This is a genomic window from Streptomyces sp. NPDC088817 (assembly GCF_044750345.1).
GTDB lineage: Bacteria > Actinomycetota > Actinomycetes > Streptomycetales > Streptomycetaceae > Streptomyces.
Genome location: NZ_JBIVJN010000012.1, coordinates 226724 through 268649, shown reverse-complemented (window position 1 = coordinate 268649; position 41926 = coordinate 226724). Strand labels below are relative to the sequence as shown.

Sequence of the window (41926 nt, the reverse complement as noted above, 5' to 3'; positions counted from 1 at the left end):
GGATGGTCGTCTTCAGACGCCGCCACCGATGACGCCTCGCGCCCCATGTGGCCGACACGCCTGCCCTCACGCACCGTCCCGCCCCCTGTCTCCGCTGCCACGCGCCCGCGCCCTGACGAGTGCGCCGGCGAGCACCGTCACGGCGGCCACCCCGTACGCGGAGGCCTGAACAGCCTGCTGCTGCAGTCCGCCCGCGACATACAGCACGGTGCCCGCGGCAGCGACGGCGAGCCACTCCCATCGGCCACCCATCGCCACGAGGGCCACGACGAGCAGCGCGTACCAGTAGTACACAGGCGAGGTGAGCAGCAGCGCGGTGCCCGTGACCAGCAGCGATCCATGCCACGGTCGCTCCGGATCGCCGCGCCGCAGGACGTACCAGGCGCTGAGCGCCACGAGTGCGACGACGGCCGGACCGGCCCACGCGTCCGGCAGCACCAGCCGCAGCAGCGCGAACCGGCTGACGTTGCCCGGCTCGTACCCCAGCCGATGTTCGCGCCGACGTCGACGAAGATAACCCCGCGCGCGAGCCGGGCGGTCAGGAGCGCGGTCAGGTTCGGCTCCCAGAAACCGAACAGATACAAGCACCGCTGGATGACGTAGGTGCTACGTCAGCCACATCGAGTCCGGCCGGCACGAGCCGACCGCGGAGCGCCGCCAGATCGCCTTCCCGGCGAGTAACTGGCGCTCCTCGGCACTTGCCGCGGGGAGGGGATGTGCTGGAAGTCCGAGCACGACAGGGGCGCCTTCAAGGGGGTCTGGCCGCTGTTCGACAGGGTCGGGCCCTTCCGATGCCTGCGGCCCAGCCGGGGCCGGGGACCGAGGGGCAGGAAGCCGTGAGCCGGTTCGGGCTGTCGGCGTCCGCCTGGCATACGTTTCCACCATGAAGCGTCGATTCCTTGTCTCAGGCGCCTTTGCTGCAGCCGCACTGCTGACGACCGTCGCGTGCTCGTCATCCTCCCGGCACACCCGGGCGACGTCGGCCCCGTCCACTGCGGTCTCCCGGGCGACGGCGGTGCCCACAGGTCCATTCGCCCTCGGCCGAGGCCAGGGTTTCGACGCGTCGGGCGCGTTCCTGCCCCTGATGACCTGTGACAGCCCCCACGACTACTCCCCCGGGCTCAGGTTCAAGGACGTCCCCGCCGGGACCGCCGAACTCGCCCTGTCCATGGTCGACCTGGAGAACCAGAAGATCCACTGGCTCCAGGTCGGCCTTCCCGCAACGGCGGCGGGAACGCAGGCGCACGCCCTGACGCACGGTGCCCGGGAACTCCTGAACGACTTCGGCGAGGCGACGTACGACGGCCCCTGCCCGCCCGCCGGTCACACACACGAGTACCAGCTGACGCTGTACGCGCTCCGCAACCCTCTGCCGGCGTCCTTCGGCCAGAACACCTCGCCGAGTCAGACCCTCAAAGAACTACGGAGTCAGGCTGGCGCCACCGCGGTTCTGGTCGCCCCCTACACGCGCCACTGACGCAGCGGAGCCGTCGGGCCGGGAGCGGCCTGGGCGCGCTCGATCATCGCCGCCGCCACGGCGCTGCACGCCCGCCATAGCGGGTTGTTCGTTGCGGGTTCCGGTCTCCCACGCTGGGTCTCACATGAGGCAATGTACGGAAACGGCTCGCCGCAGTTGGGGCAGGAGCGGGGCCAGATTCTTGTCGACCGCTGCCGGATCGGTACGGTTGAGTTCCTGCATGCCCCTGTGGCTGGCCGGCGCCGTGTCAATCTCGATCAGATCCTTGTATCGGCTCCCACAGCATGCGGGCCCGCCGACCCGGCGGCCTGCCCGCTCGGCAGCCTGGCAGGCGATCACCGCCGGACGGGGCGGCGGCGCGTACCAGGCGAGATCCGGACGCGCCATCCCATTGCTCTCCGTACACTGAAAGACGTGACCGAGAGGCAGCGGCTCCTTGTGGACGTCGCACTCCCGTGCCTTGACGAAGCAGCCGCTCTTCCCTGGGTGCTGGAGCGGATCCCGCCCGGCTGGCGCGCCGTGGTCGTCGACAACGGCTCCACTGACAGCTCCGCCGAGCTCGCCGCGTCGCTGGGCGCGTACGTCGTGGGCGAACCGGTGCGTGGCTTCGGCGCCGCCTGCGCGGCCGGGCTACGCGCCGTCACCGCGCCCGTGGTTTGTTTCTGCGACTGTGATGCCTCCCTCGACCCGGGACTGCTGCCATCCCTGGCCCAGTCCGTCCTGGACGGTGAGGCGGACTTGGTACTCGGGCGGCCGCCGGCCAACGACAGGCGGTGCCTGGCCGGTACACGCCCGGCTCGCCAACCGGGAGCTGGCCCGGCTGATCCGCCGCCGCACCGGCCTGCGTCTGCACGACCTCGGTCCGATGCGGGTGGCCCGGGGAGGCCCTGCTCGATCTGGGCCTGACCGACCGCAGGTCGGGCTACCCGTTGCAGATGGTCGTCCGCGCTGCCGACGCCGGATGGCGGGTGCGCGAGGTCGACGTGCCGTACTACCCGCGCGCCGGCCGTTCCAAGGTCACCGGCACCTGGCGTGGCACCTGGCACGCGGTGCGCGACATGCGCGCGGTCCTCAGCGAGCCGCCCCGGCGTCTGGCGGGAGCCCCCCGATGAGCGGCCCGGTCGGGCTGGCGCCCGAGAGCGCGGTCGGGCTGACCGCGCTGCTGGTGATGGCCAAGGAACCGCGGCCTGGGCACGTCAAGACCCGGCTCACCCCGCCGTACACCCCTGCTCAGGCGGCGGCGCTGGCGGAGGCGGCGCTCGCCGACACCCTGGAGACCGTGCTGCGCTGCCCGGCCCGCCGCCGCGTGCTCTTCCTGGACGGCGCGCCCGGACGCTGGCTGCCGCCCGGCATCGAGGTGATCCCGCAGGTGTCCGGCGGCCTGGACGAGCGGCTGGCCGCGGCCTTCGCCACCGTCGCGGACGGGCCCGCCCTACTGATCGGCATGGACACCCCGCAACTCACCCTGGAGCTCCTCGCCCCCGTTCCGGATCCCGGCGCGTGGCGGGAGTGCGACGCGTGGTTCGGCCCGGCGGAGGACGGCGGGTTCTGGGCGCTGGGCCTGGCCGCGCCCGACCCGGCGCTGCTGCGAGGCATCCCGATGTCCACCGCGTACACCGGCGCCGCCCAACGCGACCGCCTCACCGGGGCGGGCCTTCGGGTGCGCGACCTGCCGCTCCTCCGCGACGTGGACACAGCGCCCGACGAGGCCGAGGTCGCGGCCGCGGCACCGGGTGCGAGGTTCGCCACCCTCTTGGGGCGTTACCCCCGCCACATGGTCTCCTGAGCCGGAGATTCGTCGTTGGCCTCGCTGCCGCGCAGTCCCGGTGAGCAGGTCGCTGCTGCCGCCTACGGGGTCACGACCAGGATCGGACCGGCGACTGAGGTGTCCGAAAGGACCTGGCCGACGCCTTGCGTCGACGGCCGTGCGGCGCTTGCCAGGCGCGGTCAACCTGCCGCTCGGCCGCTACACGGCGCCTCTCCCTGGCTGGCCCGAGGCGCGGAACCTGTCGCCCGCCGCCGCAGCCCTGGCCGATTGCCCCGGGCCGCCAGGCGAGTGAGGTCTGAAATCATCGAGCGAATGGGCTGACCGCCGCGTGCCCCTGACCTGCCTTGGGGTTCACGAGCTCGGGAACAGGGGCCCGCCCGCCATGAGCCCACCGTCGACCAGGAGGACGTGCCCGGTGACGTAGCTCGCCTTGTCCGAACCCAGAAACTGTACGACCTCGGCGATCTCCTCCGGAGTGCCCGCCCGGTGCATGGGCAGCACCGAATCCACCGCGTCACGCGCCGCGTCGTCACCGGTGAATCGCTCGTACATCGCCGTCCGGGTGTAGCCGGGCGCGACTGCGTTGACCCGGATACCGTGAGCGGCGCCTTCGAGTGCCGCCGCCTTGGTGATGCCGGCGACGGCGTGCTTGCTGCCGACGTACAAGGTCGCCCCGGGGTAACCCATCAGGCCATAGTTGGAGCTGACGTTAACGATGCTGCCGCCGTCTTGTTCCCTCATGACCCGGAACTCGTGCTTCAGGCACAGCAGTGTTCCCTTGACGTTGGTATCGAAGGTGGCCTGGTAACGTTCGTCGGTCACCTCGGTGACAGGGCTGGGCATTCCCTCGGTGCCGGCGTTGTTGAAGGCGACGTCGATCCGCCCGAACCGCACGACCGCGCGGTCGACGAGGTCCTTCACCTCGTCCTCGAAGCGGACGTCGGCTCGCACGAACTCGGCCGGGCCGCCAAGGTCGGAGAGCTCCCTGACAAACTGCTCACCCACGTCCTGGTGGCGGCCGGAGACCACAAGGTTCGCGCCTTGACGGGCATAAGCGAAGGCGGTGGCTCGGCCGATACCGGTGAGCGCGCCCGTGATGAGGACGACGGGACCAGACAATCAAGAGTCCTTCCGGCAACCATCCAGGTGAATGATGGGCAAGTGGTTCGGAACCCGCAGGAAACCCGTTCCACTCTGGGTAGGGGCGTATCCCCCGGCACCACGCAGGGACGGTGTCATAGCCGGACGGCAGCCGCATCGGACCTGACTGCACCGTCCATCGAACGGCAGCACTTGACGGCCCGTATGGACTACGGGCGGCCACGAGGACAGACAATTCGAAGGCACTCGTGCGGGCGGAGGCGGACCGTGACGGGCTCGGATTGTGCTGGCGTGTGCCGGACCTGATGTCCCGCCCATCGTCGAGGTGGCCCGCAACCTGCGGATTTCGGCCGACACGGTCCGCAAGTGGCGACGGCGGTTCCTCCTCGAGCCGCACCTGACGGACACCTTCAAGCTGTCCATGGACCCATTGTTCGTGGAGAAGGTCTACGACGTCGTCGGGCTGTACTTCAACCCGTCCGAGGGCGCGGTGGTCCTCTCGGTGGACGAGAAGTTCTAGATCCAGGCCCTGGACCGCTCCTAGCCGGTGCTGCCGATGATGCCGGGCGTGCCCGAGCGGCGCACGCACGACTACGTCCGCAACGGGCTGACCACGCTGTTCGCCGCGTTCGACGTCGCCACCGGCGAGGTCATCAGCTCCCTGCACCCCCGGCACCGAGCGGCGGAGTTCAAGAAGTTCCTGATCCGGATCGACAAGGAGGTGCCGGCGCATCTGCAGATCCACCTGATCTGCGACAACTACGGCACCCACAAGACGCCCGCGATCAGGACGTGGCTGGCCAAACACCCCCGCTTTCACATGCACTTCACCCCGACCGATTCCTCGTGGATCAACCAGGTGGAGCGGTGGTTCGGGTTCCTGGCCGACCAGATGATCCGCCACGGCGCACACAAGAATGTCCAGAGCCTCGAAGCCGACATCCGCGCCTGGGTCAAGGACTGGAACGCAGACCCCAAGCCGTTCGTCTGGACCAAGACCGCCGAGGAGATCCTCGAATCCCGCGCCCGATTCTGCCGACGGATCTCCGGCGCAGGACACTGGAACCGGCTGCCGCGGCAGTCTCCTACCAGGGGGAACTTCAGGAGTAGTTCGCCTGACAGGGCGTCAGGAAAGTCGGCAATGGGTCAGCATGAATCCTGCTGGAGGCTCAAGGATTTGGCAAAACGTATAGGTGGTTGAATCGTTCAACGATCGACGCCTGGCCCGGAAAGGCAAACGTCGCTTGTGTAAAGCCATTCAGGTTTTCCTTGCGCTGCCCAGCTCCTGGCGTATGGCCCTACCAGGCCCGTCGCGTCTGCCGCCCGAAGAGGATGCCGCGCGGTTCGGGCGGTGGGGGAGTGCCCGGCTTGAGGGGCCAGGCGAGCAGCATGCCCACGATGAAGCCGACCACGTGGGCCAGGTAGGCCACGGTGCCCGCCTCGGCGACGGCCTGGCCGGAGGAGTAGAACGCCTGGAGCACGAACCAGGAGCCCAGGACCACCCAGGCCGGCAGTCGCAGCGGCAGGAAGATCAGGAAAGGGACCAGCACCCAGACCCGTGCCCTCGGGTAGAGCAGCAGGTAGGCGCCGAGGACGCCGGCGATGGCTCCCGAGGCGCCGATCAGGGGAGTCGCGGACCGGGAGTTCATGAGAGCGAATCCGTATGCGGCCGCGTACCCGCAGACCACATAGAACAGCAGGAACCGCACATGGCCCATGCGGTCCTCGATGTTGTTGCCGAAGATGAGCAGGAACAGCATGTTGCCCAGCAGGTGCAGCCAGCTGCCGTGCAGGAACATCGCCGTGAGGACCGACAGCACGGGCGACTTGTCGTAGGCGGGCGGACCCAGCACGCAGCCCGGGCCGTGCACGCCCACCCCGACGCCGCCCGTCGGGACCAGCGACGGCAGCTGACCGTGGATCAGCTCCCTCGGCACCAGTGCCCACTGCTGCGTGAAGGACTCCAGATGGCACAGCTGCGCCAGCGAGCTGCTGCCCGCGACGGATCCGGCGATGCCTGGCGTGAGCAGGAACACGACGACGTTCGCGGCGATCAGGGCGTACGTCACCCACGGGGTGTGCCGCGTCGGGTTCAGATCATGGACCGGAATGACCACAGGAGAGTACTGCCCGCGATGCGCTCGCCGAACCGGTGAACACGGCCGTCCGCGTGTACGTACCTTTCCTCAACCGCCCGCGGCCCGGGGAAGGCGGGCTGCGGCGGACCACTCGTCCGGTCCGCTCGCTGCCGCGACCGGCCGGCCGGAACGGCGCAGGGATCACGGCGTGCTGTCGCGGACCTTCACCGCGGCCTTGCGGGCGGCCACGAGCACCGGGTCCCACACCGGGGAGAACGGCGGCGCGTAGCCCAGGTCCAGGGCCGTCATCTGCTCCACCGTCAGACCGGCCGTGAGAGCGACCGCGGCGATGTCCACCCGCTTCCCCGCGCCTTCACGGCCGACGATCTGCACACCCAGCAGGCGGCCGGTACGGCGTTCGGCGATCATCTTGACGGTCATCGGGGAGGCGCCGGGGTAGTAGCCCGCGCGGCTGGTCGACTCGACGGTGGCCGTCACGAACCGCAGGCCCACCCGGTGGGCGTCCTTCTCGCGCAGCCCCGTGCGCGCGATCTCCAGGTCGCACACCTTGCTCACCGCGGTGCCGACCACGCCAGGGAAGGTGGCGTAGCCGCCGCCCACGTTGGTGCCGATGACCTGCCCGTGCTTGTTGGCGTGGGTGCCCAGCGGGACGTGGCGCAACTGTCCGGAGACCAGGTCCAGGACCTCGACGCAGTCGCCGCCGGCCCAGATGTTCTCGTATCCGCGCACCCGCATCGCGCGGTCGGTGAGCAGGCCGCCGTGCGCGCCGAGCGGGAGCCCGGCCGCCCGCGCGAGCGCCGTCTCCGGGCGCACCCCGATGCCCAGCACGACCACGTCCGCCGGGTACTCGGCGTCCGCGGTCGCCACCGCCCGCACCGCTCCGTCGTCGCCGGTGAGCACCTTGGTCACCTCGGCGTCGTCGACCATGGTGATGCCCAGGCCCGACATGGCCCCGTGCACCAGTCGGCCCATGTCGGGGTCGAGCGTCGACATCGGTTCGCGGCCGCGGTTGACGACCGTCACCTCGTAGCCGCGCTTGATGAGCGACTCGGCCATCTCGACTCCGATGTAGCCCGCCCCGATCACCACCGCCCGGCGGCCACGCGCGCGTGCGAGGGTGTCCAGCAGGGCCTGGCCGTCGTCGAGGGTCTGCACCCCGTGCACGCCGGGCGCGTCGGCGCCGGGCATGTCGGGCCGGACGGGGCGGGCCCCGGTCGCGATCACCAGCTTGTCGTACGGCGTCCAGGACTCCGCGCCGGATTCGAGGTCCCGCGCGCGCACGCGTCCGGCGGCCACGTCGATCTCCGTCACCTCGGTGCGCATGCGCAGGTCGATGCCCCGCGCGCGGTGCTCCTCGGGCGTGCGGGCGATCAGCAGGTCCCGCTCGTCGACGTCGCCGCCCACCCAGTACGGGATGCCGCAGGCCGAGAACGAGGCGAAGTGGCCGCGTTCGAACGCCACGATCTCCAACTCGTCCGGCCCGCGCAGCCGGCGTGCCTGCGACGCCGCGGACATCCCCGCGGCGTCGCCGCCGATCACGACAAGGCGTTCCTTCGTACCCCGGTCATCCCGCGCAGCCTTCATCTCCATGCGCCCACGCTACGGGGGTCGGGCCGCCTCGGTCCTGAGGCGGCCTCGCTCCCGATGTCGGCTCAGTCCTCGGCGTCCGATTCGGCGTCCGCCTCCCCGGCCGGGGGCGCGGGCTTCCGCCGGGAGGCCGGCAGCGTGCCCCGCGCGGTCACGGGGGCGTCGGTGGCGGGACGGTGCGGCAGACGGGGCCGTATCACCCGCAGCCACAGCGCCGCGACGACGGCCGCCGCCGCGGCGAACGGGAGCAGCGCCCCGACGGCCAGGGCGATCCAGCGGAGCACGGTGACGAACACGTGCCAGCCGCCCGCCAGCGCGTCCACGAAACCGGGCTCGTCGTCCCCGGCGACCACCGGCTTGGGCGCCGGGGTCCGGGACAGCGACAGGGTGATGGTGGCCAGACTCGTGCGGTCCTTCAGCGACGCCTGCTGGGCCAGCAGCGCCTCCAGGTCCGACTCGCGGCGGCTCAACTCGCCCTCCAGGCTGACCACGTCACTGAGCCGGGTGGCCTGGTCCATCAGCTCCCGCACCCGCGCCACGCTCGCGCGCTGCGACTTGACGCGGCTGTCCACGTCGACGACCTGGTCGGTGACGTCCTGCGCCTTCGCCGTGCGCTCGATCAGCTTGCCGGTGCCCTCCAGATCGCCGAGCACCTCGTCGTACCGTTCGACCGGCACGCGCAGCACCACGCGCGTGCGTTCGTGCCCGTGCTCGTCGCGGCTGGTGCTCTCGTCGCCGACGTACCCTCCGGCGTTCTCGGTGGCGGTGCGGGCCGTGTCGAGGGCCTTCGGCACGTCCTTGACCTGCACGGTGAGCGAGGCGGTGCGGATGATGTGGTTCGCGGCGATCCTGGGCGGCGCGGTGGCCTTCGCACCGGAAGCCGGGCCGCCGCTGTCGCTGCTGTCGCCGGCGCTGTCCGCCGCGCCCCGCTGTTCCGCGGCACGGGCGTCCGCCGCGGTGGCGCCGGCGGAGTCGTCGCCCGCGCTGCACCCGGTGAGCGACAGGGCGGCGGCGAGCAGGAGCCCGGCCACCGCGGAAGCGGGCCGGACGGAACGTCGTGTACGCATGTGAGGTACCCCCGAGGGTCGTTGACCACTGATGCTTCTTCGACTCCCGACCCCCGAGAGACGTTGGCCGGAAACGGTTCCGATGCGGTCACGTTCGTGACTCGGGCACGACTCGGGCCCGGACACCGGGGCGCGGCAGGCGTGCCGGGGCGGTCTGAGAGAGTGGGTTCATGAGCGCAACGCGTACGGGCACGGACCATGTCGTCGTCATCGGGGCCGGGATCGCGGGGCTGGCCGCCGCGCACCGGCTGCTGCGGCAGGGGGCGCGGGTGACCGTGCTCGAGGCGGCCGAGCGCGTCGGTGGCAAGCTGCTGCCGGGCGAGATCGCGGGCGTCCGGGTCGACCTGGGCGCCGAGTCGATGCTCGCCCGCAGGCCCGAGGCCGTGACCCTCGCACGCGAGACGGGACTGGCGGACCACCTCCAGCCGCCCGCCACGGCGAGCGCCTCCATCTGGACCCGCGGTGCTCTGCGCCCCATGCCGAAGGGGCACGTCATGGGCGTCCCCGGCGCCGCCTCAGCGTTGTCCGGCGTGCTGTCCGAGGAGGGCCTGGCCCGTATCGAGCGCGACGCCGCGCTGCCCCGCACGGAGGTCGGCGACGACGTGGCCGTCGGCGAGTACGTGGCCGCCCGCCTGGGCCGCGAGGTCGTCGACCGCCTGGTGGAGCCCCTGCTCGGAGGGGTCTACGCCGGTGACGCCTACCGCATCTCGATGCGCTCGGCCGTCCCCCAGCTCTTCCGGGCCGCGCAGACCCACGACTCGCTGCTGGAAGGGGTCCGCGAGATCCAGGCCGCGGCGGCCGCCGCGCAGCAGACCGGGCCGGTGTTCATGGGTATCGAGGGCGGCGTGGGCCGGCTGCCGCTCGCGGTCGCGGAGTCGGTGCGTGCCCGCGGCGGCGAGATCCTGACCGGGACCCCGGTGACGGAGCTGCGCAGGCAGGACCGTACGTCCTGGCAGGTGACCGCCGGGGATCGCGTGCTGCACGCCGACGCGGTGATCGTCGCCGTGCCCGCGCCCGTGGCCGCCGGGCTGCTGCGCGCCGAGTCCCCGGAGGCCGCCGCCGAACTGCGGGCCGTCGAGTACGCCTCCATGGCCCTGATCACCCTCGCCTACCGCCGCGCCGACGCCGCACTGCCCGAGGGCAGCGGCTTCCTGGTGCCCCCCGTCGACGGCCGCACCATCAAGGCGTCCACCTTCGCCTCCCAGAAGTGGGGCTGGATCGCCGACGAGGACCCGGACGTGCTGGTGGTGCGCACCTCGGTGGGCCGGTACGGCGAGACGGAGATCCTGCAGCGCGAGGACGCCGACCTCGTCGACGTCTCCCGGCACGACCTGCGCGAGGCGACCGGCCTGGACGCCACGCCCCTGGAGACCCGTGTCACCCGCTGGACCGACGGGCTGCCCCAGTACCCGGTCGGCCACCACGCGCGCGTGGCGCGCATCCGTGAGCACGTCGGCAAGCTGCCCGGTCTGGCGGTGTGCGGCGCGGTGTACGACGGGGTGGGCATCCCCGCGTGCGTCGCGAGCGCGTACGCGGCCGTCGACGGGCTGAGGGGCGACCTGCGGGCCACGCGGGAACTCACCGCGGACCCGGTGCAGAGTCCGCACGGCGGAGCGGGAGAATAGCATCATGAGTGACGACGCCCCCACCACCGAGTCCGGCAGGATCCCGAACAAGGGCAAGCTGGCCAAGGACCTCAACGAGGTCATCCGCTACACGCTGTGGTCCGTCTTCAAGCTGAAGGACGTGCTCCCCGAGGACCGCGCGGGCTACGCGGACGAGGTCCAGGAGCTGTTCGACCAGCTCGCCGCCAAGGACGTGACCATCCGCGGCACGTACGACCTCTCGGGCCTGCGTGCCGACGCCGACCTCATGATCTGGTGGCACGCCGAGAACAGCGACCAGCTCCAGGAGGCGTACAACCTCTTCCGCCGTACCAGGCTGGGCCGTGCCATGGAGCCGGTGTGGTCGAACATGGCGCTGCACCGCCCCGCCGAGTTCAACCGCTCGCACATCCCGGCGTTCCTCGCCGACGAGACGCCGCGCGACTACGTCAGCGTCTACCCGTTCGTGCGCTCCTACGACTGGTACCTGCTGCCCGACGAGGACCGCCGCCGCATGCTCGCCGACCACGGCAAGATGGCCCGTGGCTACCCGGACGTGCGCGCCAACACGGTCGCGTCCTTCTCCCTCGGCGACTACGAGTGGGTCCTCGCCTTCGAGGCCGACGAGCTGCACCGCATCGTCGACCTCATGCGCCACCTGCGGGCCTCCGAGGCCCGTCGGCACGTCCGCGAGGAGATCCCGTTCTTCACCGGGCGCCGCAAGGACATCGCCGAGCTGGTGGCCGGTCTGGCCTGACGCGTGCCGGTGCCCCGGGGCCGACGGGCCCCGGGACCTGGCCCCGTCGGTCAGTGGGGGACGCCGGTCGGGCCGGTCGCCCGCTTCAAGGCCTCACGCAACTGGCGTACGCGGGTCTCCTGGAAGGTCGGGCCGTGCGGCCGCGGCTCCGCGCGCGGGGCGCACACCGCCTGCCGCCCCGGCAGGCGGCCCTGGAGCAGGTAGGCGTCCAGATGCGCGTTGACGCAGGCGTTCGGCCCGCCCGCGATGCCGTGGGTGCCCGCGCCCCGCTCGGTCACCAGCGCCGAACCGGCCAGCCGCCCGCGCAGCTCCAGGGCGCCCGCGTACGGCGCGGCCGCGTCCCGTTCGGCGGCCAGGATCAGCGTCGGCGGCAGCTCGCCGGGGCCGGTCCTCACGTCCAGGGGCCGCTGCCGGGGCGCCGGCCAGTAGGCGCACGGCAGGTTCGCCCACACATTGCTCCAGGTCTCGAACGGCGCCACCCGCGCGAGCCGCGTGTTGTCCCGGTCCCAGACCGCGAAGTCGGTCGGCCAGGGAGCGTCGTTGCACTCCACGGCCGTGTAGACCGCGCTGCCGTTCTCCCCTGCGGCGGCCCCCTCCCGGTGCGGGGCCGCCAGCGCGACCAGCGGCTTCGGGTCGCCCTTCAGATACGCCGACAGGGCTTTGGCGCTGCCCGGCCAGTAGTCGTCGTAGTACCCGGCCGTCAGGAACAGGCCCTGCAACTGGCCCGGTCCCACCGAGCCGCCCGCCGGTTCGGCGGCGAGTCGCTCCCGCGCCCTCTCGTAGCTCCTCTGCACCTGCCCGGCCGTACGGCCCAGCGCGTACACGTCGTCGTGCCGCGCCGTCCATGTGCGGAAGTCCGCCCAGCGGGCCTCGAACGCGGCCGACTGGTCCAGGTTGGCGCGGTACCAGATCCGGTCGGGCGCCGGGTTCACCGCCGCGTCGAAGACCATCCGGCGGACGTGCGCGGGGAACAGCGCGGCGTACAGCGCACCGAGGTAGGTGCCGTACGAGGCGCCCATGAACGTCAGCCGGTCCTCGCCCAGCGCCGCCCGCAGCACGTCCAGGTCGCGGGCGTTGTTGAGGGAGTTGTAGTGACGCAGGGACTCGCCCGCACGCCGGGCGCAGCCGCCCGCGTACGCCTTGGCCTCGGCGACGCGCCGCTCCTTGTACGCCCGTGAGGGGTGCGTCGGGGCGGGTCCTGGCGTCTTGAGCTCGAAGAAGTCCTTCGGGTCCTGGCAGGACAGCGGGGCCGACCGGCCCACCCCGCGCGGGGCGTAGCCGACGAGGTCGTACGCGGAGGCGACGCGCTTCCACTCCGGCAGCAGGCCCATCAGCGGGAAGGAGGTGCCGTCGCCGCCCGGACCGCCCGGGTTGAACACGAGGGCGCCCTGACGGGGCACCCTGCGCTTACTGTTGTGCGGATCCTCGTGTGTGGCCCGCACCCGGCTGACGGCGAGCCGGATCCGCTTGCCGTCGGGGTGCGCGTAGTCGAGGGGCACCTCGACCGTGCCGCACTCCATGGCCCGGGGCAGCTCCCGCGCCTTCGGACACGCGCCGAAGTCGATCCCGGCCGCCCGCGCCCACGCCGCGGCCACGACGACGCCACGCAGTTCCGCAGTGCCACCCGGGATGCGCGCGGCGGAGGAGGCCGGTGCGTCGGGGAGGTGTGCGGTGGACGTGGCCGGGGTCCCGGCGAGGGCGGTGAGGAACAGGGACCCGGCGGCCGTCCAGACGGCGGCAGCGGACATCGCGTATCCCTTCGGTGCACGGCAGCGACAGAAGGGATGTTTCGTTCAGCCCGGCGGCCAGGGCAAGCACCGCCCGCCGGTGTCGCCGCCGATGCCCCCGGCGCGCCCCGAGCGGGCGCCGGTACCGGGCGCGCGCTCCGGCACGCACGGCCGCCGCACGCCTGGTGGTACTGCCGGGGCGGTCGCGGGGCTAGCGGTCCCGGGAAGCCCGGCCGTGCGGGGGGCGGTTGCGTGCGGGGTGGTCCTGCGCGGGCCGGTCGTGGTGGGCGAAGGCCGCGCGCAGGTTCGGTTCGCCGATGGCGTTGACGCCGCGTACGGCCACGGAGGCCAGGTACGTGCGCTCGTCGCCGGCGCCGCTCATCCGGCGGGTCAGGCCGCCGAGCAGGCGCTGGCCGGCCGGGGAGGCCCAACGCGAGTACGGGTGGACCTCGAAGCGGGCGATGGCCAGGCAGCTCAGGGTCAGCGCGAGCGGCAGCGCGAACCAGAGGGCGATCAGCTCGCGAGGCATCCCGGTCGGGCCGGGCAGCAGCAGCGCGGTCAGGCTCAGGGCGAGGACGGCCAGCGCGGCCATCCGCACCCGGCGGACCCCGGCCGCGATCGTGGACCCGTCCCCGTCCGGCACGGCGAGCCCGGCCCTGACGAGCCGGTCGGCGAGGCCGCGCACCGCGTCCGCGGTGGCCGCCGCCGCGCGTACCGGCGCGATCCGGGACTGCCCCTCCGGGCCGATCGCCCCTATGACGGAACGCTCCATCTCGTCCCGCCCGCGCGGATCGACGACCGTCGCCCAGCCGGTGTGCGCGAGCAGCAGCCGGCGCTGGCGTGCCATGGAGACCAGGGTCAGCTCGGCGACCCGCGCCGGTCCGCCCGAGAGGAACGCCGCCTCGTAGAGCGTCAGATCGCGGTCCCGGCCCGCGTCCACGTCGACGGCCGCGGCGCGCACCGCGGCCAGGCACAGCCGCAGGCACGCCGTGCCCGCGAAGGCCCAGGCCAGAAGCAGGAGAAGGACCCAGAACATGACGCGTTTCTATGCCAGAGGCCTGGGAAACGCCATGCCTTGTCCGCCATCCGGACAGAGTGTTGCCGGTATGTGACGTTCCGTTTGTTTCCCGAGGTCAGGGGCATCGGGGCGGCGGGGCCGGGCTCAGCGGCGCAGCAGCACCCGCTGGGCCGCGCGGGCCATCCGTGCCGCCGGGCGGTGCGACCGGGGCGCCGGGCCCGAGCGGTCCAGCCACCACTCCCGCAACTCCCGCCGGACGACCGCGTCATGAGGCCGGCCGGCGAGCAGCAGGGACTCCGCGAACTCCAGGGCGTCCTGCCGGTAGCCCCCGGTCATCGGGTGCGTCTGCGCGTAGGCGAGGAACGCGGTCCGGTAGCCCTCGCCGAGCAGCAGCGGGAGTTCGGGCGCCACCTTGGCCACGACGTCCGCCCGCTTCGCGGCCAGCGAGCGCGCCTGCACGCCGATGCGCACCCGGTCGAACCCCTCCGGCGCGGGCGTCCCGGCGACGAGCGCCGAGAGCAACGAGGTCTGCGCGAGCGCGAGCCGCTGCCGCGCGCATTCCGACCCGGCCGCCCGCCGTTCCGGCCCGCGCGCATCATCGGGTGCGGCGTCGGGGACAGGCGCGGGCGCCGGGTCGGAGTCGGTCGCGGCGTGCACGGGCGCTGTGCGGCCCGACCTCACCGCCGTTCCGATGGCTGCCAACTCCCGCTCCAGTTCGGCCGGTTCCGGGAAGTTCTCGTCGCGTTCCAGCAGGACCCCCGGTGGGGCGACGCGCGAGGCGAGGTCGGTCAGGATGTCGAGGACCGGGCGCGGCACCGGGTGGGCGTGGCTGTCGTGCCAGACGCCGTCCCGTTCGAAGCCGCCCGCCACATGGACGTACGCGAGCGCTTCGAGGGGGAGTTCGGCCAGCGCACGGGCCGGGTCCTCGCCCCGGTTGACGTGGTTGGTGTGCAGATTGGCCACGTCGATCAGCAGCATCACGCCTGTGCGGTCGGCCAGCTCGTACAGGAACTGCCCCTCCGTCAGCTCCTCGTCCGGCCAGGCCAGCAGCGCGGCGATGTTCTCCACGGCGAGCGGCACGGGCAGTGCCTCCTGCGCGATACGGACGTTCTCGCACAGCACGTCGAGAGCGTCGCGGGTGCGCGGCACGGGCAGCAGGTGCCCGGCCTCCAGCCGCGGCGAGGCGGTCAGCGCGCCGCCCGCCCGTACGAACGCGATGTGCTCGGTGACCAGCGGCGAGCCGAGCGCCCGTGCCCGCTCGGCGAGGGCGGTCAGCCGGCCCTCGTCAGGCCGGTCGGCCCCGCCGAGGCCGAGCGAGACCCCGTGCGGCACCACGGTCACCCCGCGGCCGCGCAGGCGCAGCAGCGAGTCGGGCAGATGCGCGGGGCACACGTTCTCGGCGACGACCTCGACCCAGTCGATGCCCGGCATCGCCTCCACCGCGTCCGCGATCTCCGGCCGCCACCCGATTCCCGTCCCGAGCCGCTCCATCCTGCCCCCGCCCCCTTGCCTCCACACCGGTGCACGTGACGGGGGTATGGCCCGGGCGCCGGGCCTCGAACCCCGCGGCCCGCACCTTCAGAGCAACATTTGAGCTAGTGCTGTGACCGGAAAGGTTCACCGGCTCGCGACGCCCGGCACGGCACCTCGCCGCGTTGTCGCATCACCCGAGTACATCCAGTACGCGCGGGCGATACTCCGCCTTGCGATGCTCCCCCACTGCCTGGACGGCGTGGGAGGTACCCCCAGCACCGGACGCCGCGAGCTTCCCGGCAAACCTTCCCGGCCACAGCACTAGGCGCCGCCGTGCGCCTGGACCCGGTTCGGGCGCAGCGCGGGGTGGTCGGCGGCGACCGTGCAGGAGCCGGGGGCGATCTCCGTGAAGCCGGCGTCGCGTACGACCGGCAGTCCGCCGGAGGTGAGGTCTGCCCAGTGGGCGGGGTCGGCGGTGCGGACGCCGAGCGGGAAGCCCGCGTCCCGCCAGGCCGCGCGCCGCTCCTCGGACAGTTCCCACCAGGCGAGCTGGGCGCCGTGGCCGGCCTGAGCCATCGCCTTGCCCGCGGACATGTCCAGCCGGGGGCTCATCCACAGCACCGGGACGTCCGGGTCCGGCGCGGCGGGCGGCTCCGGGTCGTCGAGTTCGGTGCCGGAGACCTGGAGCTTGGCCAGGTCCTTGGGCCAGCCGTCCAGCGGTACGGGCGGGAAGACCCGCACCTGCGCCGCCGTGCCGGTGACGGTGATGCCGGGCAGGGCCTCGGCCCGCCGCCACTCGGCGCCGCGCGCCCGCCGCACCACCTTGCGGATCCGGGCGTCCTGCCAGTCCCGCACGGCCCGGGCCCACTCCCCGTCACCGGCCGAGCGCTCGTCGGCGAGCAGCACCAGGACGGCCCGGGCCGCGGTCTCCAGGGCGTCCGTACGGGCCGGGGGAGCGGCCCGCTCGATCCGCACCACCAGCGGCAGCACGAACTGCCGCGCCTCGTCGCGCGCGCCGGGCTCGGACCGGAACGGGCTGTCCTGCGGGGCGGTGGCCGTGGTGCTCTCGTCGGTGCTCACGGCGCCCAGTCTGCCAGCCGCCCCGCCGGCCCCCGGCCGGGCCGTCAGGCGTGGTCGGTCGAGGCGGCGATCAGGTCGGAGACCTTCACCAGGCGGTAGCCCCTCTTGCGCAGCTCCGGTACGACGGCGCGTACCACGCGCTCGGTCGTGGGGGCGGCGCTGCGGGTGCAGTGCATGACCACGACCGAGCCCGGCTTGACCCCGTTCAGGACCTGCTGGACCACGGCGTCCGCGTCCGTCGCGAACGCGTCTCCGCTCACCACGTCCCACTGCACCGCGGTGACGCCGAGACTGCTGAGCGCCCGCAGGGACTGCTGGTCGTAGCAGCCGCCGGGGAAGCGGAAGTACGGCATCGCGTGCGGCACGCCCGCCTTGCGGAACGCCTCGTACGCGCCCTCCACGTCCGACCGCATCCGGTCGGCGGGCACCCTGGGCAGTCCGTAGCAGTTCGCCGTGAACGCGTAGTGGCTGTAGGAGTGGTTGGCCAGCTCGAACAGGGGGTCGCTGCCGATGGAGCGGGCCTGGTCGGGGTACTGCTCGGCCCAGCGGCCGGTCATGAACACCGTGGCCGGCGCCTTCAGGGCGCGCAGGGTGGCGATCAGCTCCGGGTTGTCGAAGTGCTCGCCCGCCGCCGCGCGCGGTCCCTCGTCGGCGGTCATGTCCGCGTCGAAGGTGAGCGCGACTGTCTTCCCCTTGGTCCGGGGGCCGTTGCTGAAGACGGGGGTCAGACCGCCGGGTCCCGGGGTGAGGTTCGGCGGCCGGGAGGGCGAGGGACTGGCCGGCGCGGAGGGTGAGGCCGGCGCGGACTTCGAGGGGGCCGTCAGCCCGGCGCGGGGAGCCTCGTTGCCGCCGCAGGCGGCCAGGGCGGCACCGAGGGCGCAGACGGCGGTGATGCGTCGTACAAGTGGGATCACCCGATGAACATATGACCTTCTTCGATCATGGGAACGACGGCATGGCCGCGCGGTCACCCACCCGGTGGCCGGGTGCCCCGTGGCCCCCGGCCCGGCGGTCCGGTCCCGGCTCAGCGGCCGTAGTGGGCGGTGAGGGTGCCGGAGGCCAGGGTGTGGCCGATCAGCGCGTGCCGCACGTCGGCGGCCGTGGCGTTCGGCTTCAGGGCGAGGCGGCGGTCGGCGGCGTACACCGTGAAGGCATAGCGGTGGGGTGTGCCCGGCGGCGGGCAGGGGCCGCTGTAGCCCGTCTTCGAGAAGTCGTTGCGCCCCTGGGTGGCGCCCGGCGGGGCCGCGTCCGTCGGCAGGCTCCTGGTGCGCGGGTCCATGTTCCACACCAGCCAGTGCGTGAACGTGCCCCCGGGGGCGTCCCGGTCCTCGACCAGCAGGACCAGCCCCGCCGTGCGTCCGGGAACCCCCGAGAAAGCCAGCGGCGGCGAGACGTCCGCCCCGCCGCACGTGTAGCGGCCGGGCACCGTGCCGCCGTCGGCGAACGCCGGGCTCGACACGGTCATCCGGGCCGCCGCAGAGGGTGTCGCGGCGCCAGGTGAGACGGTGCCGTCGGCGCTGGACGTGGCGGCGGCACCCGAGCCCCCGCCCCCGCATCCCGCGAGGCCCCCCAGCGTCGCGATCAGGACAACCCCCACGAGCCTGCTGCGCATGCCACGCACGCTAACGACGTCCTCACGGCACCGCGACCGCGCGGGGCCGTCCGGGGGATGCAGTCGGCAGCTACGTCCCGGTGCGGGCCGCGCTGCCGTCCGGCTCCGGAGTGACCGCGTCGGCGCTGCTCCGGACGGGCGTGATCGGGGCCGAATCGGCACTGCTCCGGACGGGGGTGACCGAGGGCGGCTCGGGGGCGGGGCCGTCGGGATCCGTGGACACCTCCGCGGCACCCTCCAGCAGCTCCTCGGGCGGACGGGGTGCCGTCGGCGTCGTGCTCCCGTCCAGGCTCCTGGACCGCTCCGGTTCCGGCTCCCGCTGGGCCTTCTCCAGGAACCGCAGCAGCTCGACCGGGAAGGGCAGCACCAGGGTGGAGTTCTTCTCGGCGGCGACCGCCGTCACCGTCTGGAGCAGCCGCAGTTGCAGCGCGGCGGGCGTGTCCGCCATCTGCTGGGCCGCCTCCGCCAGCTTCTTCGACGCCTGGAACTCCGCGTCCGCGTTGATGATGCGGGCCCGCCGGTCACGGTCGGCCTCCGCCTGCCGTGCCATGGACCGCTTCATCGTGTCCGGCAGGGAGACGTCCTTGATCTCCACCCGGTCGATCTGCACGCCCCATCCGACGGCCGGGCTGTCGATCATCAGCTCGAGACCCTGGTTCAGCTTCTCGCGGTTGGACAGCAGGTCGTCCAGGTCGCTCTTGCCGATGATCGAGCGCAGGGACGTCTGCGCCATCTGCGAGACCGCGAACTTGTAGTCCTCCACACGGATGAGCGCGCTGACGGCGTCGACCACCCTGAAGTAGACCACCGCGTCCACGCGTACCGTCACGTTGTCCCGGGTGATCCCCTCCTGGGCCGGGATCGGCAGCGTGACGATCTGCATGTTGACCTTGTAGAGCCGGTCCACGAACGGGACGATCACCGCCAGGCCCGGCGGGCGCGGCTCACCGGTCTGCCGCCCCAGGCGCAACACCACCCCGCGTTCGTACTGCTTGACGACCCGCATCGCCGCGGCGAGGTACACGAACCCCACGCAGCCCGCGGAGATCACGGCGGTCACCAGTTCCTGCACCATGACGAGGACTCCTCGACCGGTCGCCGGTATGCCTGCTATGCGCTCGCTTCAACGATATGCCCGCTCCGGCGCCACGGTCGAGCCACCGGACGTCCCCCCCGCTCACAGGGCAGCGGGGTCGCAGGCCGCGGGGTCACAGGGCCGTGAACGCGTCCGTCCGGGGACAGTGCGCCAGCACCGCGCCGGTGTGCACCTCGTAGTACCAGGCGTGCAGCGTGAGCCGCCCGTCCGCGAGCCGTTTCCCGACGCACGGGTACGAGCGCAGCCGCAGCACCTGGGCCAGGGCGTGGCTCTGGACGCCCTCGGCGACCGCCGGGTCCTGGGCGGCCCCCGCCGGCCGGGGCGTCGCCTGCGCCAGCCAGTCCCGTACGGCGGGCACGGCGTCGAGGTCGTCCCCGCGCACGAGGGCGCCGACCGCGCCGCAGTGGGAGTGGCCGCAGACGACGATGTCGCCGACGCCGAGCACCTCCACCGCGTACTCGATGGTGGCCGCCTCGGCGGTGGGCCGCGCCGAGGCGTACGGCGGCACGATGTTGCCCGCGGTGCGCAGCTCGAACAGTTCGCCGGGCCGGGCGCCGGTGATCAGGGCCGGGACGACCCGCGAGTCGGAGCAGGTGATGAACAGGACCTCGGGGGACTGGCCCTCGGCGAGCCGGGCGAAGTCCTCCGGGCGCCGTCCGAACGTACGGGCGTTGTGGATCAGGGGCTGCATGGGCGACTCCGTGTCTCCGGCGCGGACCAGCCTGACGATCAGGGGCCGGCCAACGATCAGGAGCCGGCAGGGGACACGGTAATCCCCGTGAGCCCGTCCGCCAGGACGTCGTCCCCGGTCAGCGCGTCTCGACGAGCCCCTTGGCGTCCCGGGCGAGGGCGGTGAGGCGGGATATCGCGCGGAAGTACTTCTTGCGGTAGCCGCCGTTCAGCATCTCCTCGCTGAACAGCCGGTCGAAGGGCATCCCGGACGCCAGGACGGGCACCTCGCGGTCGTAGAGCCGGTCCGCGAGCACCACGAGCCGCAGCGCCGTCGACTGGTCCGGCACCGGCCGCACATCGGTGAGGCACACGGCCGCCAGCCCGTCGGTCAGGGCGCCGTAACGGCTGGGATGCACCTTGGCCAGGTGGTCGAGCAGGTGCGGGAAGTCGTCGAGCGAGGCGTTCTCCGTGGCGTACGCCGCCTTCGTGACCTGCTCCTCGGAGTAGGGCGCCGGAGCCTCGGGCAGGCCGCGGTGGCGGTAGTCCTCGCCGTCGATGCGCAGGGCGCGGAAGTGCGCGGACAGGCCCTGGATCTCGCGCAGGAAGTCCGTGGCGGCGAAGCGGCCCTCGCCGAGCTTGCCCGGCAGCGTGTTGGAGGTGGCGGCGAGCGCGACGCCCGCGTCGACCAGCCTGCCGAGCAGGGTGGACACGAGCACGGTGTCGCCCGGGTCGTCCAGCTCGAACTCGTCGATGCACAGCAGCCGGTGACCGGAGAGGGTCTCCACGGTCTTCTGGAAGCCGAGGGCGCCCACGAGGTTGGTCAGCTCGACGAAGGTGCCGAACGCCTTGAGGGCCGGCTCGGCCGGGGTGGCGTGCCACAGGGAGGCCAGCAGGTGGGTCTTGCCGACGCCGTAACCGCCGTCGAGGTAGACACCGCGGGGCCCGGCACCGGCGGCCCCGCCCTTGGCCTTGGCCTTCCTGCCGAAGCCGAACAGGCCGCGCCTGCCGGAGCCCGTCGCGTGCGCACCGCCGAGTCCGGTGGCGAAGTCGTCCAGGACCTCGACGGCCTGGGTCTGGCTGGGCTGCTTCGGGTCCGGGATGTACGTCGCGAAGCGCACCGCGTCGAAGCGGGGCGGCGGCACCATCTCGGCGACCAGCCGGTCCGCGGGGACGTGCGGCTCGCGGGCGCACAGGGACAGCGGGGCCGTGGTGGTCAGGGAGCTGAGCCCTGAGGCGGCTGTGGAGGACGACACGGTTCCCCATGGTAAGCGGCATGGAACACTGCACGTCATGCGACGCCTGTTCCCTGTGACCGACGAAACAGCAGCCCAGAGCCCGGACGCGGCGCACGAGGCCGGTGGTACGAGCGTGCCCGGCGCCCACGTCGACCGGGAGTGGACCTTCGCCGAGCTCGCCGCCGCCTACGCCTACCCCGAGCGCGGGGCGGCGGCCGGGGAACCGTGGCTGCGCGCCAACATGGTCGCCACCCTCGACGGGGCCGCCCAGCACGAGGGGCGTTCGCAGCCCATCTCCAGCGCCGCCGACATGCGGATCTTCGGCACGCTGCGGGCGCTGGCCGACGTGGTGGTGGTCGGCGCGGAGACGGTGCGCCAGGAGGGGTACCGCCCGGCCCGGGCCCGGGCGGAGTTCGCGGCGCTGCGGGAGGCGGCGGGGCAGGGGCCGGCTCCGGCGATCGCGGTCGTCACGGCGAGCCTGGAGCTGGACTTCTCGCTGCCGCTGTTCGCCTCGCCGCTGGTGCCCACGCTGGTCCTCACGGGCGCGGCGGCGGCCCCCGAGCGGATCGCGGCCGCGGAGAAGGCGGGCGCCCGTGTGGTGATCGCCGGTGACGGTGTGGGTGTCGACCCCGCCCGCGCCGTCCGGGAGCTCGGCGGACTCGGCCACACCCGCCTGCTCACCGAGGGCGGCCCCCGCCTGCTGGGTCAGATGGTGGCGTCCGGCGTCCTGGACGAAATGTGCCTCACGATCTCCCCGATGCTCACCGCGGGTGACTCCCAGCGCATTGCCGGCGGACCCTCCGTCACGGTCCCGCGGCGCTTCACCCTGGCGTCCCTCCTGGAGGACGACGGGTTCCTGTTCGGCAGGTACCGCCGCCCCTGACCGGAGCACCGCCGCGACATTTCCCGCGATACCCGTGCGATCACGGGGCAGGATGGTTTCCGCAGGGGCCGCCGCGGCCCGTGGCGGGAGACGGAGGGTCCCGGACCCTCGGAGCAGAAAGGGCGCCTGGTGTTCACAAGCGTTTTGATGATCGAGAAGGCCCTGACGTCCGCCGACGTGGAGTTCGTCACCACCTTGCACGGCGAGGAGCCGGTCTTCTTCCACGTGCTGCTCCAGCCCCGCGGCGACCAGGCCGACCGGTTGCTGCGGGCCATCGACGACATCGCGCTCGGCGAGCTCGACGAGGCGACGCGCGAGGGCGAGACCCCCGAGGGCGCGGCCGCGAAGGGCGCCGGGGAGCAGGCCCTGGACGTGTCCCTGCTCGCGCTGCGCGCGGCGGGCAGCCGGGCCGAGGGCCGGATCGTCGAGGACCATCCGCTGGACGCCCTGAAGTCCCTGGTCGCCGAGGTCGGCGCCGACGAGGTGATCGTCCTGACCGACCCGCACTACGTGGAGGAGTTCTTCCACCGTGACTGGGCCTCCAGGGCCCGCCACAAGGTGGGCGTACCGGTCCTGAAGCTCTTCTCCCACAGCAAGGCATAGGCTGGGGCGGCGCCCCCGCGCGGGGGCGCCCGCACCGTCGTACCGCAGCCGCACCACCTGGGGAGAAAAGCGCATGGCACCCGGCCTTCCTACCGCCATGGACCGACCGCACTTCATCGGCATCGGCGGCGCCGGGATGTCGGGCATCGCGAAGATCCTCGCCCAGCGCGGCGCCAAGGTGGCGGGCAGCGACGCCAAGGAGTCGGAGACCGCCGAGGCGCTGCGCGCGCTGGGCGCCACCGTGCACATCGGGCACGCGGCCGGGCACCTCGCCGACGACGCGAGCTGCGTCGTCGTCTCCTCGGCGATCCGCGAGGACAACCCGGAGCTGGCCCGCGCGGCCGAACTGGGCATCCCGGTCGTGCACCGCTCCGACGCGCTGGCCGCGCTGATGGAGGGCCTGCGCCCGATCGCGGTCGCCGGCACCCACGGCAAGACGACGACCACCTCGATGCTGGCCGTGTCCCTCGGCGAGCTGGGCCTGCGCCCGTCGTACGCGATCGGCGGCGACCTGGACGCCCCCGGCTCCAACGCGCTGCACGGCGAGGGCGAGATCTTCGTCGCCGAGGCCGACGAGTCGGACCGCAGCTTCCACAAGTACGCGCCCGAGGTCGCCATCGTCCTCAACGTCGAGCTGGACCACCACGCCAACTACGCCTCGATGGACGAGATCTACGAGTCCTTCGAGACCTTCGTGGACCGGATCGTCCCCGGCGGCACGCTGGTGATCGCCGCCGACCACCCGGGCGCGCGGGAGCTGACCCGGCGCGTGGCCGGCGCGGTGCGGACGGTGACGTACGGCGAGTCCGAGGACGCCGACGTGCGGATCCTGTCGGTCGTGCCGCAGGGCCTCAAGAGCGAGGTCACCGTCCTGCTGGACGGCATCGAGCTCACCTTCGCGGTCTCCGTGCCCGGCCGCCACTACGCGCACAACGCCGTCGCCGCGCTGGCCGCGGGCGTCGCCCTGGGCGTCCCGGCCGCCGGACTCGCCTCCGCGCTGGCCGCGTACACCGGCGTCAAGCGGCGCCTGCAGCTCAAGGGCGAGGCCGGCGGCGTCCAGGTCGTCGACTCCTACGCCCACCACCCGACCGAGATGACCGCCGACCTGGAGGCGATGCGCGCGGCCGCGGGCGACGGCCGGATCCTGGTCGTCTTCCAGCCGCACCTGTTCTCGCGCACCCAGGAGCTGGGCAAGGAGATGGGCCAGGCGCTCGCTCTCGCGGACGCCTCCCTCGTCCTGGACATCTATCCGGCCCGCGAGGACCCGATCCCCGGCGTCACCAGCGAGCTGATCATCGCCGCCGCGCGGGCGGCGGACGCCGACGTGACGGCCGTCCACGACAAGGCCGAGGTGCCCGACGCGGTGGCGGGAATGGCCAAGGCCGGTGATCTCGTTCTCACCATGGGCGCGGGCGACGTCACCGACCTCGGACCGCGCATCCTGGACCGTCTGCCGAAGTGAGGGGCGCGAGAACCATGCCGTACGACGTCGAGAAGCCGGACGAGCAGTGGCGGGCCGAGCTGAGCCCGGCCGAGTACACCGTGCTGCGCCAGGCCGGAACGGAGCCCGCCTTCGTCGGTGAGTACACCGACACCAAGACGAAGGGCGTCTACTCCTGCCGCGCCTGCGGCGCCGAACTGTTCACCTCCGGCACCAAGTTCGAGTCCCACTGCGGCTGGCCGAGCTTCTACGATGCACGCAACTCGGATGCGGTGGAACTGGTGTCCGACCGTTCACACGGGATGGTGCGGACCGAGGTGCGGTGTGCGCGGTGTGGGTCGCATTTGGGCCACGTGTTTGAGGGGGAGGGGTATGCGACCCCGACCGACCAGCGGTACTGCATCAACAGCATTTCGCTGCGGCTGACGCCAGACGAGGACTGACAGTCCTTCATCGGCGGCGTACCTCAGGGGGCGAGAGGGATCGGGTCTATGGCACGTCCTCAAAGGGGCCAGAACCCGGCGTATAGCCTGACTCACCTGCCGCAAGCTGCGGTTTTACGTTGGAAAGGGCCTCTGATCTGCTACGGAGGCCCTTTCCGGTCTTTCGCGGGCTTACCCCGTTAGGCGGCGGAAAGTTGCTCGAGGCCTGTAGAACTCCACGTATCCCCCCGCCGTCGCCTTCCCCGCCCCAGCTGTTCAGCAGAGCGCAGACTTCCGGCTTTCAGAAGGCTGGTGCAGGAGTGGTGGCTACACGGCCCCCGACCTGTACCGCCAGACGGCATGTTCCAGTCCGCCTTGGTCGTGCCCGATAACTGCGGCGGCTTCCTCGTACACGGCTCGCAGCTCCTCGTAGCAGAGGTGCGGCACGCCGGCATCCGCGGCGAAGGTGCGTAGATGTACGTCGACGGCGACCTGCGAACGGCCGACGAGATTGCTGATGTAGTCGACGCTCTTTGGTCCCACCCCTTTCACAGTGCGTAGAGCGGCGCGATTGGCCTGGTGGTCGAGCCATGCGTGGAGATCGTCGCGGGTGTCGACCTCCTTGGCAGCCAGCAGGTCAGTGATGGCGTGGGCTGTCGCGATCTTCTGGGAGTGGTTGAAGTTCATGGCGACGGCGAGGTCTTATGTGGCGAGTCGTCTCTGGAAGCCGCGGAGTGTGACCGGCTGTTCACGGTGGTGCAGCCGGCGGGCGGCGGCGCGGACGCCGGGGTCGGCGTCGGTGAGGAGCGCGCGGCGCTCGTCGGCGTCGAGGTCCGGTCAGGCCGCGGGGTAGGCGGACCGTCGGACCTGAGACTCGGGGTCGGTGAGGAGGGCGCGGGCCACGGTGACTGGCAGGCCCGTCAGTGCGGCGGCCTCGGCACGGACACGCGGGACGGGATCGGCGGCGAGACGTTCGTAAGCGGCGGTGGTGAACGTTGCGCCGTAGTCGACGGTGACGCTGACCAGGGCCCAGCGGCGGCGGTCGTTCTCCTCGGAGAGGACGAGGCGGCTCCACTGGCCGGGCGTCAGCTGGTTGGTACCGGTGTCGACCAGCGCGCTGCGCACTTTCCAGTCCGGGTGGACGATCAGCTGGTCGATCAGGTCGGCGGGCAGCTCGCGGCCGTAGTACCTCCCGGTGCGTACCACGAGGTCGAGCCGGAGGTCATCGGGCAGAGAGGCGTTGGACAGAAGCCCCACCGCCCACCGCTCCCATGTCTGCTGTGAAATCCGGAGCCTGAACAGCCCGTCCCAGGCCGCTTCCCGCTCCTTCTCGCTCTCCTCCCGCGCCAGTCTCAGGGCCCGTTGTTCCTGGTACGCAGGGACATCGTCGACCACGATCAGCCAGATCTCGTATTCCTCGGTGGTGACGCCGATCAGCGTCTTCCCGTCCGAGGAGAGCGTCATGAACTCCGGGCAGCGGGGCTGATTCCGCAGGACCTCGGCGAGCCGCCAATCCTTCCCGAGCCGGACCCGGAAACAGCCGCCGTGCCCCAGCGTGACCAGGAAGCCGCCGTCCTCGCCGAACAGCCCGTGCGCGGTGGCCAGCCGGAACCACTCCGCGTCGGTGTCGGCGAACGGATCGGTGGCGTCCAGTTGTACGACAGCGGTCGGTCCACCTGGTGGCCTGATTGGCAACGGGCGGAACAGCTCCGTCGCACAGCCCGACTTGTCCGTCGGTACGGCCCCACCTTGGCGAATGTCCCAGGTGGGGCCGTTTGGCGTTGGGCAGGTTCGATCCCCGGCGGTGCGTGGGTTGGCGCCGGGGCGGCTTTGCTGGCGAGTCGGATCTTGGCGGGTATGCAAGCGGTGCTGCCTGTCCGCCGAGGTGCGGGGCCGTGTTACCGGCCGGGGGCGCAGCGCAGGCGCAGGCCGTGGCCCACGATGCGGAAGTAGTCCCTGCCTCTGGGCGAGACCGGATTGGGTAGTTCGAACAAACGGCGGGACGTGGGGTCCAGGGCTGAGGTCACGAGGAGGATGCGGTAGCGCGTGGTGGAGGCGTGCGCGGTCGCCGCGCGGTGCTCCGAGGCCCCCAGCTCGAACTCGTACTCGCCATCGTCCGGTGATCCCGTCCAGGCGCCGGACAGGGCCTTCACCTCGTAGAACAGCGAGGTCTTGCGCCAGGAGACCTCGAAGTCGTAGCCATGGGCGTCCGAGGCGGCTGCCCTTTCGCCGGGGCTGCCGAGAAGAGCGGCATAGCCCGAACGCCAGTGAACGACCTGGTGTCTGCGGTTCAGCCAGGCGCGCGCCACGACCTCGCCCACCAGGCCGATCGCCTCCCGCTGGTCGTCCGTGGGGCGGGGGACACGCGGGAGACCGAGGCCGGCAGCGGTGGAGCGGGCGCTGTGAAATCGAGCGACCGACGTCATGGGCGTGAGCCGTGTCGTCGCGGGTTGATTCAGCAGGGCTTCGTCGATGCTGCTGTGCGCCAGCTCGGCGATCCGGGCCAACTGGTCGCGGCCGACGGGGATTTCGGTGTTGCCGATGGCAATCGTGGGTGTGGACAGGGTGGCCCCACCAGATCGCCGGCGCGTCGAGGCGGCCAGATCCGCCGGGGACAGACCGAGCCGGGCCGCGTCGGCGGTCAGGGGCATGGCCGGGGGCCAGCCCAGGCTTCGGGAGATGGCCCGCAGCAACTGAACATCGGTGAGGATGAGCAGGTCGGCCAAGCCGGAGCGGTCAAGGCTGTCCTTGGCGTGCATGAGAGGTGCCTGCAGCCAGGCTGCGGGCACCGGCACCTCGTGGACGCGACACCACGCCTTCACCAGCGGGACGAGGCCGGGGACGAGAGCGTCGAGCCCGGCGGCGTTGGCCGCTCGGAGTTCCCCCACCGGCTTGAGGGCAGGACGGTGCGGGCCGTCCTCGCCCAGCTCGTCCGAAACGCCTTCCTCGCATCCTTGAGCGCGCAGCCACGCGCGGACATGCTCGCGCATGATCGTCGTCGTCGGCACCCTGAACAGGGGCAACCACGACGGGTCGGGGGCCAGTCCTTCGAAGTGACGTGCCCGGGCGTACCCGGACACGTCGTGGCCGTTCGCGGCCAGGGGGGTGTAGTGCTCCCTCAGCCGGTCCAGGATGGTGCCGGCATGGGCGCGCACGAAGTCGTCGAAAGCCCGCTCGTGCAGATCGGGATGGGCCAGGGGGCGGTAGGGCGGGCCGATCGCTTTGAGCGCGGCGTTGAAGGCACGGAAGTCGAGGCCGAGAGCGTCTCGCAGGTCGGCGAGGGAGCGGTGCTCGTGGATGAGGTCCAGCAGTTCGCGGGCGGGGATCCGCGATGTGGCCCGATACCGGTCGATCACATCGAGCAGCGCCTCCTCGGAGCGGCAGCGGCGCAGGTCGTCATCCACGGCGGCAGCCCGGTCGGGGCCCGCCGCGCAGACCAGGACAGGTCGCAACCGACGTACGAGTGTGGTGAGTTCGCCAGTGAGCCCGCGGCGTACCTCCGCGACCTTCTCCTCAGTCGTGTCGAGCGCGAACGCGAGCGTGCGGTCGTCCACGTCCGTGACGTCGTCCGGTGGTGTGCCGCCGAGCTGCTGCTGCACCTTCATCAGAGCCAGTTCGAGCGCGTCCTGCAGGGAGGGGTTGCCGAGAAGCTGGGCCACAGCCGGCGCGCATGCCTGGAGTTCGCTACGACCGTCGTCACCGGTCCACACCACGACAGTGGGGTGCTCCGGATGCGGCAGGGCCAGGGCGCGTGCTGTTGGCGGGGGCGCCGCAGGGTGGCCGGCGACCAGGATCTCGACCTCCTCGGTTGACGCGACGCGGATGAGGTGGAGCAGGTCCAAGAGGCTGCGGACCCGTTGTTCGCTGCGCCGTGTGAACGCTCCCGACTTCAGTTCCAGCACGAGTGCGACGAGGGTGACCAGCCACTCCCTGTCGTCCGTGAGCAGCGGTCGGCCGCTGGTCGGGGTGATCAACTCGCCGTCTGCGGCGCGGACGTGGAATTCCGTCGTGGAAAGCCTGCGAACGGGTACCCCGCGTCGCTCCAGTAGCCGCGCGATGTCCTTGCCGTGCTCGGGAGCGGCGACGAGAACGGGATGCCCGGCCAGCTCGACCAGGGATTCCTTCAGCGGGGCGACCTCGTCGATGATGTAGACGGCGCGTGCGCCCGAGTCCGCGGGCTCCCCACTCTCCTCGTCGATGTCCGCGTCCGACACCGCGTCCGACACCGCGTGCGCGCGCAGCGCGCTCCCCTGTACCACGGCCAGACGCACGGTCTCCTCGTCGTCCCAGGGCCATGTCCCGGAGGCAGCCGCGTGTTGCCACGCCTGCCGGTAGTGCCTCTTGAATCGGGCGGCGAAACGGCCCGGCACATGGCCGTCGGCCAGGAGTATTCCGAGGTACTGCACCGCCGCAGCCGAGTCGCCGGGCTCGTCCCACAGACGCAGTCCCAGCCTGCGCAGCCGTTCCAGTGTGCGTTTCTCACCGAGCAGACGCCGGACCGGGAGGGGAAGTTGTGGGACGAAGGGCGGAAGCTCGGCGTCGCCGCTGTACCAGGCCCGGCTGGGCGCGACGAAGGAGAGGTGGCCCTCCGCGCTGTCCTCGACCGGCAGCCAGGGCATGTGGCGGAGGAAGGAGGCCACAGGGGTGGGCCAGGTGTGCGGGTCCTGGTAGTTGCTGTGCCGGGCGCTCGGGCGGCGAACGCCTACCGTGAGCGCGCTCTCGGGCCATGTCCGCAGCCCGTGCAGGATCATGTCGGCGAACAGACGGCGGCTCGCGTCGTTGAGCTCCTCCACCGCCTCCAGACCCGGCAGGTGGGACACTCCCCGATCGAAGGCGTAGGGCGTATAGGGGTGGTTGCCTGACGACCATCCCTGCCGTACGTCCCCGTCCCAGGCCTTGGCGACGGCGCCGGAGAGCGGAAAGCGGCGGGCGAGGCGCCACGGCTGCAGTTCCCTGCCTTCGTACGACGGGAACGTGACTTCTGCGAGGGGCAACCCGTCGCGCACGCCGATGTTCAGCAGGAACTCGCGCCACGTCTTGGGAACCGTCACTCGCACGGGCCAGCCGTCGGGGGCGGCTGTCAGACGTTGGCGCAGCGCGGCCAGTTCGGGGACGGCGCTGCCGCCCGTGTCCAGGAAACGCGTGAGCAGTTGGGCGCCCTCGGTGCCCCACTGCGGAGACATCAGGCAGTCGGCCGCCTTGGCCCAACCGCCGTCCCGCACGGGCACCCGGAAACCGATGGCGGCGAGTCGTCCGCGCTGAGCCTGGCCGAGGTGCGGGTACTGACGGTAGGCGAAGACCAGGGCATCTCGGCAGAGCGCGGCGGAAGGCCGGTGGGCGAGCAAGTCACGCAGCGCGTCCAGGATACGGTCGATCTGGTACGGGCGGATCAGGCGATTGCCTTCGAGGAAACCCTGGCCCGACGGACGCCAGGCGATGCCGGGATGCGTGAAGACGACGCGTCGTCGCAGGGCTCGCAGGTCGCTCGGGACGCGGGCAGCCGCGTCCGCGCCGGATCCTTCCGGCGCGAAGAAGACGCTCTCCTCCTTCCTTCCCGAGTCGGGCTCGCCGCCCAAGGTCCTCCGCAGTTCACCGTTGTGGTCGAGGACGATCTTGCGGTTACGCAGCTCGGTGCCGCCTTCCGTCCGGAAGGCCTGAGCCAGGTCGTCGTAGAGGTCGGCCCATTCCAGGCCCACGCGAGCCGCTGTCCCACGGTGCAGATTCGCGGCCAGGTGCTCGGCCCATACGGCCTTGGTGCGCGCCGTCGCCCGCATGAGCTGTCCGTCGAGCAGCTTGGTATGCAGGGCGTCGATCCTCTTCTGGCGTACGGCTCCCACACCTGGGTCCACGATCCGGGCGCCGGTGGCGGCCAGCGCCGTTGCCGTCATGACCTTCCACGGGACGCCGTCGTCGGGCCAGGCGAAGGACTCCCGCAGGGAACCCCACCCGTCCTCGTCGGTGCCGGCGAGGGGAACCACCGTTTCGTCGGCCAACGCGCCGTTCGCGGCGGCGTTGATCCGGTCGAGCCGTGTCCAGGACACTGCGTCGGGCACCAGGCGTACAGCGAGGGTCCGGGGAGCGTGGGCGCGCAGGTGCCGCGCGGTGTCGAGACAGAGGGCGGCCAGCTCGTCGAAGAGGAAGTCGTTGAGTGCCACCGAGTCATTGAGGTGCAACCGGGCCATCTTCGTGAAGAACGGCGCGTGTGCGTGACCGGGAAAGCGCGAAGGGGTCTCGGTCCCCATGGGCAGGAACGTGTACATCAAGCCGTCATCGAGGTCGCGGTCGAGGCGTAGCGCGATACCCACCCATGTGTCGCCCTGCCAGTTTCGCCACTTCTTGTGGATCTCGTCGCCCGAGATGCTCCGCTCGATGGCCGTGTGCAGCGTGTCGGCGGCGACGCTCCTACGTGCCAGCAGATAACGGCCGGCCTCGTTCAGATCCACCTCGGTGATCCATCCGCCGTCGGCCACCGCGGTGGCCCAGGACGGCTGCCGCTCGGATCGGGTCAGCACATGACGCTCCGTGTCTGCCTCGCCGTCCCGCTGCGTCTCCACGGTCAGGGCGGTGATCCGGTCGAGGAAGAGCAGCAGCGGAGCCTGCGCACGTACCAACCCCACGACTTGGTCGAGCGCCGCGGCGACGGCGTTCTCCGTGTGGAGGGGAAGGCGGACCACCGTCGAGAATCCCTGCGCGGCGAACTCGTCGAGGGCCGGGTCCGTGACGTTGGCGGGCACGGGCAGCGCCAGCGGCGACACCTTGTCGATCACCCATGAGGCAGCCTCGGCGTCTTTCACCAGGGCGTGCACGTCTTTCGGGGTCGCGAAGCGGAAGCAGAAACCGTCGAAGCCGACCGAGCCCGCATCGGACTTGGAGTAGATCTCAGGCCAGTCGGTCAACTGGAGCACGCTGCGAAAACCGAGCCCCTTGTTGCCGATGCCCTCGCCAGGCCCTTTACCGGACAGCCCGAATTCGATGATCTGCCGGAAGTTGTCCTCGGTGAACCCGGTGCCGTCGTTCGCCACGTAGAGCACTCCTCGGTGCTCTACGTCTCCCTCGGGGCCGGGCGTGCCCAGATCGAGCAGGACGCCGATGCGCCCTTGGCCGTCCGGGCCGATGGCATCGTGCCCGTTCTGGATCAGCTCCACCAGGGCGCGCCCCGCGTATTCCTGGGCCATTTCCTCGCTGAGCTCCTTGAGGCTCTCGGAGAATCGCCAGTCGCTGCCCGCCCGTTGGGCCAGCTCGATGCGACGCTGGGTGAGTGCGGTGATGGTGTTGTCGTTGGCGGGCAACGCTTTCCCCTTCGGCCCAGGCCAGCACTGATGACCAGCGCCTGCTTGATGGCTGATTCCTTCTGCGGAGCATCGGTCGCGGATCGTTGAGAGGCGACGGAATCCGGCCAAGCCGCCTCTACTGGGATCCCGCAGGCCAGGGTCGTGCGTGTGCCTGCTCGCACACCGCATCTCGTACGACCAACGCATGCGTGTTGGACCGGGCCGACCGAAAGTTGTTCGACTGCCTCTGCGATTGTCAGCCCCACGTGATACGGGCGTTGCGGTGCCGGCCTACTGCTGCCGCGCGTGCTGGGGGCGCAGCGGCAGCCCACCAGGCGGGCCGATCAGCGGCAGCCTCGCCCCGGTATTCAATGATCGGCATGGTGGGAGCCTACGCTGGCATGTGGTGCCAGTAGTTGGCGAACCTGGGCCTTCAGGCGACGCCCGGCGAAAGTCGATGTGCCGCGTTCGAAGGCGAGACGCCTGGTGGAGCGGGGCTCCCACTCTGTCAGCGATGAGCCCTTGGCCGCAGGTTCGAGTCCCAGGCAGGAGCCGCAATCAAGGGCTGGTCGTGACGCACCCCCTGTGACTTGCAGAGATTCGCTCGTTGTGACTATGTCGATGCATCTGCCGAAAACGCGAGTTGAATGACATGGTGATTACGGCCCCTGCAATTCTCGCACTGCGCAGGTTCGAACCCCCGGCGGGGGACACAGAACATGGGAACGGGGGGAGCCGGTGGTCGGGAGTGGGCAGCTGGTGATCGAGACGGTTGTCCGGTTGGAGCGGTAGGCGGTCGCGGCTTCACCATAGGTTTTTGGCCGGGGCGGGAGCTGTGGTCAAGGGCGGGGCTGTCGCCCAAGACGTGGCCTTCCGCGCTGGGGCGTCGCTCCGTCTTGCGCGCAAGCAGCCCAGCCCCGTTGCAGACCGGCAGAGGGTCTGCGTCGGAGGTCGGCGAGGAGCCCGACGCGTGCGTTGCGTGGCCGGGATACGCGCCCGTGGCAGCTCAGGTCGCTGCAGCCAGGCTCTGCCCGCCTTGCTGCATCCAGGCGATGACGTCGCATACGCGCAGGACGCCGATGTCCTCTCCGATACCCGCCTCGTCGCGAAGATGGACCAGTTGGTCGTAGAAGGCGCCGTTGTCCGCCCGTAGGGCCGCTGCCAGCGAGGCCCAGAAGGAGCGATCGGTCTTCGGCCGCTTGAAGAGTTGCTTGACGCGCCTGTCGTAGACCGGGATCAGGTGGGGGCGCTTGCGGGCCAGGAGCTTGCCCGCGACGACCGGACCGCTGCCGTCGGGCTTGTTCGTTCGGCGTTGAAGATCAAGAGGGACGGCCCGTGGTCAACCCGGGTCCGTGGGGGCGTGGCGTGGTTCTGCCACCCCGTTGGGGGCCGCAAGCCGATGGCGGGGCAGTGGCTATGGTGCGCTGTCATGGACGCTGCTGATCTTGACTACAGGGCCCGGATGTTGTCCGGCTGCATTCCTCCACCGCTGGTCTCCAGGCTTCTTGAGCTGGGGCACGGCAAGGAGGTGAAGTTCCAGGCGGGCCGCGGGGAATGGTTCTGTGCGCGGGAGTGGGCGCGGCTGCTCGGTTACCAGGGACGACAGGCGCAGGCGTTGGATGTGCTCGCTCCATACGTTGCCACGGGCTGGTGGCCGGCTGCCCGGACCCAGGCGGAGCTGTTGGAGAGCTGGGGCCGTGCGGCGGAGGCGATCACGCTGAGCCGGCCGTACGCGGCGTTCGGAGGGAACCCGCTCGAGTTCCTTGCGCGCCTGCTGGCCCGGCAGGAAGGCGGCGACGAAGCGGTCACCTTGCTGAGTGCCGGAATCGAGGACTGGGTCCTTGCCACCGCCCTGGTCGACATCACCGAGGGAATGGGCCGCGACGAGGACATCGCCGCGCTGCTGGCCGCCAGGATCCCCGCCGGGCACCGGTGCGACAGCCCGTGGTGCTGCAGCGGCCTCGACCCGGACACGGCCATCGGCCTGCTCGCCACGGTCCGTGAACGCCAGGGCCGCATCGACGAAGCGATCGCCCTGCTGCACACCCGGAACATCACCTCCGTCAACAACCACGACCAGCTGGCCGATCTGTTGGCGCGGCACGAGCGGCTCGAGGAACTCCGAGCGTACGCGGCGTCCGACGACCACGGGCACGCCTCACAACGCCTCGCCGAGGTGCTGGAGGAGCACGGTGACATAGAAGGCGCGATCGCCGTGTACCGCCAGACGGACGACTCGCCAGTCCACCACCATCACAGCGCGGTGCAACTGGCTCAGCTTCTGACCCGGCACGGTCGCCGTGACGAGGCGATCGAGGTGATGCGCACGCTCGCGGAATCACCTGGCGGCACGCAGGACTGGATCATCGACACGCTGTGCACCCTGTACGCCGACCACGGCCGCGCCCAGGAGGGCCTGGCCTACCTTGACGCCCTCAAGGCGCGCCATGACGGCGAGGAGGAATGGGAGTTCTTCAGGCCGCGGCTTCACCTCATGGCCGCCTGCGGCTGGCTCGACGAAGCGATCGAGCAGGCACAGGCACACCCCCAGGGTGACACCTGGTATGCGGCCTGGACGATTTCCGACCTGCTCGCCGGAGTCGGTCGGACCGAAGAGGCCGTCACCGTACTCGAGCCGTATACCCCCGCCAACAGCCAGGAGCTGGCCCGTCACCTTATCGACCTCGGTCGCGTTGAGGACGCCATATCCCTTCTCCAGCGGCAGTAGGGAACGCTGCCGGGAGACACCTTCGTCACCGCAGAGAGGCGACGGCAGCACAACCGCAGGGAACTCTGCGGGAGACACCCACCCAACCGCTATCGGGAAGAGACACCCCCAGGTTCCGATAGACGGGCTGGACCTATCGCTGGCCGCAGGTTCGAGTCCTGGGCAGGGGCCGCAATCAAGGGCTGGTCGTGACGTACCCTTGCGGCCTGCGGAGATTCGCCCGTCGTGACGATGTCAGTCCATCTACCGAAGACGCGGCTCGGGGGGATGTCCTTTCGCGAGCGTTTTTGAGTCCCCGCCGTGTTCCGGGAGATGGCCGCTCAGCTTGAGGCCGCAAGCCGAGCGGCACAGCGACATGTGGCGCTCTATCGGTCGAAGGACGACCAGATGCTGTGGGCGCGTTTTGCTTCTTCCGCAAGTAGAGCGAGCTTGGGGAACTCGTCGTCGATCATGTCCCAGTCGCAGATCGAACAGCCGTCAATGAGGGCTGTCCACGTCAGGACAAAGTGATCTAGACATTGGCGGATGTGTTCCTGATACGTGACGACATGGCGGCCCTGACGCTGCATGCGCTTGGCTTCGATCTCGGCTTGGTCTGCGGGCATGTGCCGTACGAAGGGGGACGGGACCGGATTCGGTCCATGATCTGGATTGAGGACTCCGGCGCCGCGATTGTGCAGTTCCACGGTCTGGAGGATCAGACTCTCGAAGTCGCTTTTGTGGGCACCTGAGGCCGCCTCCGAGAACTCCCTCATGATCCAGTCCCACTCGTCAGCGCGATCCCGCACGCCATGCCACGGTGTCAACTCCGCGTGCAGCCACCTTACTTTGTCTCCAGTCCGCTGGAGGTGCGCGACATGGGCCTGCCAGTCCGCGATCAGGGACTCGGTGCTTTCACGCTCGTCTTCTTCCTCGTACTCGTGATCAGCCGTCATAATCGATCCTCACCTCGTTCGTCTACTTCGGACCTTACTGGGGCGAAGGAGGGGGCTGGGACGAGCTGAAGGCAGAGTGACAACGCGCGCGGTGAGAAGGACCGGGTTCACAGCGTGCCACGATGGTGCCCCCGCTCGAAGGGATGTCGTCCTACGAGGTCCAGTGAGGCCAGGTCAGTAGGGACGCCAGCTCCTTAATCGGCGGATCCTCCCGCGAACTGGATGCGGTCGAGTAGCTCGCGGGAGCGCACTGCGGCGGGGTGTTCTGGAGGGAACTCGCGCACAAGGCTTCGCAACAAGTCGGCCGCCTCGCCTGCACGATGCAACGCCAACAAAAGGTCGGCGATCTTCTGCCGAAGCGTGACCGCCTCGGAGTCTGGAGCGTCTCGCAACAGGGAGCGATACTCCTTCAGTGCCTGCTCATGCTCGCCGAGTGCTGCCAGGCACAGCGCGATGTGCTGGCGGTATTCACGGAGTTCACTGCCGTCTTTCGCCTCAGCTGCCAAATGCCGGAACGCGCCGAGAGCGCGGCGGAAATCTTCTCCTGCGAGCAGGACACCCGCGTGGATGCGCCGGGTCTCTGGCAAACGCGGGTCGAGTTGATCGGCTTGGTCGAGCAACTCCTCAAGTACATGAGCGGCCTGCGTGAAGCGCCCCTCCTCGAACAGTCGCACCGCTTCCTCCTCTCCCTCCCGGAGGAACGCGTCGGACAGAACGGTGGGCGTTGCGGGGCGCGCCGGTCCAGGGCCGGTGCGTATGGCTGGTCGGCTCTTGGGAGCGAGGGGAGCGCGATAGGGGAGGGTCGGATCCGCCAGGCCGGGCGGGCCCGGCGGTGCGGTACTGGTGCCGGGTGACGGGAGATGGGGGACGAGTCGGTCATGGACGGCATGCGCATCAGCGGGGCGGTCGTCGGGATTCTTCTCTAGGAGGTCCAGGACGAGCCGTTCCAGCTCAACGGGGATGTCGGGCCGTAGGGAACGCAGTGGTTCGGGGTTGTCGTGGACGTGCCGCAGCGCGGCATCGCCGGCTCCGCACAACGCTTTGCGCCCGGCGAGCATCTCGTGTAGGACGCAGCCGAGAGTGTAGAGGTCGCTGCGAGGGCTGACGCCGACACCGAGGAACTGCTCGGGGGCCATGTAGTCGCGGGTGCCGACTGGGCGGCCGGTTTCGGTCAGCTGGGCCGTGTCGGTCCCGAAGGCAGCGGCCACGCCGAAGTCGAGGACCTTCACGGCCCCGTTGCCGTCGATCATGATGTTGCTCGGCTTCAGATCCCGATGAACGACGGGCACGGCGTGCGCGTATGACAGTACGGAGCAGATCTGCGCGGCTACAGCGACCGCCCATTCGACGGGCAGCGGGCCCTGCTGGGCGAGGATGTCCCGTAAGTCCATGCCCCGGATCAGCTGCATTACTACATACAATTCTGCCGCCTTGTCGGGCGAGTCAGCGGCTTGGTTGATGGCCGCGTCGTAGACCGCGGGCACCCCCGGGTGCTCGATCTGCGCCGTTACACGGGCCTCCCGCCGGAACCGTCCGACCAGCACAGCGAGCTCGGCGGGTGTGCGAGCCTTCTCGACGCGGATCTGCTTAATGGCCACGGGCCGGTCGAGGACGATGTCATATCCCTCCCAGACCAGGCCCATGCCGCCGGGCATCGGCAGCGCGTTCAACTCGTACCGGTCGGCGATGCGTCTGGTCCGACCCCTGGTCATGTGGTGGCGTCCTCCCGACGTCATGGGGCACCCGTCTTTCAATGAGAGTACGTCAGGTTCATGCAGAAGCTGGTTGCTGCTCAAGGTGAGTGAAGGTGCCGGGCTACGCTGGCCCAGGGCACAACTCGGGGTGGCAACGAGGAGCTGGGGGAAGCGTGAGCGGTACGGGGCGGGGACCGTCGAGGACGACGAGTCAGGAGCTGCACCAGATAGAGGAGGGACTCAAGCGGGGCTATCAGGGACTCATCGACGAGACCGGACTTGAACAGATGTCGGGCCGCGACCGAGAGCGCGCATGGCTGTCACGGGCAGTAGCAGCGACGGCGCTACGCCGTAAGACCGGCCTGGACCACGAGACGTGTGCGAAGGCTGTCATCGATGGGTACGACGACGGCGGGCTCGACGCAGTCGCGGTCACCGATGGAGCCCAGGTGTGGCTCGTCCAGGCGAAGTGGAACGACCGGGGGAACGCGGGCTTCAATCAGTCTGCGGCCCTCGCGCTGGTCGACGGGCTCAGCTTGCTGGAGCAGCGCAAGTTCGACGTGTTCAACGACAAGCTGCGGCCTTTCACCGCGCAACTGGACTCCGCGCTGGCGGATGCCCGCCTGAAGATCCACCTAGTGATCGCACTCGTTGGGGACGACCCGCTCAGCAAGCACGCTACGGACGTTTTGGACCGCACTGTCGAGGACCATCACGGGCACGGCCCCATGCTCGACTATGAGCTCCTGGGCGCGGGTGAGCTGTTGGAGCAGCTCAAGGACGACCGCTCGCCCGCCCCGGTGGACGTCATCGTGCGGATGCAGAAGTGGATCAAGCGCGATACGCCGTTCACCGCTTTCCAGGGCACCGTTGCGGCTGGTGAAGTGGCCGGATGGTATGACGCATACGGTCACCGCCTGTTTTCGCAGAACATCCGAAACTCTCTCGGCTTGACCCCGATCAACTCGGGCATCCAGAAGACACTGGCCGAAGAGCCCGACAACTTCTGGTATTTCAATAACGGCATCACGGTGCTGTGCGACAGCATCGAAGAGCGCTGGATCGGCCGGCGTCGCCCCGATGAGCCGGTGGACCTGATCTTGGGCAACGTCAGCGTCGTCAACGGCGCCCAGACCGTCACCTCGATACACGAGGCACAGAGCTTGACACCGGACACCGTCGAAGATGCAGATGTCAGCGTCCGGGTGATCGCACTGGGCGACCTCGGTGATGAGCGGGCCACCTACGCGAAACGCATTACACAGACCACCAACACCCAGAACGACGTATCGCTAAGGGACTTCATCGCCCTGGATGACACCCAGGCGCGCATTCGTGAGGACTTCGACCTGTCCCTGGGGAAGCAGTACGTGTACAAGCGTGGCGAGGCCGACCCAGCGCCAGAAGCAGGCTGCTCGGTGGCAGATGCAGCTGTTGCCCTGGCCTGTGCACACCGCACGCCGGAACTGGCGGTTCGCGCCAAGAGGTCGACGGACCTGCTCTGGGAGAGCGGTCGGCTCGGGAACTACGCGCGGTTGTTCGGTGAGGAGCCGAGCGCCTTGCGTATCTGGCGCTGTGTCCTGGTCCACCGTGAGGTCGGCGAGGCGCTGGAACGGCTGCACGAGCAAGTACGTGGCCGGGCGGCCGACACGACGCTCCGCGGCGACCTGCTCGTCAGCCATGTGGTCTTCCAACTCCTCGCCCCCGATCTGGAGGACGTCGACGACCCGAAGTTCGACCTCGCGCCCCTCCTCGCTCGCGTCCCGGACCTGGTCAGACCCGTCGTGGACTGGCTCATCCACCAGATCGACACGGTCTACGGGCCGCAGTCCTTCCTCACCAGCACCTTCACCAACGAGGACCGCTGCAAGGAACTCGTCGGCCTTGTCCTGCCAATGGTGCGGGCGGGGCAGCCCGTTTCGGAGGTCCCCGAGACCTACCAACCGTCCATCCCGCAGCCGCGCCGCCCACGCCGACCGAACGCGGTACCGACCCTGGTGACCGCCCGGCTCCTGGCAGAGGGCACTCCCGTCCAGTACGTACCGCTGAACAGTACGGAAGAGAAGGAGGTACGGGACTGGCTGACCGCCGACCCTCGCAGGGAGCAAGCGAGTTGGACGAACGACCGTTCCAAGCCGCTGGTGTGGGCCTACGACGGCACCTCCTACTCGGCGAGCGGCCTTGTCAACAGGATCTGGGAGCTAGCCGGCTGGGAACAGTCCCCCACTGCTGTGCAAGGGCCGGCACGCTGGGTCGTCGGCGGTAAGAAGTCCCTGTACGACATGGCCATGGAGTGGCTGGCCACCGAGGAAGAGACGGAGGGATGATCGGAAGGTACACGCGGAGAGGCGCTCGGTGGGCATCTGCTGGCGGCCGTCCCTTCGCCGTACCCACGCAGTAGGCTCAGCGGGTGTCGGGGAGGTTGTGGCGGCGCCGGATCAGACGGTATGCGGCCGTGCGGGCCTCCTGGAGCAGCTGCCCCTGGAACTCTGCGTCGGAGAAGTAGCGTTCGGTGAACTTGGTGTCCGCCTCGGCCCGTTCGATCATGATGTCACGGAATCTCTTGTTGAAGGGATGCTCGAAGTCGCCCTCGTTCCGGGCGGCAAGGGCGGCATCCTCCAGATCCGGATCTTCTGCTGCGGCGACGATGCGCTCTTCGTACATCACGCGGTCAGCCTCGTTCAGCCCGAGGCCGTGGCGGACATTGAACTCCTCGATGAGCTCGGAGAGGAGGACCTTGTCTGGGTCTCGGTGGCTGCCCGCGCCTTCGGCACCGTACGGGCCGAGGTCTTCGACGTCCGCGTCAGTGAGGCTGATGTCGTAGTCACCTACCTTCGTGACCCGCATGTGAGTGAGGTCCATCTCCCCTACGTCGAGGGAGGGGTCGTACGGCGGCGGTGGCAAGATGTTGGCGAGATGCTTGCCGTAGAGGTAGAGACGTTCGAGGCCGATGTCGACGCGCGGCATGAGCTGGGACAGGAAGCCGTACTGGCGTAGGAAGGCGCGCAGGTCGGCGCGAAACTCCTCGGCGGCCTCACCGTTCTGTTCCTGGCGCTCGACAAAGCGGGCGCGGGCGGCGTCGGTGTGGCGGTAGAGGGCCGCGTGCGCTTTCTCCCAGCGGCGGGCGCCCGGCTCACCGACGGTGGCGGACCCGTCGGCCGCCTGCGCCGTGGCCAGGGCCCGGACGAAGGCATCCATCTCGTCCTCGTACAGCAACTGGTGGGCCATCACCTTGCGCTGGGAACCGTAGAGAAGGTTGACATCGGCAGGCTCGGTGCGAGCTTCCTTGAAGTAGGGGGCGTACTCTTTCTTGATGTCCTCAGGGTCATTGACGAAGTCCAGGACGAACAGATCCTCCTGGCTTTTACGTGGGTGGGTACGGTTGAGGCGAGAGAGGGTCTGGACGGCGGCGACGTCGGTCAGTGGCTTCTCGATGTACATGTGGGTGAGAAGCGGCTGGTCGAAGCCGGTCTGGTACTTCTCCGCGACGACGAGGAAGCGGTACTCGGTGCGCAGCGGCGCGCCGCCCGGCTTTCCGGTCCGCAGGGCGGCGTAGCGGTCGTCGGCGCGGGTGTAGGCGAAGGCGTCGGGGAGTTCTTTCTCGGAAACGCCGTTGAGCTCGGCCTCGGTGACCTTGACTTTGGTGACAACCCCGTCGATCTCCTTCTCCACCTCCAGCTCCCCGGAGAAGGCGACGAGCACGCCGAGGTCCGCGCAGTCCAGGTCCTTAGTGGCCTGCACCAGATGCTTGTACATCTCGTACGCGGCTGGCCGGGACCGGGTGACCACCATTGCTTTGGCCCGCCCGCCGAGCCTGCGGCGGCCGTGCACTGCGAAGTGCTCGACGATGATCTCGGCGTGTTGGGCGAGGGTGGTTGGGTTGAGATAGACGAACTTGGCGAGTTCGCTCTTGGCTTTGTGCTCGTCCACCTCGATCTCTTCGGCACCGTCCTTGGCGACCCGCCAATGGGTCGTATAGCGGGTGTAGTTGCGCAGGGGATCGAGGATGAAGCCCTCCTCGATGGCCTGTTTCATGGAGTAGATGTGGAACCCGCGCTTGAGCTTGGTGTCGGGATCGGTGACGCCGAAGAGGTTGAGGGTCTTCTTCTTGGGCGTCGCGGTAAAGGCGAAGTACGACAACATCGGGTGCATCTGGCGTGCGGCAGCGGAAGAGGTCAGGAACTCCTCCTCGTCCTTGCCGGCCTTCTCCTCTGCTCCGAGTCCGCGCAATACCTTGCGCATCTTTGGCACAGAGCTGCCGGTCTGGCCGGAGTGAGCCTCGTCCACGATGATTGCGATCCGCTTGTCCTTGAGGCCGGTGACGCCTTCGAGGATGTAGGGGAAGGTCTGCGCCGTGACGATTATGATCTTCGTGCCGGTGTCACCAAGGGCTTGGGCGACCTGCTGAGACTTGGCGCCTTCGGTTCCCTTGACTGGGCGGACTACGCCCGGCGTGTGGTCGAACTGGTAGATGGTGTCCTGAAGCTGGTCGTCCAGGACGGTCCGGTCCGTGACGACCACGATCTTGTGGAAGAGAGGCTTGTCGGCCTCGATACGCCCCTCAGAGACCGCTTTC

The 41926-nt window shown here is 70.4% G+C and carries 31 protein-coding genes and 3 pseudogenes (1 of these 34 only partly in view); 12 read left to right on the top strand and 22 right to left on the bottom strand.

Annotated elements, in window-relative coordinates; translation table 11 throughout:
• Nucleotides 1-66 precede the first annotated feature (66 nt).
• A complete protein-coding gene (locus ACIP4X_RS23210) occupies nucleotides 67-438 on the bottom strand; it encodes a hypothetical protein (protein WP_401350350.1) in 372 nt (123 codons plus the stop codon).
• 646 nt (nucleotides 439-1084) lie between these two features.
• Here ACIP4X_RS23210 and ACIP4X_RS23205 point away from each other — a divergent pair.
• The gene (locus ACIP4X_RS23205; RefSeq protein ID WP_391459576.1) at nucleotides 1085-1477 is read left to right on the top strand and encodes a YbhB/YbcL family Raf kinase inhibitor-like protein; all 393 of its coding nucleotides are present in this window, start codon (nucleotides 1085-1087) and stop codon (nucleotides 1475-1477) included.
• A 120-nt stretch (nucleotides 1478-1597) separates the two neighbouring features.
• Here the strand turns inward: ACIP4X_RS23205 and ACIP4X_RS23200 are convergent, their stop codons facing one another.
• Nucleotides 1598-1864, bottom strand: a complete 267-nt coding sequence (locus ACIP4X_RS23200) for a hypothetical protein (protein ID WP_391459574.1) — start codon at nucleotides 1862-1864, stop codon at nucleotides 1598-1600.
• A gap of 51 nt (nucleotides 1865-1915) precedes the next feature.
• Between ACIP4X_RS23200 and ACIP4X_RS23195 the strand changes: the two are divergent.
• Both ACIP4X_RS23195 and ACIP4X_RS23190 read left to right on the top strand, forming a co-directional pair.
• Nucleotides 1916-2589: pseudogene (locus tag ACIP4X_RS23195) on the top strand (glycosyltransferase family 2 protein).
• On the top strand, nucleotides 2586-3263 hold the full coding sequence (locus ACIP4X_RS23190; RefSeq protein ID WP_358738253.1) for a DUF2064 domain-containing protein: 678 nt from the start codon (nucleotides 2586-2588) through the stop codon (nucleotides 3261-3263). The pseudogene ACIP4X_RS23195 and the gene ACIP4X_RS23190 overlap by 4 nt, the downstream one beginning before the upstream one ends.
• Before the next feature lie 333 nt (nucleotides 3264-3596).
• Here the strand turns inward: ACIP4X_RS23190 and ACIP4X_RS23185 are convergent, their stop codons facing one another.
• Nucleotides 3597-4364: a glucose 1-dehydrogenase gene (locus ACIP4X_RS23185; RefSeq protein ID WP_326804647.1), complete on the bottom strand. Its 768-nt coding sequence runs from the start codon at nucleotides 4362-4364 to the stop codon at nucleotides 3597-3599.
• A gap of 253 nt (nucleotides 4365-4617) precedes the next feature.
• Between ACIP4X_RS23185 and ACIP4X_RS23180 the strand changes: the two are divergent.
• A pseudogene (locus tag ACIP4X_RS23180) lies at nucleotides 4618-5547 on the top strand (IS630 family transposase); the annotation flags it as partial.
• Nucleotides 5548-5644: 97 nt separating this feature from the next.
• Here ACIP4X_RS23180 and ACIP4X_RS23175 read toward each other — a convergent pair.
• The 3 genes from ACIP4X_RS23175 to ACIP4X_RS23165 form a co-directional block, all read right to left on the bottom strand.
• Entirely contained in the window at nucleotides 5645-6463 is an 819-nt protein-coding gene (locus ACIP4X_RS23175) for a rhomboid family intramembrane serine protease (protein WP_358738255.1), read from the bottom strand.
• Nucleotides 6464-6625: 162 nt separating this feature from the next.
• Complete coding sequence (locus ACIP4X_RS23170; RefSeq protein ID WP_358738257.1) at nucleotides 6626-8035, bottom strand: FAD-dependent oxidoreductase; 1410 nt, start codon at nucleotides 8033-8035, stop codon at nucleotides 6626-6628.
• Between the two features lie 62 nt (nucleotides 8036-8097).
• Entirely contained in the window at nucleotides 8098-9099 is a 1002-nt protein-coding gene (locus tag ACIP4X_RS23165) for a DUF4349 domain-containing protein (protein WP_391459571.1), read from the bottom strand.
• Between the two features lie 170 nt (nucleotides 9100-9269).
• Here ACIP4X_RS23165 and hemG point away from each other — a divergent pair, with 170 nt between their 5' ends.
• Both hemG and hemQ read left to right on the top strand, forming a co-directional pair.
• Nucleotides 9270-10724, top strand: a complete 1455-nt coding sequence (gene hemG, locus ACIP4X_RS23160) for a protoporphyrinogen oxidase (protein WP_358738260.1) — start codon at nucleotides 9270-9272, stop codon at nucleotides 10722-10724.
• A 4-nt stretch (nucleotides 10725-10728) separates the two neighbouring features.
• Nucleotides 10729-11460: a hydrogen peroxide-dependent heme synthase gene (gene hemQ, locus ACIP4X_RS23155; protein ID WP_358738262.1), complete on the top strand. Its 732-nt coding sequence runs from the start codon at nucleotides 10729-10731 to the stop codon at nucleotides 11458-11460.
• Nucleotides 11461-11510: 50 nt separating this feature from the next.
• Here the strand turns inward: hemQ and ACIP4X_RS23150 are convergent, their stop codons facing one another.
• The 9 genes from ACIP4X_RS23150 to zapE form a co-directional block, all read right to left on the bottom strand.
• Nucleotides 11511-13208, bottom strand: coding sequence for an alpha/beta fold hydrolase (locus ACIP4X_RS23150; RefSeq protein ID WP_391459567.1), 1698 nt, complete (start codon nucleotides 13206-13208; stop codon nucleotides 11511-11513).
• 190 nt (nucleotides 13209-13398) lie between these two features.
• Nucleotides 13399-14223 carry a TIGR04222 domain-containing membrane protein gene (locus ACIP4X_RS23145; RefSeq protein ID WP_391459565.1) on the bottom strand — a complete coding sequence of 275 codons (825 nt, stop codon included), beginning with the start codon at nucleotides 14221-14223 and terminating at the stop codon, nucleotides 13399-13401.
• Between the two features lie 126 nt (nucleotides 14224-14349).
• Nucleotides 14350-15696 carry a DUF692 family multinuclear iron-containing protein gene (locus tag ACIP4X_RS23140; RefSeq protein ID WP_391459563.1) on the bottom strand — a complete coding sequence of 449 codons (1347 nt, stop codon included), beginning with the start codon at nucleotides 15694-15696 and terminating at the stop codon, nucleotides 14350-14352.
• A 303-nt stretch (nucleotides 15697-15999) separates the two neighbouring features.
• Nucleotides 16000-16767: a peptidyl-tRNA hydrolase gene (locus ACIP4X_RS23135; protein ID WP_358734583.1), complete on the bottom strand. Its 768-nt coding sequence runs from the start codon at nucleotides 16765-16767 to the stop codon at nucleotides 16000-16002.
• A 35-nt stretch (nucleotides 16768-16802) separates the two neighbouring features.
• Entirely contained in the window at nucleotides 16803-17672 is an 870-nt protein-coding gene (locus ACIP4X_RS23130) for a polysaccharide deacetylase family protein (RefSeq protein ID WP_358734567.1), read from the bottom strand.
• Nucleotides 17673-17782: 110 nt separating this feature from the next.
• Nucleotides 17783-18370 carry a YbhB/YbcL family Raf kinase inhibitor-like protein gene (locus tag ACIP4X_RS23125; protein ID WP_358734566.1) on the bottom strand — a complete coding sequence of 196 codons (588 nt, stop codon included), beginning with the start codon at nucleotides 18368-18370 and terminating at the stop codon, nucleotides 17783-17785.
• Nucleotides 18371-18440: 70 nt separating this feature from the next.
• Complete coding sequence (locus ACIP4X_RS23120; RefSeq protein WP_358734565.1) at nucleotides 18441-19445, bottom strand: slipin family protein; 1005 nt, start codon at nucleotides 19443-19445, stop codon at nucleotides 18441-18443.
• A gap of 133 nt (nucleotides 19446-19578) precedes the next feature.
• Nucleotides 19579-20157, bottom strand: coding sequence for a carbonic anhydrase (locus tag ACIP4X_RS23115; protein ID WP_358734564.1), 579 nt, complete (start codon nucleotides 20155-20157; stop codon nucleotides 19579-19581).
• A 118-nt stretch (nucleotides 20158-20275) separates the two neighbouring features.
• Nucleotides 20276-21391 carry a cell division protein ZapE gene (gene zapE / locus ACIP4X_RS23110; protein ID WP_358734562.1) on the bottom strand — a complete coding sequence of 372 codons (1116 nt, stop codon included), beginning with the start codon at nucleotides 21389-21391 and terminating at the stop codon, nucleotides 20276-20278.
• Nucleotides 21392-21428: 37 nt separating this feature from the next.
• On the opposite strand from zapE, the gene ACIP4X_RS23105 reads away from it, so the two are divergent.
• The 4 genes from ACIP4X_RS23105 (at nucleotide 21429) to msrB (ending at nucleotide 24743) form a co-directional block, all read left to right on the top strand.
• Nucleotides 21429-22256, top strand: a complete 828-nt coding sequence (locus ACIP4X_RS23105) for a pyrimidine reductase family protein (RefSeq protein WP_358734560.1) — start codon at nucleotides 21429-21431, stop codon at nucleotides 22254-22256.
• A 147-nt stretch (nucleotides 22257-22403) separates the two neighbouring features.
• Nucleotides 22404-22859 (top strand): indole-3-glycerol phosphate synthase, encoded by a 456-nt coding sequence (locus ACIP4X_RS23100; protein WP_358734559.1) that lies wholly within the window; start codon nucleotides 22404-22406, stop codon nucleotides 22857-22859.
• A gap of 73 nt (nucleotides 22860-22932) precedes the next feature.
• A complete protein-coding gene (gene murC / locus ACIP4X_RS23095; protein WP_358734557.1) occupies nucleotides 22933-24321 on the top strand; it encodes a UDP-N-acetylmuramate--L-alanine ligase in 1389 nt (462 codons plus the stop codon).
• Between the two features lie 14 nt (nucleotides 24322-24335).
• Complete coding sequence (gene msrB, locus ACIP4X_RS23090) at nucleotides 24336-24743, top strand: peptide-methionine (R)-S-oxide reductase MsrB (protein ID WP_401350336.1); 408 nt, start codon at nucleotides 24336-24338, stop codon at nucleotides 24741-24743.
• A gap of 306 nt (nucleotides 24744-25049) precedes the next feature.
• On the opposite strand, the gene ACIP4X_RS23085 is transcribed toward msrB, so the two are convergent.
• The 4 genes and pseudogenes from ACIP4X_RS23085 to ACIP4X_RS23070 all read right to left on the bottom strand — a co-directional run.
• Nucleotides 25050-25409, bottom strand: a complete 360-nt coding sequence (locus ACIP4X_RS23085; protein WP_401350334.1) for a hypothetical protein — start codon at nucleotides 25407-25409, stop codon at nucleotides 25050-25052.
• A gap of 150 nt (nucleotides 25410-25559) precedes the next feature.
• Nucleotides 25560-26417 (bottom strand): hypothetical protein, encoded by an 858-nt coding sequence (locus ACIP4X_RS23080; protein WP_401350331.1) that lies wholly within the window; start codon nucleotides 26415-26417, stop codon nucleotides 25560-25562.
• Nucleotides 26418-26620: 203 nt separating this feature from the next.
• Nucleotides 26621-32011: a sacsin N-terminal ATP-binding-like domain-containing protein gene (locus ACIP4X_RS23075; protein ID WP_401350328.1), complete on the bottom strand. Its 5391-nt coding sequence runs from the start codon at nucleotides 32009-32011 to the stop codon at nucleotides 26621-26623.
• A gap of 988 nt (nucleotides 32012-32999) precedes the next feature.
• A pseudogene (locus ACIP4X_RS23070) lies at nucleotides 33000-33287 on the bottom strand (DUF6308 family protein); the annotation flags it as partial.
• Nucleotides 33288-33422: 135 nt separating this feature from the next.
• Between ACIP4X_RS23070 and ACIP4X_RS23065 the strand changes: the two are divergent.
• Nucleotides 33423-34721 (top strand): tetratricopeptide repeat protein, encoded by a 1299-nt coding sequence (locus ACIP4X_RS23065; RefSeq protein WP_401350326.1) that lies wholly within the window; start codon nucleotides 33423-33425, stop codon nucleotides 34719-34721.
• Between the two features lie 365 nt (nucleotides 34722-35086).
• On the opposite strand, the gene ACIP4X_RS23060 is transcribed toward ACIP4X_RS23065, so the two are convergent.
• Together ACIP4X_RS23060 and ACIP4X_RS23055 are read right to left on the bottom strand one after the other, a co-directional pair.
• On the bottom strand, nucleotides 35087-35656 hold the full coding sequence (locus ACIP4X_RS23060; RefSeq protein WP_401350323.1) for a hypothetical protein: 570 nt from the start codon (nucleotides 35654-35656) through the stop codon (nucleotides 35087-35089).
• A gap of 194 nt (nucleotides 35657-35850) precedes the next feature.
• Entirely contained in the window at nucleotides 35851-37452 is a 1602-nt protein-coding gene (locus tag ACIP4X_RS23055) for a protein kinase (protein WP_401350320.1), read from the bottom strand.
• Nucleotides 37453-37523: 71 nt separating this feature from the next.
• On the opposite strand from ACIP4X_RS23055, the gene ACIP4X_RS23050 reads away from it, so the two are divergent.
• A complete protein-coding gene (locus tag ACIP4X_RS23050; RefSeq protein WP_401350318.1) occupies nucleotides 37524-39677 on the top strand; it encodes an AIPR family protein in 2154 nt (717 codons plus the stop codon).
• Nucleotides 39678-39753: 76 nt separating this feature from the next.
• Here the strand turns inward: ACIP4X_RS23050 and ACIP4X_RS23045 are convergent, their stop codons facing one another.
• On the bottom strand, nucleotides 39754-41926 hold the 3' portion of the coding sequence (locus ACIP4X_RS23045; RefSeq protein WP_401350315.1) for a type I restriction endonuclease subunit R. It continues 1118 nt past the right edge of the window; only the last 2173 of its 3291 coding nucleotides appear in the window; its start codon lies beyond the right edge, outside the window; the stop codon is at nucleotides 39754-39756.

Bases quoted from the DNA above. Each gene is read 5' to 3' on its own strand.
- ACIP4X_RS23205 (WP_391459576.1), top strand. From the start codon at position 1,085: ATGACCTGTGACAGCCCCCACGACTACTCCCCCGGGCTCAGGTTCAAG.
- ACIP4X_RS23200 (WP_391459574.1), bottom strand. From the start codon at position 1,864: ATGGCGCGTCCGGATCTCGCCTGGTACGCGCCGCCGCCCCGTCCGGCG.
- ACIP4X_RS23190 (WP_358738253.1), top strand. From the start codon at position 2,586: ATGAGCGGCCCGGTCGGGCTGGCGCCCGAGAGCGCGGTCGGGCTGACC.
- ACIP4X_RS23170 (WP_358738257.1), bottom strand. From the start codon at position 8,035: ATGGAGATGAAGGCTGCGCGGGATGACCGGGGTACGAAGGAACGCCTT.
- ACIP4X_RS23165 (WP_391459571.1), bottom strand. From the start codon at position 9,099: ATGCGTACACGACGTTCCGTCCGGCCCGCTTCCGCGGTGGCCGGGCTC.
- hemG (WP_358738260.1), top strand. From the start codon at position 9,270: ATGAGCGCAACGCGTACGGGCACGGACCATGTCGTCGTCATCGGGGCC.
- hemQ (WP_358738262.1), top strand. From the start codon at position 10,729: ATGAGTGACGACGCCCCCACCACCGAGTCCGGCAGGATCCCGAACAAG.
- ACIP4X_RS23150 (WP_391459567.1), bottom strand. From the start codon at position 13,208: ATGTCCGCTGCCGCCGTCTGGACGGCCGCCGGGTCCCTGTTCCTCACC.
- ACIP4X_RS23145 (WP_391459565.1), bottom strand. From the start codon at position 14,223: ATGTTCTGGGTCCTTCTCCTGCTTCTGGCCTGGGCCTTCGCGGGCACG.
- ACIP4X_RS23140 (WP_391459563.1), bottom strand. From the start codon at position 15,696: ATGGAGCGGCTCGGGACGGGAATCGGGTGGCGGCCGGAGATCGCGGAC.
- ACIP4X_RS23125 (WP_358734566.1), bottom strand. From the start codon at position 18,370: ATGCGCAGCAGGCTCGTGGGGGTTGTCCTGATCGCGACGCTGGGGGGC.
- ACIP4X_RS23120 (WP_358734565.1), bottom strand. From the start codon at position 19,445: ATGGTGCAGGAACTGGTGACCGCCGTGATCTCCGCGGGCTGCGTGGGG.
- ACIP4X_RS23115 (WP_358734564.1), bottom strand. From the start codon at position 20,157: ATGCAGCCCCTGATCCACAACGCCCGTACGTTCGGACGGCGCCCGGAG.
- ACIP4X_RS23105 (WP_358734560.1), top strand. From the start codon at position 21,429: ATGCGACGCCTGTTCCCTGTGACCGACGAAACAGCAGCCCAGAGCCCG.
- ACIP4X_RS23100 (WP_358734559.1), top strand. From the start codon at position 22,404: ATGATCGAGAAGGCCCTGACGTCCGCCGACGTGGAGTTCGTCACCACC.
- murC (WP_358734557.1), top strand. From the start codon at position 22,933: ATGGCACCCGGCCTTCCTACCGCCATGGACCGACCGCACTTCATCGGC.
- msrB (WP_401350336.1), top strand. From the start codon at position 24,336: ATGCCGTACGACGTCGAGAAGCCGGACGAGCAGTGGCGGGCCGAGCTG.
- ACIP4X_RS23085 (WP_401350334.1), bottom strand. From the start codon at position 25,409: ATGAACTTCAACCACTCCCAGAAGATCGCGACAGCCCACGCCATCACT.
- ACIP4X_RS23065 (WP_401350326.1), top strand. From the start codon at position 33,423: ATGGACGCTGCTGATCTTGACTACAGGGCCCGGATGTTGTCCGGCTGC.
- ACIP4X_RS23060 (WP_401350323.1), bottom strand. From the start codon at position 35,656: ATGACGGCTGATCACGAGTACGAGGAAGAAGACGAGCGTGAAAGCACC.